This window comes from Acinetobacter sp. HR7 (assembly GCF_000773685.1).
Classification (GTDB): domain Bacteria; phylum Pseudomonadota; class Gammaproteobacteria; order Pseudomonadales; family Moraxellaceae; genus Acinetobacter; species Acinetobacter thermotolerans.
In genome coordinates, this window is record NZ_JPQO01000184.1 from 1 (window position 1) to 44446 (window position 44446).

The following is a 44446-nucleotide window of genomic DNA, read 5'->3' on the forward strand; positions in this document are numbered from 1 at the left end:
AGGTCGGAGAGGATGTCAAGCAATTGACTCGGCCACATGCATTAATAATTCGGTAAAGTCCTGCACAAAATAATCTGCTTTAGCTTTAATCAGATCCATTTCATGTTCGGAATACTGGTCATAAACAGCGACGACTTCAATACCTGCATTGTGGGCTGCCTCTACACCAATCAGAGAGTCCTCAACAATTAGGCAGTCTTGAGCTTCAACGCCAAAATGCTTTAGTACGTTTAAATAGACTTCCGGATGTGGCTTGATATTTTGTACATTTTCACGGGTCAGCAGCAGGGCAAAGTCATTATGAAAACTGATCTTCTGATTGATGTTTTGATTATTGTCCTGATAACGCTGCACGTTGAACAGGCTGGTGGTTGTGGTCAAGGCCAGTTGTATGTCTTGCTGTTTAAGTGTCTGAATCAGTAAATCAGCTTGTGGTTTAAGTTCGACCACATGATCAAGAAAATGCCGGGAAATGCTGTAGCGACGGTTTTTGACTTCCTCTTTAGGCAGGTCAAAACCGTATTGCGCTTTGAGATAACCACAATACTCCAGATAAGGATCGGGCAGGTGCCGAACTGCAGTCAGCTGTAGATCGCGTTGTTGCTGGATCTGATTTAAATTGACCTCAATCCCGGAAAGTTCCTGAATCAGGGTTGCATCGACCTGGTTCCAGATGCCGACGGAATCAATCAAGGTACCATCCAAATCAAAACATACCAGCTTTTTGCCTTGAAACATCCAATACCTTTCTTAATTCAATCATAAAATTCTACGTGGCCAAGTATAGCGTAGGCTGGATAGGGGGTTAAGAAGTTTTAATCAAACAATAGGGACCTGATTAAAATCAGGATTACATGACTTTAATCAGGGAAAAATAAAATGATTTTTTTTATCAAAGAGGCAGGATCATTACATTGTAAATGCGTGCAAAGTGTTATATTTAAACATTGGCGCTTGATAATTTTCCACAGATGATAAGCCGGCCAGACGATTAAAAAGTTAAAGGAAATGGGTTGCTGTGTTTGAACTAGACTGTAAATTGCTCAGTATTTTTTATTATGTGTATAAATTCAAAAATGTATCACAGGCAGCCGATTACCTCGAAATGAGCCAGCCGACGGTGAGTAACCTGCTCAATAAAATCCGTCAGCATTATCACGATCCCTTGTTTTTACGCATCGGCAATGAAATGTTGCCAACTGAACTGTCCAAGCATTTGTTTCCGTTGGTCAGTGAGGCCTTAAGCAAGGTTGAAGCGATTAATAACTTCACCATCGACTTTGATCAGGCCACTTCACAGCAACAGTTTACCTTGGCCATGACCGATGTTTCGCATCTGGTGTTGCTGCCTAAAATCTCCCAATATTTAAAAGAACATGCCTCACATATCCGTCTGAATGTGCGCCCGATTACCTCGGAAACCAGTTATTTGATGGCCAATGGCGAAATCGATCTGGCGCTGGGTTTTTTACCGAATCTGGAAAATGGCTTTTATCAGCAGAAATTGTTTGAACAATATTATGTGGTGATTGCGGCGAAAGACCATCCGCGTCTGACCGGTGACAGCATGACCACCGAAGACTATCTGCGCGAAACCCATATTGATATTGATGCCGGCATGGGGCATTACCATATTGAAAACGAGTTGCTGAATCTGGAACTGAAGCGTGACATCCTGATGCGTCTGCCAAGCTATCTCGGTGTAGGCTTGGTGGTGCAGGAAACCGATGCGATTGCCACCGTGCCGTACTATTTAAGTGAAGTGTTGTTGTCTCGCGGCAATCTGAAAATCTTTAATGCACCGATTGCCTTTCCAACCTATGCAGTCAAACAGTACTGGCACATGTCCTGCCATCACAAGATCAGCCATCAGTGGCTACGGCATACCTTGCATGAAATTTTAACGAAATAGCGTTCATGTTCAGTGTTATTTAGAAATAGTTAATTTTCAACGTTTAAAAATCCCGGTCTAGGCTGGAATTTTTTATTTTTGGTACATCTTGATTCATTAAAAACGTGATTTGCACCTTCATTGTTCATTTCATAAGTCAAAACAGTATTACTTGAATGAAAAATAGTAATACTAAATTGGCACGTCATTTGCATTTATCTACGCATCATAAAGTGATCTAGGGTTCCGGCAGTTTTTTCAAAAAAACTGCGCCTGAGACCGAGAGTTCACAGCTCGATTTGAGCTACACGGAGGGATAAAAGCCCGGGAGGTTGGAACAAAAACCTTAGAGAGGTCATACACATGGGCGCAATAGACAATAAGTACCATAACAATCAAACACTTTGGACTGAAATCCTGCCGGGAGGGCATCATTGGTCCGGGCGCATTCAAAAAGGGGCAGTATTGCAATTCAAGGCACTGGGTGCCAATGCCAATGTATCCCTGTTCTGTGTCAATGCTGAAGACAAACTGGAACGTTACAACATGCCAGACAGTCTGAAAGGCCAGCATACCGCATACCTGACAGCAGGGAATGTGCTGTATTCCGATCTGGGTCGTGTGATGGCATCCATCGTTAAAGATGAAGCTGGCTGGAATGATACCTTCTGTGGTCCATCCCGTCCTGAACAGATTGAAAAACAGTTTGGAATCCGTACCTTCCAGGATGCCCGCAATGACATGTACCAAAGCGGTTTAGATGGTCTGTTAATTGAATTATCCAAATTCTCTTTAGGTCAAACCGACCTCAGTGCGACCGTAAACCTGTTCTCGAAAGTCACTCCGAATGATGCAGGTGCATTGTCTTATGTGCCTTCAGACAATACTGATCAAGTGATTGAACTGCGATTTGAAATGGACTGTCTGGTGTTCCTGTCTGCTGCACCGCATGGTCTGGATAACAGTGCAGAATATCAACCGGCTGATATCCAGTTGTCACTGTTTAAAGCCAATAGTTTAGGCGAAACTGATATCTGTCGTGACTCCTGTCCACAGAACCAGCGTGCATTCCAGAACAACGCACGTTACTACGCAATTTCAAACGTTTAAGGCAGGAGAATAACCATGACAGCTCTACAACAATTCGAAAAAACCGTACTTAGCGAAATCTGTCCTGCCGGTGAAGCATGGATGTGCGAAGTCAAAAAAGGCCAGTATTTCCGCATCATTGATCTGGAAGGGAATCAGGCAGTCGATACCTTATTTATCTCAGCTGAAAATCCGGAAGAGCGTTATAGCGCAACCGATACCCTAGCGATGAACCAGCAGATTTATTTGGAAAAAGGCACCACTTTATACAGTAACTTTGGTCGCGCGATTGCCGTAATCAACGACGATAACTGTGGTCGTCACGACACTTTAGGCGGTGCATGTTCATGTGAAAGTAATACCGTCCGTTATGCACATGACAAATACCCAATGCACAGCTGCCGTAACAACTTTATGTATGCGCTGGCGAAGCATCCGGTCGCGAAAAAGTATGGCTTAAACGTGCGTCACATCGGTCCAAACATCAACTTCTTTATGAATGTGCCAGTGACTGCCGATGGTCACCTGAAATTTGATGATGGTATTTCGGCACCGGGCAAGTATGTGGAAATCAAGGCGGAAGTGGACCTGATCGTACTGATCTCGAACTGTCCGCAATTGAATAACCCATGTAATGCCTATAACCCGACACAAATCCAGCTGGTGGTACGTGAAGGCGAGGAGGCATAAGTTATGTTTAATAAAGTTCTGATTGCCAACCGTGGCGCGATTGCCTGCCGCGTGATCCGTACCCTGAAAAAACTGGGGATTCAATCTGTCGCTGTCTATTCCGAAGCCGATCGTGATTCATTGCACGTCACTCTTGCAGATGAAGCTGTGTATATTGGTGAAGCTCCTGCCAGCCAAAGTTATTTAAATATCGAAAAAATTCTGGAAGTCGCGAAACAGACCGGTGCTCAAGCAATTCACTCGGGTTATGGCTTCCTGTCTGAAAACGCAGAATTCTGCGACCTGTGTGAATCACAAGGCATTGCCTTTATTGGTCCAAATTCGGCACAAATGCGTGCTTTTGGTTTAAAGCATACGGCGCGTGAGTTGGCAATTCAGGCCAATGTACCATTGCTTCCAGGCAGTCAATTACTGGCAGATGAAGCTGAAGCACTGACAGAGGCGGCGCGTATCGGTTACCCAGTCATGCTGAAAAGTACTGCGGGTGGTGGCGGGATCGGCATGCGTCTGGTCTGGAATGAAGCTGAGTTGAAAGATGCCTATGCAACCGTGTCTTACTTGGCACAAGCCAACTTTAAAGATGCAGGTCTGTACCTGGAAAAATTCGTACAAAATGCGCGTCACATCGAAGTGCAGATTTTTGGTGATGGCCAAGGCAAGGTGATTGCGCTGGGTGAACGCGATTGTTCGGTACAACGTCGTAACCAGAAAGTGATCGAGGAAACGCCAGCACCGCACATTAGCGATGAGCAACGTGCCTATATCCAGAATGTAGCGATTCAGCTGATGGAGTCAGTGAACTACCGTTCTGCGGGTACAGTTGAATTTGTCATGGATACCGACACACAAGAATTCTACTTCCTTGAAGTGAATACCCGTCTGCAAGTCGAACATGGTGTGACGGAGCAAGTCTTTGGTGTGGACCTGGTGGAATGGATGGTAACGCTTGCCAGCGGTGACTGGACTGCTCCAACCGAGCAACTGGAATCCAAAGGACATTCGATTCAGGTGCGTCTCTATGCCGAAGATCCAATTAAGAACTTCCAGCCAAGTGCCGGTCTGCTAACCTATGTCGAGTTTGATGAAAACGCACGAAACGAAACCTGGGTCGAAACTGGTTCGAATGTATCGTCTTTCTATGATCCGATGATTGCCAAAATCATTGTCACAGCAGATGACCGTGATGCAGCCATTCAGGCGATGACTGATACACTGGCGAAGACTCAGGTTGCCGGTATCGAAACCAACCTGGAATATCTGCAAAATATTATCGACTGTGAGGTGTTTAAGGCGGGAACACAAACCACACGTTTCCTGAATACCTTTGAGTGGAAAACCCAAAAAATCGAAGTGTTACAAGCTGGGATCCAAACTGCGGTGCAGGATGTCACAGGTCGTCTCGGTTATTGGGATGTCGGTGTGCCACCATCAGGTGCGATTGATCCATTGTCTTTAAATGTCGCAAACCAGCTTTTAGGTAACCCAGCAAATACCGCCGGTCTGGAATGTACCCTGCAAGGTCCGACACTGAAATTCCACTGTGACAGCCAGATCGTACTTGCGGGTGGTGACATGCCATCCACCTTAGATGGCGTGGCAGTACCGATGTGGCGAACTGTAAATGTACGTAAAGGTCAGATTTTGAAATGTGGCAAGATCGCGACCGGTTGCCGTACCTATATCGGTATTAAAGGCGGTCTGAATGTGCCTGAATATTTAGGTTCACAAGCGACCTTTACCCTCGGTCAGTTTGGCGGTCATGCCGGCCGTAATCTGCTGATTGGCGATATGCTTCCAATCAACGCATTTACATCTGATGCAGTCAAAGCGCTGACACCTGATCAAGTGCCGACATTCAGCCATGAATGGGAAATTGCGGTGATGTATGGCCCGCATGGTGCACCAGACTTCTTTACCAAAAATGACATCGATACCTTCTTTGCCAATACCTTTGAAATCCACTTTAACTCGAGCCGTACCGGTATCCGTTTGATTGGTCCAAAACCTGAATGGGCACGTGAAGATGGTGGTGAAGCCGGTCTGCATCCATCGAATATTCATGACAATGCCTATGCCATTGGTGCGATCGACTTTACTGGCGATATGCCAATTATCCTCGGTCCAGATGGCCCAAGTTTGGGTGGTTTTGTCTGTCCCGCGGTGGTAATCAATTCGGAGCTGTGGAAACTCGGTCAGCTCAAAGCCGGTGATAAAGTGAAATTTGTTCCAGTCAGCTATCATCAAGCCAAATTGCTGAATGAAAAATATCATGCGCAGCTTGAAGCACTGGATACCCAAGAAGTTTCATTCAATGAATCCTTCTATCCTGAACTAGCTACGTTGAAAAATGCCGTACTGGATACCTTAAAAGGTGAAAATGGTGCGCCAGATGTGGTGTATCGCCCAGCAGGTAACAATTACATGCTGGTGGAATATGGTGAGCTGGTGCTAGATCTGAACCTGCGGTTCCGTATTCATGCCTTGATGCAATGGGTTCAAAAACAGAATATTCCGGGCATTATCGACCTGACACCGGGCATCCGTTCGCTGCAAATCCATTTTGATTCAATCAAGCTGGATCAGCTCGACCTGTTGCGTCTGCTGCAAGTTGCTGAAACTGAATTACCTGATGTGACTGAAATGGAAGTGCCATCACGTACTGTGTATCTGCCACTGGCTTGGGAAGATTCGCAAACCCAGCTGGCAACTGAACGCTATATGCAAACTGTGCGTCCAGATGCACCGTGGTGTCCAGACAATATCGAGTTTATCCGCCGTATTAATGGCTTGAAGGATAAACATGCAGTCAAAGATGTGGTGTATAACGCCAGCTATCTGGTCATGGGCCTAGGCGATGTATATTTAGGTGCACCAGTGGCAACTCCGCTTGATCCGCGTCAACGTTTAGTCACCACGAAATATAATCCGGCACGTACCTGGACCCCTGAAAATGCTGTCGGTATCGGCGGGGCTTATATGTGCGTCTACGGTATGGAAGGTCCAGGTGGTTATCAGTTTGTGGGTCGTACTACGCAAATGTGGTCACGCTACCGTAAAAATGCGGACTTCGAGCAAGGCAAGCCATGGTTATTGCGCTTCTTTGACCAGATCAAGTTCTATGAAGTGTCTGAAGAAGAACTGATGCAAATGCGTGAGGACTTTAAGGCAGGTCGTCTGAAACTGCGTATTGAAGAAGGCGTGTTGAACCTGAAAGAGTACAACCAGTTCCTGACCGACAATGCCGACAGCATTAGCGAGTTTAAGGCAACACAACAGGCCAACTTTGAAGCAGAACGCCGTCGCTGGCATGAAGCTGGACTGGCAGAATACGTGTCTGAAAGTCTGGACGCAGTCGATGATGGTGAAACTGTGGCTATTCCGGAAGGTGGCTGTGCGGTGGAATCGCATATGCCGGGTTCGATCTGGAAAATTGAATGTCAGTCTGGCGATATCGTGGAAGAAGGTGCGACCTTAGCCGTGATTGAAGCGATGAAGATTGAAATTCCAATTATTGCGCCTGAGCGTATGCGTGTAGATGCGATTACGATTGAGAAAGGGCAAACGGTGAAAACAGGACAGGTGTTGTTTACTTTGGCGCCGGTGGCTTAAAGAAACCTCCCTAACCCTCCTTTGAAAAAGGAGGGAACTTTTAAAGACCGCCCGTAAGGGCGGTTTTTTATTTGCAGTAAAGAGTGGATATTAGTAATATATAGCTTATAGTCTATATTTTGGTGGTGGTATGTGGACGGTACTGACCACAGATGTATTTAATGAATGGCTTGAACAACAGGACGAATCGACACAGGAAAAAGTCTTAGCAGCTTTGGTGGTATTGCAGAGTCAGGGACCAAGTCTTGGGCGACCTTTAGTAGACACGATATATGGCTCTAGACATACCAATATGAAAGAGCTACGTGTTCAACATAGAGGAAAACCAATTCGAGCATTTTTTGCTTTTGATCCATTAAGACAGGCAATTGTACTCTGCATTGGTGACAAAAGTGGCAACAAGCGTTTCTATACAGAGATGCTGGCAATTGCAGATGAACAGTATTCACTGCATTTGAAATCTTTAGGAGTAACCTGATATGGCTAAAACTTTGCAAGAATTATTGGCGAAACGTTCTCCTGAGAGTCAGGCACGTATTCAGGAAATGGCGGAAGAACTGCTGCTTGAGCAACATCTTCATATGATTCGCGAAGAGCTGGAAATTTCTCAAAAAGAACTAGCTGAAACTTTAGGGATTAAACAACCTTCACTATGTGCAATTGAGAATCGTGGCAACGATCTCAAGATTTCGACAATGAAAAAATATGTTGAAGCCATGGGTGGAAAGCTGCGTATTGATGTAGAGCTGCCTACAGGGAAACATATTGGGTTTAATGTTTAATCAGCTCTAATAGTGAAAACAGGGTAGGTTTTGTTTACGTTGGAACCCGTGGCTTGATGAAATAGAAATAAAAAAGACCACTTAGGTGGTCTTTTTTATTTTTTATAATGAGAAATAATAATTTTTAATTTTTTGTGCCATAAGCTTTCTTCGGTGGTCCAAAAACACAAAATAATTATCTACAGTCATATTTTCAATTTCTTTAGGAATACAATGAGCTTCAAAATTATTTAATAGTTCATTTTCAGTCGTAATACCTGAAATTGTGACTTGATTGGTATCAATTTGATTTCGGATGATTGAGAAATATTCTTTAGGTGATTGTTTTCCTACTTTAATATTAATATCTTGCTGCATATAAACATAATTGGCGATTTGATTATATTTGCTTCGGTCTAACCCAGCATTTTTTAAATACTCTTTTGGAAAAAGATGGTGAACATCACCGCGATGCTCGATCATGTGCCCAACCGTAATATCTTTAGACAAGAAACCTAGATCATTTTCTTTCACTTGTGATGCTAAAAATACGTGAAAATATGGACTGCTTGCGACTGAAGTATCTAAGCTTAGAGGTAACGAGGAATTCCAAAACGCATCTGATAATTCACTTTCTTCTTTTTCATTTAAGTAAACATCAAAAGATTTTTCTGAAATTTGTTTAATGTCATAATCAATTGTACTTTCAGGAGATGCTGAATAGCGTCCTGTTAGAATGCTATAAACTAACCATCGTTTTACATAGCTTTCAATTTTTACAGAATTAACTCCTAAGTCTTTTAATTTTAAATATAAAATATAAGCAAAGTTTAGTGCATTTTGTGAACGTATAAGCTTAGGAGAAATAAAACCTGCAGACTTCACGATCATCAAGAATCTTTTAAAATTAGTTTCATTAATAAAATTTTGTACGCCAACTTTTAATTTTTTATAAGATTCTGTAGAAATATCAGCTTCAAAAGTACGTGTTTCAAAATTACGTCCTGAGAGTAAGCTAACAAGATCAGAGAGACGACCACGATTAAATTGAGAGGTAAAGGCTACTCTTAATAAATCATTGTAACTTGGATCATAAAGGTCTTCATTTTCTTTTTGCAACCATACCATTTTTTGATAGTAGTCTGTTTTTGCAAAATCCGGATCATAGTCTTCAATATGCTTATAAAAGTCCGGAGAAATAGCTAAGTGACAGAAGTAATCAATGGCTTTACGTAAAGTATTACCATCATTTTCTGTATCAGAAGCAATTTTACTCATCGCAAAATCAGCTTGGCTAAGTACAACGCCTTTAGAATTAATTCGAATAAAAATTTCAGTAACAGTTTCAATATCAAGCTCAGGTGCTAATTCAATCATCCCAATAGGTTTTTTAGTAATACTGATTAAACGTGTAAAAGCATTTTCAATTTGATCTTCATCAACATCCGGATTGAGTTTTAAATATTCACGTACAAGTTTGATTAGGCTAATTTGCCCAGAAAACGCATCATGAATATCTGCTAACCATGTTTTATCTTTTAAAATTGCTGGGTTTTGTACTTCAAATTTTTCTTCAATTGGATTAAAAGCGATTTTGATTTTTACACGTTGATAACTTTTATTAATAACGTATTGCCCCAAAATACCTGCAGTTAACGCCGTAATACGTTGCTGTCCATCAATCAGTACTTTTTTACCTTCACTTAGAGTCCCATCTTTCAATTTTACATTTGGATTTTTCCACGCAATTACATAACCAATGGGAAAACCTTGGTAGAGACTATCCATCAAATCACGTACTTTGGAACTATCCCAGACAAAGGGACGTTGAATTTCAGGAATTGCGATTTCGCCTGATGAGACCCATGAAAGTATATTTTCAATTAAATATTGATTAACTGCATATTTTTGCATGAAATTTTTCTAAAATGTATTCATTTAAAGTGTACTAAAACTAGCATATATCAAAATAAATCTGAATATTTTTAATTGAATACTCCAGCAAATTTTTTAGTTATTCATCGAAAATTATAGATTTATTTCCTTACTTAAAATAATAAACTGCCTTTCGGCGGTTTATTATGAAAGTTATTTCTTATCAGTGTTAAAGCTTCACCAACTCCACTCGACGATTCTTCGCTTTACCATCTTCATTCGAATTATTTGCAACAGGCTGAGTATCCCCAAAACCTTTAGCAATTAAACGGTTACTTTCAATACCTGCTTTGGTCAGGGCAGCAACCACACTTTGCGCACGTTGATCAGACAGCTTTAAGTTATGTGCGGCATCACCGGTATTGTCGGTATGACCATAAATGCCCAGTTTTAAATTAGGATTGTCTTTTAATAAGGCAACAATCTGATCAATTTGCGCTTGTGAGTCCGGCAAAATTTCCGTTTTATCCGTTGCAAAATTAATCTGTACACTAACTTTATTGTCCTGATCCAGACTTTGTTTTAGTGCACTTGAAGTCAGCGCTTTGGCAGTCACATTTAAAGGCTTGGATTCAGCCACCATTAGCGAAATATAATTGCCAGATTGGGTCAGTTGGAACCATGCAGACGTATCTTCTTGGCGAACGACATAAGTCTTGGTCGGGTAGTTAAAAATATCCCCCAGACCCGCATAATATTGCACCTGAAAATCCTTCGGAATTTTCTCGATGATATCTTTTGGAATCTGGCTATTGGCAATTTCCACACCGCCCAAATCCTTGATCACACTTTCCAGATTACGCTGAATTTCTAAAAAATTACCTTCTTTATATTCCGGTTTCGAAGTAATGCCTGAACTGAATAATTGTCCTTCCACCCATTCCAGTTGCTGTCCTGTCCAGAATGGAACACGCTCAAAATTGCGCTGTTCAGTATTTTGATAGATATAACCGTCTGGCAGGGAAATATAAGGAAAGTCACCGAGTGTTGCTGTACTTAGCGGAATTTTATTCAGGTCAAAAGCTTGAGGCTGTGCCATTTCGGCAACTTGCGTGGTGTCTTCCTGCCGAATTTCGGTTTTGGTGGTTTCTGCTTGCTCGGTTTTGCTACATGCCGCAAAAATAAAAGGCGTACAAAGAATGGCAGTAGGAAGGAGAGATGAAGTCTTCATTAAATTTCCTTATTGTTCGGCATTTTTATGGAATTTATTGTATAGAAATTCACCTGTAGTGCAAATTTTAATCGAAACCTGAATCTGAGTGGTTTTAGCATTCATAATTAAGGCTACAGAAGGGTAACTGGTGAAGATTCCATTACCGAAAACTGTACCATGAAACCTTATTTGATATCGTTTTGGTGCAAGTTTGATCACTCTTGGCGCATAAATATTTTTCACTGGTATCCATTTGCGCTAAGGCATTGTTTTTTGGAGATGCTTTTATCATCTATATATTTTGTTGGAACTGGTACGTTTTATGCTTCTATTGATATGTAACTCAATCAACAGAGGAGGGCAAATGGCTTGATTACTCGACACTGTGATATTCAGTTGATCCGGTAGGCAGAAAAACAATGATATGACCTACCTATAAATAAAAAGTGCTTAAAATTATTCTCATTTTGGTTGTTAAGACCCTTAAACCAGCCCCAGCTCAGCGCATGGGGCTTTGTTTTTATGTCGTTTTAGTTTTTTCCACGCTCACACATGTCTGATTAAAAGCTGGCACGCTTTCTGCATTTTCCTAAGTAATACGAATTTCTGATTTTGTAATACCTGAGGAGATGCACATGACTTCACATCGCAAAACAAGCAAGCTGCATCCTTTCGCACAATTTTTAGTCGACATACTCAGTGTTCGTGCTGGGCTTCATATCAAGCAAGATTTAGCAAAGGAAAGTAAGCGTGTCTAAACACAAATTGGCACGGATCAGTATCACCTTGCCAGAAAAAACCCTGCAATCGCTGGATCAAAAGATTGTCGAGCAGCACTATGAAAGCCGCTCGCAGGCCATTGTCGACATGATTAACCGCCACCTGATTGATGAGCTGGTTTCTCGTGATGAAGTCATGGTCGGCACACTGACCCTGGTTTATGACGTCAGCCTGAAACCGTTACGTTCCCAGCTGGTCGATCTGCAACAGCAATATCTGGAACAGGTGATCAGCTCGCTGCATATCCAGCTGGATGATCAGAAAGTCCTGCAAGTCATGCTGATGCAGGGCGTGAGCAGTGATTTAAAAGAAATTAGCGAACAATTTATTGCATTAAAAGGGGTGCTCAAAGGACACCTGGAACTGATGGATGCCGTGATGCCTCCCATTCCCCAAAATACCAATAAAGGAGTATTGTCATGAATACTTTATGGACAATTCAAGACTGGCAGAACGCCTACCAACAGCAGCAGATTCAGTTACAGGACCTGATCGATTATGTTGCATCATTTCAGAATGATGATCATGCCTGGATTTCAATTGCATCTGCAGAACAATTACAAGCACAAATTGATGCCTTAACAGGAAAATCACCAGCCGAATTGCCACTCTACGGCATTCCATTCGCAGTCAAAGACAATATTGATGTTGCCGGTTTCTATACCACTGCAGCCTGTAAAGAAGCTTCTTATCTCGCAACCAGCGATGCAACGGTTGTGGCTAAATTAAAAGCTGCCGGTGCTGTTGTCGTAGGTAAAACTAACCTAGACCAGTTTGCGACTGGCCTGGTCGGTGTACGTTCACCCTACGGCGCAGTGAAAAACAGCTTTAATCCGGAATATATCAGTGGCGGTTCAAGTTCGGGTTCATCTGTAGTCGTGGCCAATGGTCAAGTGCCATTTAGCTTAGGCACGGATACCGCTGGCTCTGGCCGTGTACCGGCAGGACATAACAATATTGTTGGCTTGAAACCCACCAAAGGCTGGTTTTCCACTACGGGTCTGGTACCTGCGTGCCGCACCATTGATGTGATTTCCATTTTTGCCTTGACTGTCGATGATGCCTGGCAAGTGGCGCAAATCATGCAAGGCTATGATGCGACAGATGAATATTCACGCCAGCATCCAGCCAATGTGCCAACCCAATTTTCCAAAGGCAAAATTGCCATTCCGGCACAGCTGGAATTTTATGGCGATGCCGAGGCAGCAAAAGCCTTTGAACAGGCAATTAGCCGTGTCAAGCAGCTCGGTTACAAAGTTGAAGCCATTGATTTTACAATTTTTAATCAGCTGGCAGCGGCACTTTATAACAAGGCATGGGTAGCAGAACGAAGCAGTGCCGTGGAAAAACGGGTTTCCCGTGATGTAACCCATCCGGTGATTCACCAGATTATCAGTCAGGCAGACAATTTTAATGCCGTCGATATGATGCAGGCGGAATATGAGCGAGCGCAATTGGCTCGTCAAATCAATCTGGTACTTGCAGACTTTGATGCCTTGATGGTGCCAACAGCGCCAACCATCTACAAAATTGCCGATGTAGAAGCCGATCCGCTGGTAAAAAACAGCCATATGGGGGCGTACACCAATTTTGTCAATTTTGCTGATCTTTGTGCGTTGGCACTGCCAAATACAATTCGTGCCGATGGCTTGCCAAGCGGGGTAACTTTTATTGCCCCCGCCTGGATGGATCAGGCATTGGCGAACTTTGCTCAGACTTGGCAGCAGGCAACGGCGTTGACACTGGGCACATCTGAAAAAACTTATGAACCAACAAGCCAAATCCAGTCACAGCATTCAGTCAAGCTGGCAGTAGTGGGAGCACACCTGAGCGGTATGCCATTGAATTTTCAGTTGACTACACGTGGCGGCACTTTAGTGCAAAAAACCAAAACCGCAGCCAGCTACAAACTGTTTGCACTGAAAAATACCACACCGCCTAAACCGGGCTTGCAATACCACAGCAAAGGTCAAGAAATCGAAGTGGAGGTCTGGGATATTCCATTTGCCAACTTTGGTCAGATCGTGGCAGAAGTTCCGGCACCGCTAGGTATTGGCAATGTCCAGCTGGCAGATGGCAGTTGGGTCAAAGGTTTTATCTGCGAAGGCTACACACTGGAAGATGCCACAGATATTAGTCATTTCGGTGGCTGGCGTGATTTTATTCAATCAAAACAAATCTCAAATACATGCTTTAAATGTAATTGCATAGGGGAAATCGCACAATGATTAAAAAAGTAACGCTAGCAGCATCGGTGTGCTGTGCCATTTTATTCAGTGGTTGTGACAATACTGCCAAAATTCCAGAACCTTCAGATAAAGCAATGGGCAGTTTAAATAGCAAACCAATTACCATTGGTTATAGCGACTGGCCGGGTTGGGTGGCGTGGCAAGTGGCGATTGAAAAAGGTTTCTTTAAAGAAGCAGGGGTGAATGTTGACTTTAAATGGTTTGACTATTCAGCCTCCATTAATGCCTTCTCTGCGAACCAGCTCGATGCGATTTCTGTGACCAATGGTGATAACTTGGTCATTGCCTCAGGCGGTACCAAAGGTGCAATGATTATGGTCACGGATTATTCTGCAGGGAATGATGTGATTATCGCCAAAAATGGCATTAACAGCATTGCAGACCTGAAAGGTAAACACATCGCTGTGGAAAAAGGGCTGGTGGATCACCTGCTGCTGTCTACTGCACTTGAAGATGCCAAGATCAAGTCAAATGAAGTGACCTTGGTGAATTCGATGACCAATGAGCTGCCACAAGTCTTTAATACGCCGGATGTCTCGGCAATTGCTGTATGGCAGCCAGTAGCGAATCAGGCATTAAAAGCTGTTCCAGGTGCTAAAATTATTTATAGTTCTCAAGATAAGCCAGGCTTGATTTACGATACTTTGACCGTGAATATGACGCATTTATCTGCACATCAAGAAGAATGGAAAAAAATCATTCAGGTGTGGGATAAGACGGTTAAGTTCATTAATGATCCAGCAACCCATGAAGAAGCTGTGAAAATTATGGCGAATAAAGTGGGGGTGGATCCTAAGCAATATAAGCAGTTTATTGGTGGAACGCACTTACTCGATCTTGCAGCCAATAAAACGGTATTTAGCAAGGGCACAGGCTTCGATTCGATCTATGGTTCGACTTATCATGTGAATAAATTTAATGTGATCAATGGCGTCTATTCTGCGGAACAGGATGCCGATAGTTTGATTTATCCGGCTTTTGTGCAATCGGTACCATAAGTTTTTATCACTGTCTGTGATAGCGAAGAATAGCGTCTGATGACGCTATTTTTTTATTTTCCTTTTCAATGATCTATCTTTATATATTATAATTTTTTGTCAAATACACGCATAAATGGAAAGTGGATTTAATGAAGGATTCAATGAAATTTTTTAATGAGATGCAAACTTTTCTCGATCAGAATCCAACATTATATGAAACTGCACATCATAAGTTAGCATCTTTGATGCATGAATTAGAATATATCAAGCAACAAGAGGCATTACCTTTACGCCTAAGAAAGATTCAAGAATTAAAGCATCTGCATTTTTTTGTTGATGCTTATCAACGTGGTTATAAATGGACAAAGCATCAAGTTGTGGCATTATTGGAAGATATTGATGCCTTTGAGCCACAATATCCTGAAGATTATTATTGCTTACAACCCGTTGTAGTCAAAAAACAGACCATTGATGAGCAAGAAAACCTGGAACTGATAGACGGTCAACAACGCCTGACTACAATTTATATTATCTTGGCTTATCTCACCAACAAGTCCTTTTTTAAACTGTGCTATAAAACCAGAAAGGAAAGTTCAATATTTTTAAACCAGCATATTTTTCAATTAGAGGATTGTGTCGATAAAACATTTGACGATTATGTGAAAAATCATCCTCAACTCAACAATATCGATAATTATTATTTCTTTAGCGCATACCAGGCTGTTCAAGATTGGTTCCTCAAAAAACAAAAAACAAGCCTCGATATTCGAGATAAATGGATGCAAAAATTATTGCATGCAACAAAAGTGATTTGGTATCAACCTGAAAGCCCAGTGGATGAAGGTGATGACAAGAAGCAGTCCATCGCCATTTTCCAACGTATTAATCAGGGAAAGATTTCACTGACTAATGCGGAATTATTAAAAGCCTTGTTTCTTCATGCGCTGAAAGATCCTAAAGAGGGAACAACAGCAGAAACATTCAAAATCAAACAATCGGAAATGGCCAATCAATGGGACATGATTGAGCACGCATTACAGAATCCTGATTTTTGGGCTTTTGTATGTCCGCATGATCAAAGCAATGTCTATACACGAATCGAATTATTATTTGATTTAATCAGTGAAAAGTTTGTTTCGAGTAAATCTACAGTACGCTGGAATACCCTTGCCAAAAAGCAAGAATATTATACTTTCCAATATTTTGCAGATCAGCTACAAAACAATCAACATCATAAAGTTACAGCCTTATGGAAGACCATCCAACAGGGGTTTTATCGTCTGAACGAGTGGTTTTCACATGATGAAAGTTATCATTTAATAGGTTTTATTGTCGGTCAAAAAATTAAAACCATTACTGAACTATGGGCAATTGCCCATCAAGACAGTAAACGTGAAGCTTTCCAGTTGAAGTTAAAGCAGATCATTGCTCAGCATATTCGGCAATGTTTTGGACAAACTTCATCAGCAGAGCATAAACAACCGATCATTTTTGAGCATCTGCATTATGATGATAAAACCTCGCATATTATTTCATTGCTTTTATTATTGAATATTGATTTACACCGTCAGCAAGGTACACGTTTTCCATTCAAGTTATATTATGCACCGAATAAGATTTGGAGCTTAGAACACATCCATGCTCAAAAAAGCAAAATCGCAGAAAATACGAATCCGCAACATTGGTATAATGAACAACGCGATATTTTGTTGCATGTGTCCACGCATGATCTGACCCATGATCAGACACAGCAACTTCTGAACGCACTCGAGATGTGTCATTCCCAACCGACCTGTGAAAACAGGCAGTTATATTTTGATTTACAACAGCAATATCTGAAAAATTTCTTAGAGCAACGTACTCATCAATTAGACAATTTATGTTTACTGGACAAACGGGATAATTCGGTTTTAAGTAACAAAGGCTTTTATGAAAAACGCCAAGTCGTTATGCAGTTACAGAAGACAGAGCGACGTTTTATTCCGATCGCAACGCAGTGGGTTTTTGCGAAATATTTTAATCCGGATGTAGAAGATTTTACCATTTGGAACCAGAAAGATCGCCAAATGTATCGTGCTGCTTTGATTCAGTGCTGGGAATATTACCAAGGCAATTTATTTGAAAAAACGCTGCATGGGACACAAGCATGAAATACAATTTTTGGTCACTCATTGGTGAATATTCAATTCAAATTCCGGTCATTCAACGTGATTATGCCCAAGGGCGTCAGCATCCTAAAGTGAATATGATTCGACGTGCCTTTATTGAAAATATTTTGCAGCATTTAGACAGTCAACAAAGCTTGGAACTGGATTTTATTTATGGTGCTGAACAGGATGGTCATTTAGTGATTCTTGACGGTCAGCAACGTCTTACAACCTTATTTCTACTACACTTCTATCTTTATAGCCTTCAGCCTTCTCTCAATCATGACCAAAAGTCTTATTTCAAAAAATTCTATTATGAAACACGACCAAGTACGGGTGATTTTTTAGAAAGTCTTATTGCAAATCATCGTATTTGTCTGCCACATGCTGAAAATACCAAACAGACAAAATCCATCTCTGCACGTATTAAGAATGAAGGCTGGTATTTTTCGGTTTGGGATTATGATCCGAGCATCCAAGGCATGTTAACGATGCTGGATGAAATCGAAACACAACTCCGGGCAATAAATCATCAGCCTGAGCATCTATGGCAGCGATTGACACAAGAGATGTATATCAGCTTTCATTTTTTAGAGATGAAAGATTTTAAATTAACAGATGAGCTGTATATCAAGATGAATGCCAGAGGCGTGCATTTATCTGAGTTTGAGAACTTTAAAGCTTGGCTCATGCAAGAAATACCGGTCGAGTTTTCCTCGGACTTCTTTCAGTCTTTAGACCAAGAATGGACTGATTTTTTTTGGTCGATTAAACCAAAAAATCAAGAAAGTATCGATGATATTTTATATGAAAGTTTCAAGGTGACCTGTAGCGGTCTTTTAGCATTGGCGATTGGTCAGCATGCAGATAAAAAATCCCAAGAACGAGCTTCACGCCGGCAGTTGATTGAAGATTTAAGAAAAATCGTCAATCGGGATCTGCACCAAAAGACCTATATTGATCTGCAAAAATACAAAGACTGTCAACTTTTTGATCCGAAACATTTTCAGCAGTTCTATGCGTTTATGAATTTCCTTCATGTTTTGAAAAATGAACATCAGGCAATTTTTAACCGTATTCGTCCTTTTATCTTCGAGGATAAACGAATTGTATTTCAGCAATCTTATCAAGCCTATATTTTGGTTTTTAGCATCTTTATTTATTGTAAACATAAAGGTTATAGCTCTATAGATAGTATTCAAAAAGACTTAAAAGAGCAGAATCGGCAGTTTTTAGACTATTTTAATATTTTACGAAGAATCGTGATCAACCATGTTCATAATAATCTGGATGATTATATAGAAAGCATCACGTCTTTAAATCAATGGGCACAATCTATTGATTTGAATAATGTCATTCAAAGTCTTGCGGTACTTGACGCGTCGAAGATTAAACTCAGTGCAGGTTTTAAAAAACAATATCCAGAAGAAAAGTACAAGGCACAATTGATTCAGAAGGGTTGGCATCAAGAGCAGCTGGATTATTTTGCCGATCAGCAGATTTTCCATGGTCAAATCCGGTTTTTATTGAACTGGAGCCTGGATCAGGATCAAGAGCCGAATGAACACCACTTTATTCAATATGCCAACAAATTACTCAACCTGTTTAAATATGGTTTGCCCAAAGAAGGTGAATCAAATCTCTATCTCGTCGAGCGGTTACTGCTGTGCTATGGGGATTATCTGCCGAAAAGAACAAGCAAATATACATTTTGTCAGATGAATCTAGATGGTGATGCACGTTCACATGATGAAAATTGGCGTTTGGTATTTAATGAAAAATCCTCTCAAGTCGATGGTCAAACCGTACAACCGCCATTACTTAAACAGCTTTTAGATGATCTTCCTGTGCAATTTTCACGGCAGGATCTGGTTGAGCTGATTGAACGCAAAAAGCAGTCAATTCATGACTGGCGTCGATTATGTATCGATTTTCCTCAAACCATTGCCTATACCAAAAATAAACTGCTGGATAAAACAGATAAAGAGATCTTCTTGATTCATCAGGAATACCGAACTCGTTTTGTGGAATTAAGAAGTTATTGCTTGAAATTGGCACTTCATTCAGTCTTCAAAGATCGATACCAAATTCGCTACAAAGACTTTACTGATTTGGAATTTCCACTCAGTATTGAAATCAAAAACGATCTGCTACACGGCTTCATTCGTTATGATAGTGAAAGAGCTCGCTTCAATACTTTCGGTTATGTATCTCAAAATAATGAGCTTGTAATTCAGGAAAAATCTCTAGATGAAGCATTGGATATTTTGCAAAAAATGAATGAGTTTACTCAAACATATCTTTCTACAAATGTGTGCTCTGAGAAAACACATGAATAATGGTAATACCTGTGATGATAAAGGTCAGTCCTATTATGGCTGCTGTATCTAAATGCTGTTTAAAGAAAATCCATCCAACCATAGAAATAAAGACAATGCCTGCACCTGACCAGAGTGCATATGTCATTCCCATTGGAATACTTTTCATGGTCAGAGATAAAAAATAGATTGCAATCAGGTAGCCGACACAAGTCACCAGTGTAGGCTGCCATAAAGTAAAGCCTTTGGAGGCATTTAATGCAGAGGTCGCAATGACCTCTGAAATTACTGCAATCAATAAATACACATAAACCATCGCAGTCTTGGTCTACCTCTTATTTGCTATTGCTAACTTTGGTCAAACGTGGAATTTCTGGAAGATCGGCTAGTGCAGGATCCAGCTCATCCTCCTGAGCATGTACCAGATGATTGACGTGCTCGCGAAGCTGTTTAAATTTCGGAGTCAGCATCAGATCTGGATGGCGTGGACGTGGTAAATCCACTTCAATAATTTCCTTGATTTCACCTGGATTGGCTTTCAGCGCCACAATCCGGTCTGCCAGCAAGATGGCTTCATCCATATCGTGGGTCACGAAAATGATGGTGATGTCGATGTTTTGCCACAAATCCATCAGATGACGCTGCATTTTTTGGCGTGTATGCGGATCCAGTGCACCAAAAGGTTCATCCATCAGCAATACTTTAGGTTCATTGACCAAGGCGCGGGCAATCGCCACACGTTGTTTCATTCCGCCTGAAAGTTGATGCGGATACTGATCCTGATATTTTTCCAGACCAATGATATTGATCCATTCACGTGCCTGCGCTTCAGCAGAAGCATTACTTTGGCCTTTCATTTTCGGGCCAAACATAATGTTTTCTTTCACGGTCTTCCATGGGAACAGGGTATAGCCCTGAAACACCATGCCGCGTTCTGGGCTTGGGCCAGTAATCGGCTTGCCATCCACCAGAATTTCACCGCTGGTATAAGGATCAAGTCCAGCAACAACGCGGCTAAAGGTGGATTTACCGCAACCCGATGGACCAATCACACAGATAAACTCACGTTTATGAATTTTCAGGTCAATGCCATTTAAAATGGTGCGTTCAGTTTTGCCATGCTTGAAGGATTGAGTGAGCTGTTTGGCTTCCAGGATGACCGGACGGCTATAAATCTTGTCAAAGTATTCGCGGGTATTAAATTCAGAGTTTTGCATCAGTTGGCTCCCGGTTTCCATTTAAATAAGCGTTGTCCCAATTTCATTAAAATCACGTCACAGAGCAAGCCAATTACTCCAATGATCAGGATTGCTGCAAAGACATTGTCAAAATTCTGATAACGGGCCTGCTGGGTAATAAACCAGGTAATACCAGACGTACTACCGATCAGTTCAGCTACGATCAGATATGTCCACGCCCAGCCCAGTAATACGCGCAGATTACGATAAATTTCAGGAAGGGCCGCTGGAATGACCACATGAAACAGGCTTTTTAATTTATTAGTACCCAGGGTGAAACCGGCTTCAATCAGACTGCGATCTACCAGTCGTGTGGTATTGGCAATAATCAGGATTTGCTGGAACAAGGTGCCAATCACAATGATGGCTACTTTTGGTGCATCATTGATGCCTAAAATAGCCACCGCAAGGGCACCAAAGGCTGGGGCTGGCAGATAACGGAAAAACTCAACAAATGGCTCCGTGAGTTGGGAAATTTTGTTAGAGAAGCCACATAAAATACCGAGTGGAATACCGATCAGAGAAGAAATAAAGAAGGCAGTAAACACCAGTTTGATACTATGCCACAGGCTTTCATGAAACCATGGGGCATTGGCTTGAGCAGGTTCTGTGGTAAATGCAGTGACCAATGCGATCGCCACTTCATGCGGGGCAGGCAGATAGATCGGATTGACCAGAATACCTTGGGGCGGCGCCAGGCCTTGATCCACGGCGGATTGCGCAGCAGAGAAAAAGATATCCTTATCAATACGACTACCGGCCTGTAAATAGCTAACGCTGCCTGAATCGGCAATCTGGACTTGTGGATGCCAGATAAATGGCAAATAACTGACTGCACACCAAATCAAAATCGGTATTAAAAAAGAGCCAAAGCCAAACAGTATTTTATTTCTTTGACTGAGTTCACGTGCAACGTAACTCATAGTGTTGCCCCTCAATATTACAATTTTTATAAAACGTAATACTGATCAAGCAAAATGGATGCCATGATAAGCAGAAATATTCAAAATGATAAAATAAGCTGATATTTCAAAAGAGAAATTTAAACTGATAGGCAGGATCAACAACTTACCCAAGTTAACAGTTTGATTACATCTAGAAACATAAATAATCTTATTTTAGTCTTTATTGATCAATTTATAGTCAGAACTATTTCATATCTTTACATTAGTTTATTTAATCTCTTATTTTCCTTAAGGTATTGTCCACTTCTTAACTCATTGAATTATAAAAGGGGAGCAATGCTAGAATTTAAAAATCAAATCGTACACGGCGCAATTTTCGATATGGATGGAACCATGTTTGATACAGAACGTTTGCGCTTTCAAACCTTGCAACAAGCTTCACGTGAGCTGATCGGCGTCGAATTTTCTGAAAACTATTTAATGCAGTGCTTGGGCTTAAGTGCCCGTAGTGCCGAGCAGCTGGCCAAAGAGCGTTATGGACAAGATGTTCCTTATGCCGAGATCCGCCAGCGCGCCGATGTACTGGAACTAGAACATGTACGCAATTATGGTGTTCCAATTAAAAAAGGTTTATTTCAGGTGTTGGAACGCCTACGCAAGGCAGGCCTAAAAATGGCTGTGGCGACTTCGAGTCGACGTGCGATCGCAGAAGAATATCTGATCAATGCCAATGTCTATAAATTTTTTGATGTGCTGGTGTGTGGCGATGAGATTAAACAGGGGAAACCTCATCCAGAAATTTTTATCAGCGCAGCCGAAAAAATCAATTTAAGTCCGGCTCAATGCCTGATGTTCGAAGATTCTGAAAATGGCCTGCGATCTGCCTATGATGCAGGCGGTATGACGGTACTTTTTAAAGATATTAAAACGCCGAATGAATCAATGCTGGCACAAGCGCAGTATTATTATGAAACGATGGAAGATTTTCTGATAGATCTGAACCAGTTTGTTCCGGTGCTAGAAATGCCAGAACTTGAGACTGCATTTCCGCAAACGCTGAATCAGTTAACAGTTGGGATTCACGGCTTCGGTGCAATTGGCGGTGGTTATCTGGCTCAGGTGTTATCACACTGGGATGGCTATACGCGTCCACGCAAAATTATTGCCTCGACCCGTAATCCACTCTATCAATCTGCCGTAAATGCATTTGGCACCTATTGCATTCGATATGGTCAGAACTCTTTTGACCAGCGTATTGAGAATATGAGTGTGATTGATGCGCATGATCTGGAGCAAATGCAGAACATGTATATTGAATCCAGTCTGGTCGCAGTCTGTGTCCCTGAGGAAGCGCTGGTTTCTGAAGCAGAGGTGATTGCACAGGGTTTATATGCGCGATACCTGGCTTATGAGCAACAGGAGCAGCCGCTGACGCTGTTAATTATCCTGAATAAAATCGGAGCCAAACAGCTGGTGATGCAGCAGATTCTGAGCCGTCTGCAACAGATTACGGACGAACAGACAGCGCAACACATTATGGATCAGCATTATTTCTGTGACACAGTGGTGAACCGCATGGTATCCAAACTGTCTGACCAGAAACTGTACCGTCAGCTGCGCATCAAATACAATATGTTCAAACAGTATCAGCTGGATGAAGATCTGTCCGTAGTTGATCTGGATGATTCTACAGCCCTGAATGCAGAGCAGGAACATCAGGCCGGTTTGTATATTGAAGACTTGCGCCGTAATTTCCAGCCTAGTCATATTCTGCAGTCTATGGATCTGATTCTGTTTAATGCCGAAACGGATATGCCAATCTATGTGGAAAATAACAGTCCATTATTGGCTAAAATGCGCCAGATGATTCTGGTAGATGATATTGCTAATATCCAGCTGATTAAAAACCGCTTATGGAATGGTGTACATGCGATGATGGCGTGGTATGCCAGCCTGCGCGGTCATCAGACCATTGGCGTGGCCATGTCAGATCATGCAATCAGAAAATTCATGCAGCAGGCTTTAGCGCAGGTCAAACATGGTCTCTGCTACCAGATTCCTAAGCATGCTTCAGAACTGGAGCGTCTGGCGCAAAGTTTTACTGAATCCTGTGCCTATGCTTATCAGGACCCATGTGCCCGTGTAGGGCGTGAACCTTTAAGAAAGCTGGAACACAATGAACGGGTTATGGGTTCATTATCGACCTTGCTTAAATATAGTTTGCCATTTGATGTGGTTTTAAAAGGCGCAGTGTTGGGCTATATCTATGCTCTGGAACAGGGTGAATGCGAACAGCAGGAACTGTTGATGCATTTACAGATCCAGTTAAGACATATGGCATTAGAACCGCAGCTATATGAGACTTTGTATGATGAAATGTCACAATTCATCAATCAGATTATCGCTGGAAAATTGTCCTTGCAAAAATTCATGCAACTGGATTTGCAGCAAGCGTTCAGCTAAATCACATAGTAAATAAAAAAGACCCAGAACAATTCTGGGTTTTTTATTGCAATAATTTTAAATCACCACTGAATCTTGCTGATAAATACACTGCTGGGCAATTTGCTGTTGGTCTTCTTGAGAAAGTTCAACATCATCCCATTTCTGGATCTGATCCAGCAGCCAGATAAAATCTGCTAATTTCGGTTCAGCACTTTCACCATGCATATTACGGATAATCTTCTGGATTTTATGGAAGTCATACACATGTTGCTGCGCAGAACATTCAAACTGGATGATCTGGTATTCCACCAGCATCTGCCAGACGTCAGATAAATCTTCCATGTGTTGCAGATCGGCTTGGGCTTTTTGAATCGCGGTCACTAATGCCTTTAAAGTCTGCGGATGCTGTTCAGCCCATTCCTGAGTGACTGCTAATACTTTATCTGCTACTGCCGGAATGATATTTGGACTGGAAGCGACAATAAAACTATGACCTTCAATCTGCGCCTGAATATTCCAAGGTTCACCGACACAAAAACCATCAAAAATATGCTGGGCAATGCCTTTCACCATTGAAGGTGGTGGGGAAGTCAACATATGAAAGCTTTTAGCAAAATCCGGATCGGTGAGTGCTAACCATTCACGTAAGCAAAAATGGTGGATCGAGTATTTATACACATGTGCCAGATTGACCGGTTTATTTTCTTTTAGCAATTGTACCACTTGGTGTGAGCTAAATTTTTCATCACTATTCGGTGGTAAATCCAGTGCATAACACAACTCCTGACGCAGGCTGATAAAGGCCTGATTGATACTCAACACTAATGGCGTTTGCAGATTGGCTTTGAGTTGATCCTGACCTAAAGCTGCTGCAGGTAACATCGCAGACAGACAATGTGCGGCATCCAGAAAGCCATACGCCAGACGGTCTCGCAAGCTAGCCCAAGACGCTTCACGGATCAGGTTCACTTTCAGGCCTTGTTCCTGAAAATAGCACTGTTTTTCTGCCCAGAGAATTGCGACACAATCGAGCAAGGGAATAAAACCGATATTGATTTCATGCTGTTCCAGTTCAGACATTATCTTCTCCTTATTCGCCCGATAATAGTTTTTGTGCATCTAAAAGACGGCGCGCCATTTCACCCAAGGTAATGCGGTGACTCATGGCATTTTTACGCAGCAGGGCAAAGGCCTGTTCTTCGCTCATGGAGTGCAGTTGTATTAACAAGGATTTGGCTTTATCGATGTCTCGGCGGTCTGCCAGCTTATCCTGAGTTTCCTTGAGATCATCCAATAGCTTTTTATGCTTATGAAATTGCTCAATGGAAATCTCCATGATGCTATTTAGTTTGCTTGGGTCAATACCATCGACAATATACGCCGTCACACCGGCATCAATCGCGCTCTTGATGGTGTCCTTGTTGGAGTTTTGGGTAAATAGAACCGTAGGTAATTCATATTGAGTTACACAGCTTTCGATAATGTCTCGGTGCGGGTGATCCATATTTAATAAAATGACATCTGCCTGTAGATTCTTGACATGTACCATGCTCAGATCATGGACGATCAGGCAGGCTACAACAATAAAATCATGTGTGGTCAAAGAATCCTGAATAAATTCAGCACGCTCGGCATTGTCATCAATGAGTGCAATTTTAAGTTTTGGCATATTACAGCTTTATTTTGATCCAATGATCGGTACATCTTGAGTGCATTTATATGCAATTTTTGCGCCATTTATAGGCAGTATAAAGCAGGGTTTCCTGCATTTTTATGATTCCTTTTTGTGCAAAGGCTTTTAAACGGTGCAATTCCATCAATATCGTAGGGGATTGCGATGCCTATAAATAAGTTGAGCCAGCGCTTTATCACTAAAAAAATAAGTAAAAAAGCTATTTTTATAAAATTGGCACAGATCCTGCAAAGTATTTACCGAGATGAAAGTATTGAGTCAAAGGCGACTCATACATGAAAATTTAGACGGCCAATGACGTCCGTTCTGTTCGATTCTGACCTGCCAAAGCAACAGGCCAGGATATTTATAACGTTCAGTTCTGGAGGAAGAGGGTCATGTCTTCAAATTTACAAGCTCAAAAAGCAACTAAAATAAGTCTATTCAGTTTTTCCAGCGCAGCGATGCGTGCCTTCCACATGAGCTGGTTGGCATTCTTCGTCTGCTTTTTTGCCTGGTTTGCCTGCGCACCGCTGATGCCAGTGATTGCAGGTGAATTCAACCTCACCAAAGCTCAAATTGCCAATATCAATATTGCCGCAGTCGCGATCACCATTCTGGTTCGACTGATTGTCGGTCCGCTGTGTGACAAATACGGCCCTCGTAAAGCCTATACCGCATTGCTGATCATCGGCAGTATTCCGGTATTTGGTGTTGCAGCTTCTAACAGCTACGAATCTTTCCTGTTCTTCCGTCTGCTGATCGGTGCGATCGGTGCCAGCTTCGTGATTACCCAATACCACACCAGCATCATGTTTGCGCCAAATGTGGTGGGTACAGCGAATGCAGCAAGTGCAGGCTGGGGTAATGCAGGTGGTGGTGCGACACAGGCGCTCATGCCTTTAATGCTGGCAGCGATTGTAATGTTCGGTGTTGAACAGGCAATGGGCTGGAGAATTGCGCTGATCGTCCCTGGTCTGATGATGGTCATCGTAGGGATCCTGTACTGGAAACTGACTCAAGACTGCCCACAAGGCAACTTTAAAGAATTACGCGAACAAGGCGTAAGTGTCGGCAGCGACAAAAAAGGTGGTATGGCAATCCTGTTGCATGCAGCGAAAAACTACCGCGTATGGATCCTTTTTGGTGCTTATGCAGCCTGCTTCGGTATCGAAATCTTCATTCACAACATCGTAGCGATGTACTACGTGGACAACTTTCAGTTTGGCCTCAAAGAAGCAGGTATGACTGCGGGGATCTTTGGTCTGCTGGCACTGTTTGCCCGTGCATTGGGTGGCATCGTGTCAGACCGAGTGGCACTGAAAAAAGGTCTGGACGGACGTACCAAAGTCCTGTTCGGCATGATCATGCTGGAAGGCCTGTTCCTGATCCTGTTCTCGCAAATGAATAGCGCAATCCTGGCAATTCTCAGCATGACGGTATTCGCATTGTTTACCCACATGGCATGTGGTGCGACTTATGCGCTGGTCCCTTTCATTGACCGCGATGCACTAGGTGGCGTAGCCGGCATTATCGGTGCAGGCGGCAACGTGGGTGCAGTTGCTGCAGGTTTCTTACTGAAAGGCATGCTGGATATTCAAACCACATTAATGGTGCTGGGTGGACTCGTCGTGATCGCTGCAAGCTGTGTCCTGATGATCCGCTTCTCGGTTGAGCATAAGGAAAAAGAGCAACGTCTGTTTGAACAGGCACTCCAGGATCGCAACCTCGCTGACGCGCAAAATTAAGACCAGATATTTAAAAATTAGTAGGAAGTAAACTTATGAAAATTATCATGATTGGTCATGGCATGGTGGGCCACAAGTTTATCGAATCTGTACTGGAACAGGCAGGCGATGACGTTGAAATCACAATTTTGGCCGAAGAACCACGACTGGCTTATGACCGTGTCCATTTGACTGAATATTTCAGTGGAAAATCTGCAAAAGATTTAACCTTATGTCGTTCTGACTTTGCAGATGCGTATGGTATTGACTTGCGTCTAGGTACTAAAGCGGTTTCTATCAATCAGGTAACACGTACAGTAACCACCCAGCATGGTGAAGAACTAACTTATGACAAGCTGATTCTGGCAACGGGTTCTTATGCTTTCGTTCCACCCATTCCTGGTAATGACCGTGAAAATTGCTTTGTTTACCGTACTATTGAAGATCTGGATGCCATTCGTGCAGCGAGCTTAAATGCCAAAACGGGTGTAGTCATTGGTGGCGGCCTGTTAGGTCTGGAAGCTGCCAAAGCCCTACGTGACCTGAATCTGGAAACGCATGTGGTCGAATTCGCACCACGCTTAATGGCAGTACAGATCGATGATCTGGGTGGCAAAGTACTACGTACCAAAATTGAAGATCTGGGCGTTAAAGTCCATACCCAAAAAGCCACCTCGTCTATTGAAGACGGCGTAAATGCTAAACACGTGATGAAGTTCGGTGATGGTGCTGAGCTGGAAACCGACATCATCCTGTTCTCTGCGGGGATCCGTCCACGCGACGAACTGGCACGTCAAAGTGGCCTGGCGATTGGTGAACGCGGTGGTATCGTGATCAATGATTACTGCCAGACATCAAATCCGGACATTTACGCAATTGGTGAATGTGCGCTGTGGAATAACAAGATTTTTGGTCTGGTTGCGCCCGGCTACGACATGGCACGTATTGCTGCGAAACATGTACTGCAAGAAGAATGTGCCGCATTTACTGGCGCGGACATGAGCACCAAGTTGAAACTGATGGGTGTGGATGTTGCATCAGTTGGCGATGCACATGCCATGACACCAGGTTCACTGAGCTACTTCTATGCCGATGAAGCAGCACAGATCTACAAGAAAATTGTCGTAAACGCAGAAAAAACCAAACTACTGGGTGCAGTGCTGGTTGGTTGTGCAAAAGAATATAACGACCTATTGCAAATGATGCTGAATGGTCTGGAAATCCCGGAAAATCCAGAAAGCCTGATCATGCCAGGCTTTGATCAGGCAGCAGCAAAAACGGGTGGTAGCGGTGTAGATCTGCTTCCAGACAGCGCAACGATCTGTTCATGTAATAACGTTTCTAAAGCGGATATCTGTTCTGCGATTGCCGATGGTTCAACTTCTCTCGGTGCACTGAAAAAATGCACCAAAGCCGCAACGGCTTGTGGTGGATGTGCACCGCTGGTGACGCAAGTTCTGAAGTCTGAATTACAACGTCAAGGTGTTACCGTAAACAACCATCTCTGCGAACACTTTGCTTATTCACGCCAGGAACTGTATCACCTGGTTCGTGTCAATGAGATCAAGACCTTTGATGACCTGATCCAGCAACATGGTCATGGTCTAGGCTGTGATATCTGTAAGCCAACAGTGGCAAACATCCTGGCATCTTGCTGGAATGACTTTGTCCTGAAACCAAGCCATGCCGGCCTGCAAGACAGTAACGACTATTACCTTGGTAACATTCAAAAAGATGGTACTTACTCTGTCGTTCCTCGTATGGCGGGTGGTGAAGTCACTCCAGATGGTCTGATCGTAATTGGTCAGATTGCTAAAGAATATGGTCTGTATACCAAACTGACTGGCGGCCAGCGTGTCGATATGTTTGGTGCGCAACTACATCAATTACCAGAAATCTGGGAAAAACTGATCAATGCCGGTTTTGAGTCTGGTCATGCCTACGGTAAATCGCTGCGTACGGTTAAATCTTGTGTTGGTAGCACCTGGTGTCGTTATGGTGTAGATGATTCTGTGGGCTTGGCGATCTATTTGGAAAACCGCTACAAGGGCTTACGTTCTCCACACAAACTGAAAATGGCCGTGTCTGGCTGTACCCGTGAATGTGCCGAAGCACAAAGCAAAGACGTCGGTGTGATTGCCACTGAAAAAGGCTGGAACCTCTATGTCTGCGGTAACGGCGGTATGAAACCGCGTCATGCTGAACTACTGGCATCAGATCTGGATACGCAAACTTTAGTCCGCTATATCGACCGTTTCTTCATGTTCTATATCCAGACGGCTGATCGTTTGCAACGTACTTCAGTATGGCGCGACAACCTCGAAGGCGGCCTGGATTATCTGAAAGATGTCATCGTCAATGACTCACTGGGTCTTGCAGCAGAATTAGAGCGTCGTATGGAGCATGTGGTGGGTACTTATCAGGATGAATGGCGTACTGCAGTTGAAAATCCAGAAGTCCGTAAACGTTTCAAAACCTTTATTAATGCCAAGGCTGAACAGCAAAACGATCCGCACGTTCAATTTACTGAAGTGCGTGGTCAGATCCGTCCAAAAACTGAAGCTGAACGCAATGCCAGCCGTATTCCGGTAGTTGAAGCCTGATTCAAAGAATAAAGGAGCAAGAATATGACAATGTTTAAAGATATGAATGAACTGAATTGGGTTGAAGTATGTGCACTGGATGACATTACCCCAAATACTGGTGTTGCAGCCTTGGTGGAAGATCAGCAAATTGCGATCTTCCGTGTGGGTTCAGAAAAACGTGTTTATGCACTCAGTAATCAGGATCCATTTAGTAAAGCATTTGTGATGTCACGCGGTATCATTGGTGACCTGCAAGGTGAGCGCGTTGTCGCTTCACCAATTTACAAGCAGCATTTCAGTCTGGCGACTGGCCGCTGTCTGGAAGATAAAGACCAGAAGCTACTGGTTTTTCCAAGCAAGATTGAAAACGGCAAAGTATTCATTAGCCCAGTGCCACAAAAAACTTATATCACCAATAACGGTGTTTCACCTGAAAAAATGAAACTAGTATTGGTGGGTAATGGTTTAGCTGGCATGCGCTGTCTAGAAGACCTGCTGGATATGGCGCCAGACCGTTATGAAATTACTGTGATTGGTGAAGAGCCTTGGGGCAACTACAACCGCATCATGCTGTCGCCAGTGCTTTCTGGCGAGAAAACCATTGATGACATCATGCTGCATCCGCATGTATGGTATGCCGACAAAGGTATTCGTCTGATTGCAGGTGATCCAGCGGTTCGCATTGATCGTCCGCATAAGCAGGTTTATACCGAAAAAGGCGAAGTGATCAGTTATGACCGTTTGATTCTGGCGACGGGTTCCAAGCCATTTGTTCCGCCAATTCCAGGTAGCGACTTAAAAGGCGTACTCAGCTTCCGCGACATTTATGACGTGAACAACATGCTGAACTACTGCAAAACCAAGAAAAATGCGGTCGTCATCGGCGGTGGCTTATTAGGCCTAGAGGCGGCTTATGGCCTGAAACAGCAAGGCATGAATGTCACCGTATTGCATCTGATGGATCGCATTATGGATCGTCAGCTGGATAGCAAAGCCAGCCAGATGCTGAAAACAGCGATTGAGCAGAAGGGCATCACCATCCTGACCGAAGCGAATACCGAATGTCTGATTGGTAAAGAAGGACATGTGACCCAAGTGAAATTAAAAGATGGCACCGTGCTGGCTGCTGATCTGGTGGTCTTCGCAGTGGGTATTCGTCCAAATATCACATTGGCGCAAAGTGCTGGTCTGCGTTGTAATCGCGGTGTGCTGGTAAATGACACCATGCAGACTTTTGACCCAAGTATTTATGCGGTGGGTGAATGTATCGAGCACCGTGGTCAAACCTTTGGTCTGGTTGAACCACTTTGGGGCCAAGCATTCATTTGTGCATCACATCTGGCCGAGCATGGCAGCCTGACCTTTAAAGCGCCAACGGTTCCGACTCAGCTGAAAGTGAGTGGTTGTGATGTGTTCTCGGCAGGTGACTTCGAACCAAAAGATGATTTTGAAGATATCGTGTTGAATGACGAAAAGCGTCAAATCTATAAACGCATTATTATTCAAAAGGATAAAGTCATTGGTGCAGTGCTGTTTGGTGATACCGAGGATGGTGCCTGGTATGCCGAACTGATTGCAGATCAGACACCGATCACTTCGATTCGAAATAAACTGCTGTTTGGTCGGGATTTTGCATTAAAGAAAGCAGGGTAATTAGATCTCTGTAATTAGTACTTCATGACAAGGATGTCATAGCCTCAAATGAAGTACTAAAGCAACCATTTACGTGTAGGCACTTCCTTACTTTTGAAAGATCAAAAGTAACAAAAATCTTGGATTCCCATACATTACTTCCTGTAATGATGGGAATCGGTGGCATCCATGCCACCTCACGATAGTGAATGCTTACACAAATTTCGTATTTCAAATAAAGCCAAGATAAAAATCGGAATTACGTGAATTTAGATGATTAAGGAGCACAGCAGCAATGAATAGTATCCCAGTGGTGGAACTGCATAGCTCCACAGAATTAAAAACGATGACGACTCAAACCACCTGTCCATATTGCGGCGTGGGTTGTGGTGTGACTGCACATGTAACGCCGACTACATCAGGTCCGAAAGTGACTGTTGAAGGTGATGCCAACCATCCTTCCAATTTCGGCAAGTTATGTATCAAAGGCAGTACTCTGGCAGATACTTTAGGACTGGAAACCCGTTTACTGCAGCCAATGCTGGGTCGGAAAGATCAGCGTGAAGTCACGAGTTGGGATACTGCAGTTTCGTCCATTGCCAATAAATTCCAGCAATGCATTGATCAATATGGCCGAGACAGTATCGCGTTCTATGTCTCAGGTCAGCTGCTGACCGAAGATTATTATGTGGTGAACAAATTCGTCAAAGGCTATCTCGGTACTGCAAACATCGATACCAATTCACGTTTATGCATGTCTTCAGCAGTGGCAGCATATAAGCGTGCTTTTGGCGAGGATCTGGTTCCAGCCAGCTACGAAGATTTTGAACATACCGATATGGTGGTACTGGTCGGTTCCAATACCGCTTGGTGCCATCCAGTGTTGTATCAGCGCATTATGAAAGCCAAGGAACAACGTGACCTGTTTGTGGTTGTGGTAGATCCGCGTTTTACCAGCACCTGTGAAGCAGCAGATTTGCATTTGCCAATTCTGCCCGGTCAGGATGTGGCGCTGTTTAATGGCTTATTACAGTACTTGCATCAGCATGGTTACATCGATGATGCATTTGTTGCCGCACATACCCAAGGGCTGGAACAGGCTTTGGCAAGCAGTTCAACAGAAGCATTAATTGATGATGTGGCTGCACGTACCGGTATTTCAGCAGTTAAACTCACTCAATTCTTTGAAAAATTTGCCCAGACTGACAAAGTAATGACGTTGTTCTCCATGGGTGTAAACCAGTCATCACGTGGCGTTGATAAAGCCAACAGTATTATCAACTGTCATTTGCTCACCGGTAAAATCGGCAAACTCGGTGCAGCGCCATTTTCCATGACCGGTCAGCCAAATGCGATGGGCGGCCGTGAAGTCGGTGGTCTAGCCAATATGCTGGCTGCACATCTGGATTTAGAGAATCCGGGACATCAGCAGCTGGTACAAAGCTTCTGGCAAAGCCCAACCATTGCGACGCAGGTGGGTTTAAAAGCAGTCGATTTATTTCAGGCGGTTGAAAGCGGCAAGATCAAGGCGATCTGGATTATGGCCACCAATCCGGTGGTCAGCCTGCCAGATGCAGATCAGGTCAAACGTGCCTTGGAAAAATGTGAATTCGTGGTAGTGTCCGATATCTGTCAGGACACGGATACCACCCAATATGCTGATGTCTTGTTGCCCGCTTTAGGTTGGGGGGAAAAAGATGGCACCGTGACCAATTCAGAACGTCGCATCTCACGTCAGCATGCATTTTTGGATGCACCGGGTGAAACCAAAGCCGACTGGTGGGCCATTGCTCAAGTGGCAAAATACATGGGCTTTAGCGGTTTCGATTTCCAGAACAGTTATGAAATCTTTAAGGAACATGCTGGACTTTCCGCCTATCAGAATGCAGAACTATCTAAACGCGTCGACACTCCATATTTCCGTTATTTTAACCTGCAAGGTTTAACTGATTTAACAGCAGAAGAATATGACGAACTCGATCCAGTACAATGGCCGGTTTGGGATAAGCAACAAGATGCGAAATCTGTCGCCCGATTATTTGCTCAAGGCCAGTTCAGTCATGCGGGTGGCAAAGCCAAGTTTATTGCCACCACAGCGATTGATCCGGTGAATCAGGTTTCCAGTGAATATCCTTTAATTTTGAATACTGGCCGGATCCGGGATCAGTGGCATACCATGAGCCGTACCGGTTTATCGGCGAATTTGAGTACGCACCGTGCCGAACCTTACTGCGAAATTCACCCAAATGATGCACTGAAATATGGGATTCAAGATGGTGAACTGGTCGAAGTGTACTCGGAGTGGGGTCTATGTGTTTTACGTGCCCAGGTCAGTGAAGACATTCGCCGTGGCCAGGTCTTTGCACCGATTCACTGGAATGATCAGGTTGCATCCGACGCACGTATTGGCAAACTTGTGAATCCAGTGGTGGATGCTATTTCTGGTGAACCAGAATTCAAGCATACGCCAGTGCTGATCCAGCCATTCCATATTCAATGGCAGGGTGTGCTGTATGTACGTGAAGGTTATGAAAGTTATGTGCAGCCATTTATTGACAAGAGCATCTGGTGGACCAAGGTCAAAGCGGTTCGTGCGACACGTTATGAAATCGCGGATCGTCAGAAATTCAGCACCACGACTGAGCAACTGAAAAGTCTGTTGCCATTTACTGAAGAAGATTTTGAATGGCTGAATCTGGATGACCAGACTGCACATATCAGTCATAGCGTGGTGTTACAAGATGGCAAGCTGATTGCCAGTCTGTATATCGCACCGAAAGCACTGTTACCTGATCGCGACTGGTTATCTGGTCTGTTCCAGCGCGAACGTCTGAGTGCCATGCACCGTAAGGCTTTGCTGGCTGGTCAGCCCATTTCAATGCGCAATAATGAAGGTCCATTAGTATGTAGCTGTTTTAAAGTCGGCAAAAATCGCATCATCCAAACCATAAAAGAAAAAAATATCACCAACGAAAAACAAGTAACCGCATGTCTAAAAGCCGGCGGCAATTGCGGTTCCTGCTTACCTGAAATTCGTGGCTTGATTAAAGCCTGCCAGACGGAGTCCGTATAATGAAAAGAATCCATAAGAATATTAATTATCCACCTACCGATCTCGTGATCCTGGCCGGAGGCCAGGCGCGCCGTATGAATGGCATCAACAAACTGCTGCAAAAGTTTGATGATGAAATTCAGTTGATCAAGATTCACCAACAGCTCAGATCACGCGTTGGTCAGGTCTGGATCAACAGCCACCGGGATCATTCCATCTATGAACGCATTATTCCATCCATCCAATATTTTCAGGATGATGAACCCGGCTTTCAGGGGCCACTGATGGGCATGAAAAGTGCCTGGTCGTATGTACAATCCGACTATGTGCTGTTTGTGCCATGCGACGTGACGTATATCCCGAAAAAAGTCATTTCCAGATTACACCAGGCCATTCAGCGTAATCCGCTTTGTGAAGTCGCTGTGGTGGAAATTAATGGCACTGCACTGTATCCGTTCTGCTTGCTGAAACGGAGCAGTTTGCCAACGCTAGTTCAGCAGATTGAACAAAATCAGCGCAGTTTAAAGCAATGTTTTGCCCAAATGCACATGCAGATGGCAAGATTTAAGAATCACGCACTGTTTTTTCACAGTATTAACTCTTTTGAGGAGTTGCAGCAGCATCAGCAATTACATTTTCTCTAAATGTGAATGAGTTGATGCTTAAAAGCAGGGCAAGAAACCTGTTTAAGACCCACATTTTGCTTAAATTTCAATAAATCGCACTTAAATATTAAAAAACTCTGTTTTCTGCGCAAAAGTGGAACACTTATTGCAAATCAACCTTAAAGAAATCGCAATTTAATAGGGCATAGATCAGTAAAACACTTGCTTAAAAACACAGTGAATGATCCCGCCTCATGGAACATGTAATGAACCGCATTCAACCTTTGCAGCAAACTGAACTGGTTCCAGTATTTCAGGACCAGTTTGGTCGTAACAAGCGCAAACTGCGTATTTCCGTGACGGATCGCTGTAATTTTAAATGTGTTTATTGCATGCCCGAGCATCCAGAATGGATGAAAAAGCACGATTTACTCAGTTTTGAAGAACTCTATCATTTTTGTGAATTCATGGTTCGCCGTGGTATCGAGCAGATCCGGATTACCGGTGGCGAACCGTTAATGCGCCAAGGCGTAGTGCATTTTATTGCCGAATTACAACAACTGAAAAAAATCGGCCTAAAACGTATTTCCATGACCACGAATGGTCATTATCTCAAACAATATGCAGCAGAGCTCAAACAGGCTGGTCTGGATGATCTGAATATCAGCCTGGATAGTCTGGATACTGAACAATTCGAACAGTTAACCGCAAAAAAACTGCAGCCTGTCTTAGAAGGCATTCAAGCTGCACAGCAAGTAGGATTTTTAATCAAGATTAATGCGGTGCTGATTAAAGGCAGCAATGACAACCAGATTTTGCATTTGGCGCACTGGGCCAAACGCGAAAACGTCGAACTGCGTTTTATCGAATTTATGCCCTTAGATGGCGACCAGAACTGGTCAAGTGATCATGTGGTTAGTGAGCAGGACATTCTGGATCAATTGGCCACAGAATTTGAAATCAAGATTGGACAAAGCCAAGGCGCTAATCCAGCACGGACTTATCAGATTGATAACATGCCGATCGGGATTATTTCCACCATTACCAATTCATTTTGTGGCAGCTGTGACCGACTACGTCTCAATGCCCAAGGTGAATTTTTTAACTGCCTATTTTCAACTCAAGGCCTGAAGCTGAAAGACAGTATCCAGCAGTTACGACAGCAATCCCTATCAGCCGAACAAATCCTGCAACAACAGCTGCAAACCTACATCTGGAACAAAGCTGCTGGTTTTCATGCCATCCAAGCCCAGCAAAAACAGTTCAATCTAGAACCTAAATCCAATCCGAATTTCCGAAAAATCAGTATGCATATGATAGGAGGCTAAGATGACCACAGAACTTCAATCATCGATCACCGTCAAAATCGAATCTTTCGGTGCGATCGAACGTCAGTTGCCTCAAGACTTAACCGTGCAATGTCAGGCTGACAGTCTGGTGGCGGATGTATTGTATAAAGTCGTGCAATCCTTTCCTGAAGCCTACAACCTGTTAGAACGCTGTGCCTGTGCCATTGGTGAAGACATCATTTCCCGCCAGACCAAATTGAACCGAGACAGCACGTTAGTGTTGCTCTCACCGGTAGCAGGAGGCTGAAATGAAACTAAAACAGTTTGCCCGTATTCAGGACACCCCATTGCAACTGGATGTTTTTGATGGCATTCAGCATTTTCCTGAATGCGGTGGTATCGGCATCTTTGTCGGAACGGTACGCAACCATCATGAAGGTAAAGCGGTCAAAGCGTTGAAATATACGGCTTATGCGCCTGTGGCTGAAAAGATGATTCGCCAGATCGAACAGGAAATTCAGGCCAAATATGGTGTGTCCTATGTCCGGGTGGTACATCGGATTGGTTCACTGGATATTGGTGATACGGCAATTATTGCCATGGCCTATGCACCACACCGCCGCGAAGCTTTTCAGGCTTGTGAAGAGGCAGTGGAACGGGTCAAACACGAAGTGCCAGTATGGAAAGAAGAATTCTATATGGATGGCACAAGCCAATATGTCGAAGGCTGCTGTATCCGTCGTGACGATGAGGCAATGCTTCACCATCATGCTGAACACTCACATACCCATAGCCATGCCTGTACGGATGCACATAAATCGAAACAATTGTCTCTGAACTCGATCCAGCCAAGTGTTCCTGTTTATTAGTGGCCGCTATACATTAATTTTGAACAGATAAATGAAAAGATGAGAGAAGGATAAGCCATGAAAGATGTCGGAATGAAGCCGGAAAGTTACCGTACCGCGATTGCCACTGGGATTCTGCATGCGCCGCCACACTGCATCGAACTGCTCCGTAATGGCAATACTGACAAAGGCGATGCCTTAAAAACCGCACGTATTGCCGGAATATTAGGGGCCAAACGTACTGATGAGCTGATTCCTCTTTGTCATCCACTACCAATTTACCGGGCTGATGTGGAATATCAGCTGGAAGAAGCTCATGTGGTGATCACAGCTGTGGTGGAAACGATTGGTCCAACCGGGGTGGAAATGGAAGCACTCACTGCTGTCAGTCTGGCAGGATTAACCCTGTACGATATGCTGAAACCGCATTGTGAGCCTGAAGATCTTTGTCTGGATCAAATCAAACTTGAGAAGAAAAAAGGTGGTAAATCTCATTTCACGCGTGTTTTGAAAGCGCCTTTACCCGCTTCTGTGATTGTGCTGTCAGATACCGTGGCTTCTGGAAAGAAAGCCGATACTGCGGGACAAAACGTCGTGGACATTCTGGAAGAAGCCAATTTTGGTTATATCCAATATCAGGTGATTCCAGACAGTCCAGAACAGCTCAAAGCGCTCATTGAACAGCAAAAAAATGATTATCCATTGATCCTGACTGTCGGTGGTACTGGACTTGGACCAAAAGACCTGACCGTAGAAACCATTCAGCCATTATTAACCCGTGAAATTCCGGGACTAATGGAAGCTGCCCGTAGCTTTGGTCAGCGCCGTACGCCGTATGCTGCCTTAAGTCGTGGAGTTGCAGGGTATATCGAAAACAGTTTAGTGCTCACTTTGCCGGGCAGTCGCCAAGGGGCTAAGGAGTCTCTCATCGCCATTCTGCCTGCACTAGTACATCTGTTTGACGTGCAGAAAAATATTCCGCATACAGGAGGCTATCAATGAACCATGCAGTGAATGCTACAGTGCATTCCGCCTGTGGCAGTGAACCCGGCCTGATTTCTGTGGATCAAGCCTTGCAAATGATTCTGGATCATACGGATCATCTCGGGACGGAAATACTGCCACTCAGTCAGGCATTGAATCGTTTCGTTGCCGAAGATGTCTATTCAGAAATTCAGCTGCCGATGTTTTCGCAAAGTGCCGTAGATGGCTATGCCATTTGTATGGATACAGATATGCCATCTCGCAGCACTTTTGAGCTGATCGGTGAAATCCGTGCCGGGCAAGTCGCTAATTTTGAACTGCAACCGAGGCAGGCCGTACGTATTTTTACTGGTGCGAAAATCCCTAAGCAAACCACGACAGTCGCACGTCAGGAAATTGTGCAGTTTGACGGTTCATCCATTACTTTGACCGAAGCTTTGCGACTGGATGCCGATGTCCGTAAAGCCGGTGAAGAAATTACCATTGGACAATGTCTAGCCAGCCAAGGACAGCAGCTTAGCATTGGGACTATTGCTGCCTTAAGCATGGCAGGTGTACGTGAAGTATCCGTTTATCGCTATCCCAAAATTGCGGTCGTCATTACTGGCGATGAAGTCGCCGAAACAGTTGAAGACCTGAATTCCGGCAAAATCTTTGATGCCAATGCGACTTTGATTCAGGCCTGGTTTCAGTCCAGAAACCAGCAAGTCGATATTCTGCATGTGGCTGATACAGAGCAGGCAGTCTGTGATTTATTTACAAATCTACGCGATCAATATGATTTGATCCTGACCACAGGCGGCGTATCGGTTGGCGATTATGATTTTGTCCGTCCGGTGGCACTAAAACTGGGTTTTGAACAAATCTTCTGGAAAGTGAAACAGAAACCGGGCAAGCCAATGTTTTTTGCCAAGTCAGAACGATCCGAGCAAGGCACATGTTATTTACTAGGGCTGCCGGGTAATCCGGGCGCAGTCTATGTCGGAATGCAAATCTATGTAGCGACTTTGATGGATGCTTTACAGGGCCAAAAGCTGTTACCGCAATGGTTTAATGGGGTAATTAGTCATGATCTGAAAGCGGATAGTCGGGAACGATTGTTACGCATGGTCGCCAGCTTTGAAACAGGAATACTCAAATTGTCCAGCTTGCCAAAACAGCAGTCACATATGTTGAGTAACCTGATGCAGGCCAATTGCCTGGTGCGGATTCCAGCCCATCAAAACATACAGTCAGGGCAAGTATTACAGGGCTTATTTATTTAATTTACGTTGGTTCAGTCTTGAAGAATATATTTTTCAGTTTGGGGGTATGCAGCCTAATACCTGTTGCTGAGGCGGGAACGGTACGAATTTATGCCGCAGCTAGCTTGACCAATGCCGTGACGGATATCGTGCAGCTATTTGTCAAACAACATCCCCAAGTGAAAGTTGTCCCTGTGTTTGGGGCTTCTTCAGCCCTCGCAAGACAGATTGAAGCGGGCGCACCGAGTGATATTTTCTTTTCAGCCGATCAGGACTGGATGAATTATCTTGTAAATAAGCAAAAGGTGGTTAAAGCACAGGTCAAGCCTCTGTTGAGCAATCAGCTGGTTCTGATTAATCCCATTTATTCCAAGCAAAAATTCCAGGCCAGTCCTCAATTTAATTTTGCACAGTCCTTTCAGGGGCATTTATGTACCGGGCAAATGGAGTCGGTGCCGGTTGGGAAATATGCTAAACAGAGTTTAAGCAAACTCAATTGGCTGCACAGCCTGAATGGCCGAATTGTCGGAACTGACAATGCCCGTGCAACTTTGGCTTTGGTCGAGCGTGGTGAATGTCAGGCAGGGATCGTTTATAAAACCGATGCATTGCAAAGCAAGAAAGTCAAAATTGCCGGTATCTTCCCACCCCATAGTCACAGCCGGATCGTTTATCCAATCGCAGTAACCCAATTGGGGATTCGAAATGCTGATGCCATGAAACTAATGCGCTTTATGAGTCATCATGCCAAAGCCAGAGAAATTTACCAGCATTATGGTTTTAGATTCTAGGATGGGTCCAGCATGCTAACGCCAGAGGAACTGAATGCACTGTATCTGTCCGCCAAAGTCGCTGGCTTTGCGACAGTGATCTGTTTGCCTTTTGCTATCCTGCTGGCCTGGGTTCTGGCACGTTATGAATTTCGCCTGAAATATATTGTGGAAGCACTGCTGCAAATGCCGATGGTGTTGCCACCTGTGGTGCTGGGCTATTTATTATTGGTCGTTTTTGGTGGCAATGGCTGGATTGGACAATGGTTACAGCAGTGGGGCATACAACTAGCATTTAACTGGAAAGGGGCTGTGCTAGCAGCGATGATCGTGGCTTTCCCACTCATGGTGCAGCCCATCCGTTTATCTTTTCAGTTGATGAATCCACAACTGGAGCAGGTTGCCAGTTCATTAGGGGTTCATCCCTTCAAAGTCTTCTGCAGTATCAGTCTGCCACTGGCTTTTCCCGGTATTCTGATTGGCAGCATTCTATGCTTTAGCCGCAGTCTGGGTGAATTTGGTGCCACCATTACTTTTGTTGGCAATATTCCCGATGAAACCCGCACTATTCCCATTGCAATCTATTCATTGTTACAACAACCGGATGGTGAGCAAATAGCGTTGCGGCTGGTATTGTTGTCTCTTGGGCTGGCTTTTGCCGCTTTGCTGGCAAATTACTGGATCATGCAGAAATACCAGCGAAAAATTCAGGAGTGCTAATGCTGCAGTGTGAGTTTCATTATCAAAATAAAAACTTTAGTTTGGATGCAGCCATCCAGATGCAACATTCGGTATTAGGCATTATTGGGCCATCCGGTGCAGGTAAAACGACCTTTTTGAAACTGCTACTTGGACTCTATCAACCACAAACAGGCTTTATTCATTTAAATCAACAGATCCTGACAGATACAAGCCAGAAAATTGATCTTCCAATGCATCAACGTAAAATCGCTTTGGTGTTTCAGCAAGTGATGTTATTTCCACACATGAATGTGCAACAGAATCTGCTGTATGCTAAAAACTGGGGCAAACTGAAACAGAGCAAATTCCATTTAAATGAAATTGCGAAGTTGCTGGAAATTGATCATTTATTAGAACGACGGGTGCAACAATTATCAGGAGGTGAAGCACAACGTGTTTCCATCGGTCGGGCACTGTTATCTAGCCCTGAATTACTCTTACTTGATGAACCACTCACAGGATTAGATAGCAAACTGAAACAGCAAATCCTGCCTTTTTTAGCCCGAATCCGGGATGAAATTCAGGTGCCGATGATTTATGTGACCCATCATCATGAGGAGTTAGAACAGCTAGATGCAGAAATGATTGAATTAAAAGATCATCGCTTGAGCAATTTGCCGTAATGAATGATTTGAAAATACGAAAAAATAGAAAAATAAAATAAATTTCAAGTAATTTGGCTTAGCGTATAATCTTCAGCCATTACCGAATACGACATGGATGAATATGACGGATACCGCACAGGCCGAAGTAACGCAGTCTGCCTCAAAAATGGTTTTACCCATTGTTTTTGCTGTTGCCCTTGCACATTTTCTCAATGACCTGATTCAAGCCTGTTTACCAGCGATCTATCCTTTGCTGAAAACCAATTATGACCTGAGTTTCGGTCAGATCGGCTTAATTTCTCTCGTGTATCAATTGACGGCTTCTTTATTGCAGCCTTGGGTGGGCTTCTATACCGACAAATATCCAAAGCCTTATTTGCTACCGATCGGTATGGGTTTTACCTTATTTGGAATTTTGCTATTAGCTCTATCGCAGAGTTTTGCAATGTTGCTAGTTGCTGCTGCGATTATCGGGATCGGTTCTTCGACTTTTCATCCAGAAGCATCCCGAGTCGCGCGTATGGCATCAGGTGGCAAGCTCGGCACTGCACAATCGGCCTTTCAGGTGGGTGGCAATAGTGGTTCTGCGGTAGGGCCTTTACTGGCTGCACTGATTATTATTCCCAATGGTCAGGCATCTTCAGCATGGCTAATGCTGTTTGCTGCTTTTGGAATATTTGTGCTGTTTAAGGTTAGCCGCTGGACCATTACAAATAGTCAGACACAACTAAAAAAGATGGGTAGTACAGCAGCGGCTAAACTGCAGGGAACCACTTTAGTACGTGCGCTTGGTGTCATTGGTATCCTGATGATCGCCAAGTTTACCTATACCGTAAGCATCAGCAACTATTTTACTTTCTATCTCATTGATAAATTTGGCATCTCAATTCGAGATGCACAATTATATCTATTTGCCTTTTTAGGTGCCGTGGCAATGGGTACTTTCTTTGGTGGCCCAATTGGTGACCGGATTGGCCGAAATGCAGTGATCTGGTTTTCCTTTTTGGGCATGGCACCATTTGCCTTACTCATGCCGTATGCCAATTTATTCTGGACCTGTATCTTTTCAATTTTTGCAGGCCTGATTTTATCTTCAGCATTTTCTGCCATGGTGGTTTATGCCCAGGAAGCAGTCCCAGGTCGTGTCGGAACGATTGCTGGACTGATGTTTGGTGTGATGTTTGGCATCAGCGGGATTGCAGCAGCCGGATTAGGTTATGTGGCAGATCATACCAGCATCGCGTGGGTCTTCCAGTTATGTTCATACCTGCCATTATTAGGCATATTGAGCTTCTTCCTGCCTAAGACGCAAAAATAAAAATAGCATTTGAACGATCTTCTGAATGTAGATTGTGCCTGTTTAAAACCTCAAAGATCATTCATCTTTGAGGTTTTTTATTATTTCATCTGAATTTTATAAAAGGAAAGATAGGCAAAAATATGTGATTGATATTGCATTGTTTTATTTAATAAAGAATATGCTAGATTATAGTGAATAAAATATGATCAAATTTAAGAATTGGAATAATAATTGCTTGATATAAAACAAACAAAATCAGTTCAGTAGTTAAAAAGTTGGAGGGTGAGCGATGAAAGTAAGAATAATATCTACTCTCGCATTTTTAGGTAGCATTTCCATGTTCACGACAGTCAGTATGGCGGGCGAGGGTGGTTTGCATTTTGCTGAAAAAAATATTGCCAAAGCTGCAGAATACCAGGAGAAAAAGAAAGTGACGGTAACAGATGCCGAGGTTTTACAGGCCAAAACTGTTGAGGCTAAAATTCAAAACTAAAGATTTAAAAGATTTGATTTTTCATTTATTCAGAATAAAGCTCACTGCATCATGAGATGGGTGAGCTTTTTAGTAAATTATTGGTCTATATCGAAGTGAAATATAATTTATTTAGCTTCATGAACCACACTTGAATAAAGATAGATTTTAGGTTTAAACAAACATCTTAAAGTGCTGCTACGCCAGTCTCACTGGTTCTGATTCGCACCACCTGTTCAAGCGGAGTGACAAAAATCTTGCCATCACCGATTTTATCAGTACATGCCGCTTTAATAATGCCTTCAATCACCTGATCGACTTTTTCATCTGGGACGGCAACTTCTACTTTTACTTTTGGAAGAAACTCAACGCTATATTCAGCGCCACGATACATTTCAGAATGACCTTTCTGGCGTCCGGCACCTTTGACTTCAGTGACTGTTAAACCATGAATATCATGATGAGAAAGCTCAGTACGTACATCATCGAGTTTGAATGGTTTAATAATTGCTGTTATTAATTTCATCTCGATCTCCTTGGCTTATTGTAATGATTTAAAAATAGGTGATGGATGAAGAATAAGCAATGATATTATTTTTCAATTCATATGAAATTAAATGGATTTATGTATTTGATTTATAACTTTTCATAATAGTTAAGCTTAATCATCAGCGTTTTAAAATTTGAGTATCTCGGATGACTATCTATTACTTAACCTTTTAGCATATTT

37 protein-coding genes and 1 riboswitch are annotated in these 44446 nt (G+C 43.2%); of the genes, 28 read left to right on the forward strand and 9 right to left on the reverse strand.

Features of this window, described 5'->3' with window-relative positions:
• Positions 1–15 precede the first annotated feature (15 nt).
• A complete protein-coding gene (locus tag GW12_RS10115) occupies positions 16–738 on the reverse strand; it encodes an HAD family phosphatase (RefSeq protein ID WP_034587123.1) in 723 nt (240 codons plus the stop codon).
• Between the two features lie 280 nt (positions 739–1018).
• Between GW12_RS10115 and GW12_RS10120 the strand changes: the two genes are divergently transcribed.
• From GW12_RS10120 to GW12_RS10145, 6 genes are all read left to right on the forward strand, one after another.
• Positions 1019–1912 (forward strand): LysR family transcriptional regulator, encoded by an 894-nt coding sequence (locus GW12_RS10120; protein WP_034587124.1) that lies wholly within the window; start codon positions 1019–1021, stop codon positions 1910–1912.
• 206 nt (positions 1913–2118) lie between these two features.
• Positions 2119–2224, forward strand: a riboswitch (guanidine-I (ykkC/yxkD leader).
• A 30-nt stretch (positions 2225–2254) separates the two neighbouring features.
• Entirely contained in the window at positions 2255–3001 is a 747-nt protein-coding gene (locus GW12_RS10125; protein WP_034587125.1) for an urea amidolyase associated protein UAAP1, read from the forward strand.
• A 15-nt stretch (positions 3002–3016) separates the two neighbouring features.
• Positions 3017–3670 (forward strand): urea amidolyase associated protein UAAP2, encoded by a 654-nt coding sequence (locus tag GW12_RS10130; protein WP_034587127.1) that lies wholly within the window; start codon positions 3017–3019, stop codon positions 3668–3670.
• Positions 3671–3673: 3 nt separating this feature from the next.
• A complete protein-coding gene (uca, locus tag GW12_RS10135; RefSeq protein ID WP_034587129.1) occupies positions 3674–7279 on the forward strand; it encodes an urea carboxylase in 3606 nt (1201 codons plus the stop codon).
• Between the two features lie 130 nt (positions 7280–7409).
• Positions 7410–7757, forward strand: a complete 348-nt coding sequence (locus tag GW12_RS10140) for a type II toxin-antitoxin system RelE/ParE family toxin (RefSeq protein WP_034587131.1) — start codon at positions 7410–7412, stop codon at positions 7755–7757.
• 1 nt (position 7758) lies between these two features.
• Complete coding sequence (locus GW12_RS10145) at positions 7759–8061, forward strand: helix-turn-helix domain-containing protein (RefSeq protein ID WP_034587133.1); 303 nt, start codon at positions 7759–7761, stop codon at positions 8059–8061.
• 102 nt (positions 8062–8163) lie between these two features.
• Here GW12_RS10145 and GW12_RS10150 read toward each other — a convergent pair whose 3' ends face one another.
• Complete coding sequence (locus GW12_RS10150) at positions 8164–9954, reverse strand: DUF262 domain-containing protein (RefSeq protein WP_034587135.1); 1791 nt, start codon at positions 9952–9954, stop codon at positions 8164–8166.
• Between the two features lie 190 nt (positions 9955–10144).
• A complete protein-coding gene (locus GW12_RS10155) occupies positions 10145–11146 on the reverse strand; it encodes an OmpA family protein (RefSeq protein ID WP_034587137.1) in 1002 nt (333 codons plus the stop codon).
• A 617-nt stretch (positions 11147–11763) separates the two neighbouring features.
• Between GW12_RS10155 and GW12_RS16120 the strand changes: the two genes are divergently transcribed.
• The 6 genes from GW12_RS16120 to GW12_RS10180 all read left to right on the forward strand — a co-directional run bounded on the left by GW12_RS16120 (position 11764) and on the right by GW12_RS10180 (position 19623).
• Positions 11764–11886, forward strand: a complete 123-nt coding sequence (locus GW12_RS16120; RefSeq protein WP_264673528.1) for a hypothetical protein — start codon at positions 11764–11766, stop codon at positions 11884–11886.
• Positions 11879–12331 carry a CopG family ribbon-helix-helix protein gene (locus GW12_RS10160; protein ID WP_034587139.1) on the forward strand — a complete coding sequence of 151 codons (453 nt, stop codon included), beginning with the start codon at positions 11879–11881 and terminating at the stop codon, positions 12329–12331. Before GW12_RS16120 ends, GW12_RS10160 begins: the two co-directional genes overlap by 8 nt.
• Positions 12328–14136, forward strand: a complete 1809-nt coding sequence (gene atzF / locus GW12_RS10165) for an allophanate hydrolase (protein WP_034587141.1) — start codon at positions 12328–12330, stop codon at positions 14134–14136. Before GW12_RS10160 ends, atzF begins: the two co-directional genes overlap by 4 nt.
• Positions 14133–15155 (forward strand): ABC transporter substrate-binding protein, encoded by a 1023-nt coding sequence (locus tag GW12_RS10170; protein WP_034587144.1) that lies wholly within the window; start codon positions 14133–14135, stop codon positions 15153–15155. The genes atzF and GW12_RS10170 overlap by 4 nt, the downstream gene beginning before the upstream one ends.
• Positions 15156–15298: 143 nt before the next feature.
• Complete coding sequence (locus GW12_RS10175; protein ID WP_052127908.1) at positions 15299–17287, forward strand: DUF262 domain-containing protein; 1989 nt, start codon at positions 15299–15301, stop codon at positions 17285–17287.
• Positions 17284–19623 (forward strand): DUF262 domain-containing protein, encoded by a 2340-nt coding sequence (locus GW12_RS10180; RefSeq protein WP_034587146.1) that lies wholly within the window; start codon positions 17284–17286, stop codon positions 19621–19623. The genes GW12_RS10175 and GW12_RS10180 overlap by 4 nt, the downstream gene beginning before the upstream one ends.
• On the opposite strand, the gene GW12_RS10185 is transcribed toward GW12_RS10180, so the two are convergent.
• From GW12_RS10185 to GW12_RS10195, 3 genes are read right to left on the reverse strand one after another with little or no spacing between them, the layout of a single operon-like run.
• Positions 19589–19918 (reverse strand): multidrug efflux SMR transporter, encoded by a 330-nt coding sequence (locus GW12_RS10185; RefSeq protein WP_034587148.1) that lies wholly within the window; start codon positions 19916–19918, stop codon positions 19589–19591. The genes GW12_RS10180 and GW12_RS10185 overlap by 35 nt on opposite strands.
• Positions 19919–19937: 19 nt before the next feature.
• On the reverse strand, positions 19938–20819 hold the full coding sequence (locus GW12_RS10190; protein WP_034587188.1) for an ABC transporter ATP-binding protein: 882 nt from the start codon (positions 20817–20819) through the stop codon (positions 19938–19940).
• Positions 20819–21763: an ABC transporter permease gene (locus GW12_RS10195; RefSeq protein ID WP_034587150.1), complete on the reverse strand. Its 945-nt coding sequence runs from the start codon at positions 21761–21763 to the stop codon at positions 20819–20821. The genes GW12_RS10190 and GW12_RS10195 overlap by 1 nt, the downstream gene beginning before the upstream one ends.
• Positions 21764–22081: 318 nt before the next feature.
• Between GW12_RS10195 and mtlD the strand changes: the two genes are divergently transcribed.
• A complete protein-coding gene (gene mtlD / locus GW12_RS10200; RefSeq protein WP_034587151.1) occupies positions 22082–24208 on the forward strand; it encodes a bifunctional mannitol-1-phosphate dehydrogenase/phosphatase in 2127 nt (708 codons plus the stop codon).
• Positions 24209–24265: 57 nt separating this feature from the next.
• On the opposite strand, the gene GW12_RS10205 is transcribed toward mtlD, so the two are convergent.
• Together GW12_RS10205 and GW12_RS10210 are read right to left on the reverse strand one after the other, a co-directional pair.
• Positions 24266–25270 carry an ABC transporter substrate-binding protein gene (locus GW12_RS10205; protein WP_034587152.1) on the reverse strand — a complete coding sequence of 335 codons (1005 nt, stop codon included), beginning with the start codon at positions 25268–25270 and terminating at the stop codon, positions 24266–24268.
• A 10-nt stretch (positions 25271–25280) separates the two neighbouring features.
• Entirely contained in the window at positions 25281–25859 is a 579-nt protein-coding gene (locus tag GW12_RS10210; RefSeq protein ID WP_034587153.1) for an ANTAR domain-containing response regulator, read from the reverse strand.
• A 401-nt stretch (positions 25860–26260) separates the two neighbouring features.
• On the opposite strand from GW12_RS10210, the gene GW12_RS10215 reads away from it, so the two are divergent.
• From GW12_RS10215 to GW12_RS10285, 15 genes are all read left to right on the forward strand, one after another.
• Complete coding sequence (locus GW12_RS10215) at positions 26261–27610, forward strand: MFS transporter (protein ID WP_034587155.1); 1350 nt, start codon at positions 26261–26263, stop codon at positions 27608–27610.
• Positions 27611–27645: 35 nt separating this feature from the next.
• Complete coding sequence (gene nirB, locus GW12_RS10220; RefSeq protein ID WP_034587157.1) at positions 27646–30192, forward strand: nitrite reductase large subunit NirB; 2547 nt, start codon at positions 27646–27648, stop codon at positions 30190–30192.
• Positions 30193–30216: 24 nt separating this feature from the next.
• Complete coding sequence (gene nirD, locus GW12_RS10225) at positions 30217–31827, forward strand: nitrite reductase small subunit NirD (protein ID WP_034587160.1); 1611 nt, start codon at positions 30217–30219, stop codon at positions 31825–31827.
• A 274-nt stretch (positions 31828–32101) separates the two neighbouring features.
• Entirely contained in the window at positions 32102–34879 is a 2778-nt protein-coding gene (locus GW12_RS10230; protein WP_034587162.1) for a nitrate reductase, read from the forward strand.
• The gene (locus GW12_RS10235) at positions 34879–35502 is read left to right on the forward strand and encodes an NTP transferase domain-containing protein (protein WP_034587164.1); all 624 of its coding nucleotides are present in this window, start codon (positions 34879–34881) and stop codon (positions 35500–35502) included. Before GW12_RS10230 ends, GW12_RS10235 begins: the two co-directional genes overlap by 1 nt.
• A 227-nt stretch (positions 35503–35729) precedes the next feature.
• The gene (gene moaA, locus GW12_RS10240; protein ID WP_034587166.1) at positions 35730–36791 is read left to right on the forward strand and encodes a GTP 3',8-cyclase MoaA; all 1062 of its coding nucleotides are present in this window, start codon (positions 35730–35732) and stop codon (positions 36789–36791) included.
• 1 nt (position 36792) lies between these two features.
• A complete protein-coding gene (locus GW12_RS10245; protein ID WP_034587168.1) occupies positions 36793–37059 on the forward strand; it encodes a MoaD/ThiS family protein in 267 nt (88 codons plus the stop codon).
• Between the two features lies 1 nt (position 37060).
• Complete coding sequence (locus GW12_RS10250) at positions 37061–37621, forward strand: molybdenum cofactor biosynthesis protein MoaE (protein ID WP_034587170.1); 561 nt, start codon at positions 37061–37063, stop codon at positions 37619–37621.
• A gap of 57 nt (positions 37622–37678) precedes the next feature.
• Positions 37679–38602, forward strand: coding sequence for a bifunctional molybdenum cofactor biosynthesis protein MoaC/MoaB (gene moaCB, locus GW12_RS10255; RefSeq protein WP_034587172.1), 924 nt, complete (start codon positions 37679–37681; stop codon positions 38600–38602).
• Positions 38599–39849 (forward strand): molybdopterin molybdotransferase MoeA, encoded by a 1251-nt coding sequence (locus GW12_RS10260; protein ID WP_034587173.1) that lies wholly within the window; start codon positions 38599–38601, stop codon positions 39847–39849. Before moaCB ends, GW12_RS10260 begins: the two co-directional genes overlap by 4 nt.
• A 17-nt stretch (positions 39850–39866) precedes the next feature.
• Complete coding sequence (gene modA, locus GW12_RS10265; protein WP_052127909.1) at positions 39867–40619, forward strand: molybdate ABC transporter substrate-binding protein; 753 nt, start codon at positions 39867–39869, stop codon at positions 40617–40619.
• A gap of 12 nt (positions 40620–40631) precedes the next feature.
• On the forward strand, positions 40632–41318 hold the full coding sequence (gene modB, locus GW12_RS10270; protein ID WP_034587176.1) for a molybdate ABC transporter permease subunit: 687 nt from the start codon (positions 40632–40634) through the stop codon (positions 41316–41318).
• Positions 41318–41962, forward strand: a complete 645-nt coding sequence (locus GW12_RS10275) for an ATP-binding cassette domain-containing protein (protein ID WP_034587178.1) — start codon at positions 41318–41320, stop codon at positions 41960–41962. Before modB ends, GW12_RS10275 begins: the two co-directional genes overlap by 1 nt.
• 97 nt (positions 41963–42059) lie before the next feature.
• Positions 42060–43262 (forward strand): MFS transporter, encoded by a 1203-nt coding sequence (locus GW12_RS10280; RefSeq protein ID WP_034587180.1) that lies wholly within the window; start codon positions 42060–42062, stop codon positions 43260–43262.
• A gap of 319 nt (positions 43263–43581) precedes the next feature.
• A complete protein-coding gene (locus GW12_RS10285; RefSeq protein ID WP_227504164.1) occupies positions 43582–43737 on the forward strand; it encodes a hypothetical protein in 156 nt (51 codons plus the stop codon).
• Between the two features lie 166 nt (positions 43738–43903).
• Here the strand turns inward: GW12_RS10285 and GW12_RS10290 are convergent, their stop codons facing one another.
• Positions 43904–44242 (reverse strand): P-II family nitrogen regulator, encoded by a 339-nt coding sequence (locus tag GW12_RS10290; protein ID WP_034587183.1) that lies wholly within the window; start codon positions 44240–44242, stop codon positions 43904–43906.
• Between the last annotated feature and the right edge of the window lie 204 nt (positions 44243–44446).

Excerpts from the sequence above, each read along its gene's own strand:
- GW12_RS10180 (WP_034587146.1), top strand. The coding sequence starts at position 17,284 with ATGAAATACAATTTTTGGTCACTCATTGGTGAATATTCAATTCAAATT.
- GW12_RS10280 (WP_034587180.1), top strand. The coding sequence starts at position 42,060 with ATGAATATGACGGATACCGCACAGGCCGAAGTAACGCAGTCTGCCTCA.
- GW12_RS16120 (WP_264673528.1), top strand. The coding sequence starts at position 11,764 with ATGACTTCACATCGCAAAACAAGCAAGCTGCATCCTTTCGCACAATTT.
- GW12_RS10140 (WP_034587131.1), top strand. The coding sequence starts at position 7,410 with ATGTGGACGGTACTGACCACAGATGTATTTAATGAATGGCTTGAACAA.
- GW12_RS10155 (WP_034587137.1), bottom strand. The coding sequence starts at position 11,146 with ATGAAGACTTCATCTCTCCTTCCTACTGCCATTCTTTGTACGCCTTTT.
- GW12_RS10125 (WP_034587125.1), top strand. The coding sequence starts at position 2,255 with ATGGGCGCAATAGACAATAAGTACCATAACAATCAAACACTTTGGACT.
- GW12_RS10170 (WP_034587144.1), top strand. The coding sequence starts at position 14,133 with ATGATTAAAAAAGTAACGCTAGCAGCATCGGTGTGCTGTGCCATTTTA.
- nirD (WP_034587160.1), top strand. The coding sequence starts at position 30,217 with ATGACAATGTTTAAAGATATGAATGAACTGAATTGGGTTGAAGTATGT.
- GW12_RS10145 (WP_034587133.1), top strand. The coding sequence starts at position 7,759 with ATGGCTAAAACTTTGCAAGAATTATTGGCGAAACGTTCTCCTGAGAGT.
- GW12_RS10260 (WP_034587173.1), top strand. The coding sequence starts at position 38,599 with ATGAACCATGCAGTGAATGCTACAGTGCATTCCGCCTGTGGCAGTGAA.
- mtlD (WP_034587151.1), top strand. The coding sequence starts at position 22,082 with ATGCTAGAATTTAAAAATCAAATCGTACACGGCGCAATTTTCGATATG.
- GW12_RS10185 (WP_034587148.1), bottom strand. The coding sequence starts at position 19,918 with ATGGTTTATGTGTATTTATTGATTGCAGTAATTTCAGAGGTCATTGCG.
- GW12_RS10195 (WP_034587150.1), bottom strand. The coding sequence starts at position 21,763 with ATGAGTTACGTTGCACGTGAACTCAGTCAAAGAAATAAAATACTGTTT.
- GW12_RS10285 (WP_227504164.1), top strand. The coding sequence starts at position 43,582 with ATGTTCACGACAGTCAGTATGGCGGGCGAGGGTGGTTTGCATTTTGCT.
- GW12_RS10130 (WP_034587127.1), top strand. The coding sequence starts at position 3,017 with ATGACAGCTCTACAACAATTCGAAAAAACCGTACTTAGCGAAATCTGT.
- GW12_RS10290 (WP_034587183.1), bottom strand. The coding sequence starts at position 44,242 with ATGAAATTAATAACAGCAATTATTAAACCATTCAAACTCGATGATGTA.
- GW12_RS10230 (WP_034587162.1), top strand. The coding sequence starts at position 32,102 with ATGAATAGTATCCCAGTGGTGGAACTGCATAGCTCCACAGAATTAAAA.
- nirB (WP_034587157.1), top strand. The coding sequence starts at position 27,646 with ATGAAAATTATCATGATTGGTCATGGCATGGTGGGCCACAAGTTTATC.
- GW12_RS10150 (WP_034587135.1), bottom strand. The coding sequence starts at position 9,954 with ATGCAAAAATATGCAGTTAATCAATATTTAATTGAAAATATACTTTCA.
- moaCB (WP_034587172.1), top strand. The coding sequence starts at position 37,679 with ATGAAAGATGTCGGAATGAAGCCGGAAAGTTACCGTACCGCGATTGCC.
- modB (WP_034587176.1), top strand. The coding sequence starts at position 40,632 with ATGCTAACGCCAGAGGAACTGAATGCACTGTATCTGTCCGCCAAAGTC.
- moaA (WP_034587166.1), top strand. The coding sequence starts at position 35,730 with ATGAACCGCATTCAACCTTTGCAGCAAACTGAACTGGTTCCAGTATTT.
- atzF (WP_034587141.1), top strand. The coding sequence starts at position 12,328 with ATGAATACTTTATGGACAATTCAAGACTGGCAGAACGCCTACCAACAG.
- GW12_RS10115 (WP_034587123.1), bottom strand. The coding sequence starts at position 738 with ATGTTTCAAGGCAAAAAGCTGGTATGTTTTGATTTGGATGGTACCTTG.
- GW12_RS10210 (WP_034587153.1), bottom strand. The coding sequence starts at position 25,859 with ATGCCAAAACTTAAAATTGCACTCATTGATGACAATGCCGAGCGTGCT.
- GW12_RS10205 (WP_034587152.1), bottom strand. The coding sequence starts at position 25,270 with ATGTCTGAACTGGAACAGCATGAAATCAATATCGGTTTTATTCCCTTG.
- GW12_RS10235 (WP_034587164.1), top strand. The coding sequence starts at position 34,879 with ATGAAAAGAATCCATAAGAATATTAATTATCCACCTACCGATCTCGTG.
- GW12_RS10250 (WP_034587170.1), top strand. The coding sequence starts at position 37,061 with ATGAAACTAAAACAGTTTGCCCGTATTCAGGACACCCCATTGCAACTG.
- GW12_RS10275 (WP_034587178.1), top strand. The coding sequence starts at position 41,318 with ATGCTGCAGTGTGAGTTTCATTATCAAAATAAAAACTTTAGTTTGGAT.
- uca (WP_034587129.1), top strand. The coding sequence starts at position 3,674 with ATGTTTAATAAAGTTCTGATTGCCAACCGTGGCGCGATTGCCTGCCGC.
- GW12_RS10245 (WP_034587168.1), top strand. The coding sequence starts at position 36,793 with ATGACCACAGAACTTCAATCATCGATCACCGTCAAAATCGAATCTTTC.
- GW12_RS10215 (WP_034587155.1), top strand. The coding sequence starts at position 26,261 with ATGTCTTCAAATTTACAAGCTCAAAAAGCAACTAAAATAAGTCTATTC.
- GW12_RS10190 (WP_034587188.1), bottom strand. The coding sequence starts at position 20,819 with ATGCAAAACTCTGAATTTAATACCCGCGAATACTTTGACAAGATTTAT.
- GW12_RS10175 (WP_052127908.1), top strand. The coding sequence starts at position 15,299 with ATGAAATTTTTTAATGAGATGCAAACTTTTCTCGATCAGAATCCAACA.